The sequence below is a fragment of the Paenibacillus sp. FSL R5-0701 genome, assembly GCF_037973995.1.
Lineage (GTDB): Bacteria > Bacillota > Bacilli > Paenibacillales > Paenibacillaceae > Paenibacillus.
Window position 1 is genome coordinate 865071 of record NZ_CP150230.1, and the last position, 57671, is coordinate 922741.

Here is a 57671-nt window from a genome sequence, read left to right on the forward strand (position 1 = left end):
ACTAACACAGACTCATATATAATGGAGGGGAAAGAGGCGTTTTCATTATCGCGAGCAACAAAAACGAATCTCTTGGAATGATGTTGATGGTCTTCCGTGGGGTTTCTCTGGCTGTCTAATTTTGTTACCTTAGACTGCTGTAGTGGAGAAGCTTGCTAGATAGGCATAGGCGAAAGAACATCGCTCTACCATTCACACTATACAAAAAGAGCCATGCGACAGCATGGCTCTTACATATATCGCGAGAGGGCAAACCTCATGTTTTAAACAACAGGTGGATTCTGTTTCTTGAAATATTGTTCAATTAGAAATGCAAGCATCGGTCCGGGCTCAGCCTTCTGTAATTGAGCCTGATCGCCAAATTCCATGAGATACGGCTGTTCCGCAGTACAAGGAGTCCAATAAGGCATCAGCTTTCCGGTGGAGTCCGAGCCGTTTGGGTCACCTGTAGCAATAAAATTGGATAAATAATTACACATCTGGCGAGCCAGATCATAATGCTTGCCTGTGAAAGGCCGCCAGCATTTGGCGAGTGTTTCGAAGAAGAACCACAGATCAACGGAGTGAAAAGTGCCTGGCTGATCCCAGCCCGGAATCTCGGCGTCGAAGTTATAATAGTAGAGAGGCGTTTCAGACGGATGACCGCTGTTCGCGCGGATGGCGAGCAGAATGGCATGTTGGATCATGCGGACCGATGCTTGTTGCAGAGCATGTTCGATTTGGCCGGAATCAGCCTCACATAGCTGCAAAAAGGCAGGAGCATCCTCGCCAAACAGCTCCACAGCCATCTGCTTCAGTTCTTCCAGATTGGCTGCGGCGGGACGGGTCCAAAATTCGGAAGATGTATGCCCCAGCATTACGGGTATCGCCTCGCGCTCCTGCTGAACAAAACGAGTAAACGGATCGCCTGCGCAGAATTGTTCGTCGATGACGGTTCCCCAGAAGCTTTTGTATTCGAGTGCTTTGTCACGGAGATATTCAGCGTCCAGTTGTCTCGCCTCAGCCAGTGAAGCTACGCCCAGGAAGCCAAAAAATTCAACCCCTGCTTGCTCTGCATCCCTTAGTGTGGAACGGACAGAAGGCACTCGGACCTTCGGGTACAACTCGGTAGCTATACCGCTCATGATGACGGCTCGCTGGAACAAGCCTTTATTTTGCGGAGAGGTCATCTGGCTGAGTACACTTCCTCCGCCTGCCGACTGTCCGCCGATGGTGATCTGGTCTGGATCACCGCCAAAGGCGGCAATGTTGCGTTTGACCCACTGGGTACCTGCTTGCTGATCGAGATGCCCGAAGTTGGCGGGTGCATGGGGGGATTCGGCACTAATCTCAGGATGGCACAGGAAGCCAAAGGCATTCAGCCGATAATTAATCGTTACAACGACAATACCTCTGCGAGCGATTCGCTCGCCATCAAATTCCATTTCGGCCGTATGGCCGACTTGCAGGCCCCCGCCAAAATACCAGACAAAAACAGGCAACTTCTCGTCCATGCGCTTGGCGGGTGTCCAGACATTCAGATACAGACAATCCTCGTTCATAGGCAGGTCGGGATCAACGGCCCATTCGCGGGTATAGATATTGTTATCATCGATGACTGTTGGGGCTTGCATGGAGATGGGGGCAAAATCAAAAGCTTGCAGTACACCTTCCCAGTTCGACTGCGGCTGCGGAGCGCGCCAGCGGTTCTCACCTACAGGAGGTGCGGCAAAAGGAATTCCCTTGAAGCTGGTAATCCGCGGGTCCGCCGCGGGCAGTCCTTGCACTTGTCCATGTTCTACCGTAACCATTCTAAGCATACAACATTCTCCTCTCTGGATTTAGCGTGTAAGCGTTACCGGACATCTGATCAACGTGGCATTAGAAAGGGGGAATCAAGGTTGAATCCGATTTGGCATGAGAGCAGTAGGGCCAGTAATTTGTATTTTATCAGCGGTGGTCACAAGCCAGCTAACCCTCACCAGTGGGGGCCAGGCGTGCGTGACGTTTATGCGCTGCACTATATTATCCGCGGCCAAGGGACGCTGGAGACGGGCGGCCGCGTTTTTCGGCTCGTTACGGGGGAAAGCTTTATCATATTTCCGCAAAAGGAGATTTACTATTATCCAGACCCGCAAGATCCATGGGAGTACGTCTGGGTGGAATTTAGCGGTGAGGATGCCGGGCGGTTGCTGGGGCTGACACAGCTCTCAGAGGTACAACCCGTGGTGACGGTATCGCCGGAGACATTGCAGCCTTTTTTCCACCTTGCCTGGAACGCGGGTGCATCGTCCTATGAATTACTGCGGGCGGATGCACGTTTGCGTCTGCTGCTCTCCTACTATATGGAGCATTATCCGAAAGAGCCGCAGGTGGACGCCAAGGATTATGTCTGGCTGGCGAGAAAGTACATCGAGCAGAACTACTGGAAGCCGACATTGACCGTCACGGAGATCGTAAAGGCAGTTAATCTGGAGCGCAGTTATTTGTTTCGTCTCTTTAAGGCAGTAACCGGCAAGTCTGTTTTGGAGTATATTACATCCTGCCGTATCGGGCGCGCCTGTGAACTGCTGAAGATGTCGGGTCTACCGATTCAATCGGTAGCCTATTCTGTCGGCTATAATGACCCGTTATATTTTTCCAAAGTATTCAAGAAAGTAACTTCACACACGCCAACATCGTACATGATGCTGCACCGGACCAAGGCATAACGTTAACGGAACAGGGCGCAGTTCCCGGACTCTCGGAAATAACGAATCAGCTTCTCAATAGGCTCACGTCCACAGTTTAGCTTCACTCCTATACAATCGATGCACTGAAATTGCTGGGCAGAGCGCGAGATCAATTTGAGGTAGATGCCCACATCGTCTGAAGAGAGCGGAACCTGACAGGAGGTGCACAGGCGATGTTGGGCCATTTATTTCACCAGTTTGGCACGCACAATTAAACAATCATGTGCTGCGACAACGGGAGCGAAGCGTTCACGGAACACGCCAAGCTCTTGATGTTCCCAGCAGTCATACAGGGACAGCGCATAACCGGCAGCGTAAGGCAGACCCATATCCCAAAATTGCAATGATAATTCCCGCTGGCTGTCGCTCAGGTTGAAGAAGCCAATAGCCAGGTCACCATCTGTGAGCACCTTCACCAGCATAAATACATCGTCTGTGTGAAACCATTGCGGTTCTGGTTTAATGCGGTAAGCTCCGCGTGCTTCTACATCCTGATTGATAGCGATTAGGTCAGGATTCAGGAGAATATCCTTTGTAACCTGGTTAGCCTTACGCACGTCACATCCAATCATTAGCGGTGAACCCATCATGGACCAGAGTGAGAAGTGGGTTTTATATTCGACGTCGTTGCATCCGCCGATGCTGCCAATATAATCATTATTGCTTCCACCGTACATACCAACAATCAGCATATCCATGTCGTTATGGCAGAAGGAGCCGGTGTAGCTTTGTTTTCCCAATTGGGACAGGGCAAGTTCCTTCACTGAATCCCAATTGTCGCGGATATCGCCGGTGGAGCGGTACATATGAGCGCCCGATTCCCGAATCCAATCGTATACATCGTCGGCTCCCCAGTTGCAGGCGGAGAACAGGATATCGCGTCCGCAGTTTTTGAGCGCAAGGCTCATCCGTTTGTACAGCAGCTCTCCTGAGATATGGCGCGGCTTGAAGCAGTAATCATACTTCAAATAATCAACACCCCATTCGGCAAAAAGGGCAGCATCCTGGAATTCATGCTCGAAGCTGCCTGGATACCCGGCACATGTATGTGTACCCACGCATGAATACATGCCGAACTTTAGTCCTTTGCTATGGATATAATCAGAAAGCGCTCTCATTCCACTCGGGAATTTCTCCGGGTCAGCCACCAGATTGCCACTCGCATCACGTTCCTTCAGGCTCCAGCAATCATCAATGACAATGTACTCGTAGCCAGCAGCCAGATAACCTTCCGATACAAACACATCAGCGACATCCCGAATTAATTGTTCGTTAATATCCCACGTAAAGGTATTCCACGAATTCCAGCCCAGGGCAGGGGCAAAGCCTAACACTTGATTGTTGCTCATGCTCTCGCATCCTTCCTCATCTCGGTTTTGTTAACAACACTAAACTGAACATAAACGATGAGCGACGTTTCCTGCCATAGCTTAACGTTGCTTGAACATGGACGTATGTTGCTCCGCTTGTGCTGTGGGAATTAGCTCTTCCAATCAGGCTCTCGGCAGGTATTCAGAAATTGCCGGTAGAAGTATAAGAAAGGAAAAATGTCTGTCTGCAAAGAAGTTATATCTACCTTTTCAGGGATCTGTGCGAAACAAGGATATAGATGTTATGATCGGTAATAATGCTCGAACAGGTTGTCAGAGCAACAGGGAATTTGAATAGTATTCAGTTTTTTTAGGAAAAATACCCCAGTGGGGAATCCCTCATAAGAAAGGTAATAATCTCGCCGGAATGATTATGCATATGGCTGAATGGTTCGAATTGGATAATGTGCGATTTTCCATCGCTTATTCGTTAAACATAAGTGTCTGTTTGATTTGATTAGATATATAATTTTATAGGATTGGGAGTGTTGTGAAATGAATCTAGATGAAGTAATGCAGGAGCTTGAAGCGCTGGGCAAAGAACGAACGAAAAAAATCTATATCTCCAATGGTGCGCATGAACCGCTATTTGGCGTGGCAACCGGGGCGATGAAACCAATGGCGAAGCGGATCAAAAAGGATCAACCTTTGGCAGAGCAACTATACGCGACGGGGAATTATGATGCGATGTACTTTGCGGGTGTGATTGCCGATCCTCAAGCGATGACGGAAGCGGATTTTGACCGTTGGATTGACGCTGCTTATTTTTACATGATCTCTGACTTCATCGTTGCCGTCACGTTGGCAGAGACGGATATTGCTCAAGAAGTTTCGGATAAGTGGATCGCGAGCGGAGATGAGCTGAAAATGTCAGCAGGATGGAGCTGTTACTGTTGGTTGCTCGGCAGTCGAAAGGATGCTGAGTTTTCGGAGAATAAACTGATGGAGATGCTGGAACAGGTGAAAAAGACGATTCACGAATCTCCGGAACGAACCAAATATTCGATGAACAACTTCCTGTATACCGTTGCAACATCCTATCAACCGTTGCACGATCAGGCGGTAGAGACTGCCAATGCCGTTGGCCCTGTCGAAGTGAACAAGAACATGCCCAAGAGCAAGCTGCTGAATGCCTCTGAGAACATCCAAAAGGCAGTGGAAAAAGGGCGGACGGGCTTCAAGCGTAAATATGTAAGATGTTAATGGGAATCGCTGTAAAATAGACTAGAACATCAGGAGATGTAACACATGCAGGAGGTGCTCGTATGAATGTAGAGAGTGTCTCCCTTTTTGTGTTGTTGTGAATATCACGTACTTGGGTAACTGAAATCTAGTAACCGTCAAGCTACAACTTAGTCAACAAATTTTCTGTCGATCCTTTATACTAATAAAGCCAGAAACATATCTAAGGAGTTGCCGAATCCAATATGAATAAAAAAGAAGTCGCGCATATACGCAAGCAGTTTAAACTCGATCACGATCTACTGAATATTTACGATATTCTCAACGTGTATATTACGAAGGAAACCAATGAGGTCTATCACTGGGAGCGTCACCCGTTCGAACTGGTGGACAGAGAGAAGCAGGAACTGTACATGGGCAATTTCAAAAAATTGCTGACAGGTGATTTGGATCAGAAGTTGTTTGAGTTGAAGTTCCAGGAAGCCGCGGAGGACCCGGCTCAGGTACTGCTTCACCAGGCTCTGGTAACAGGTGATCCGGATGAATGGCAGGATCTGATGTTGCTGCTCGTGGATCGAATGTTGGTGGATACGAAGTTTGAGCGGGACATGGTAGCTACGTTCGTGCGTGGACAGTATTACTTGCCGACCAAGGCTAGAAACGAAGCTACGGAAGAGAGCGAGAAGAATGAGGTGTTCGCCCATCCGTTTATTCTGTGCAGTGTGAATTCCACGGAGAAACAGCGGAAGACACTCTTGTTTGATTATGTGGAGAGAGAATTCAAATACAACATTATTGTCGATCCGATTATCAAATTAAGCACGCCAGAGCAAGGATTCTTGTACCCTAGCGTGACGGACAACTACTCCGATGTGAATCGTGTACTGTATTGTACAGGGAAATCTAATTTCCCGGATCCGCATTTTGTTGAAAATGTATTGAATGGAGAAAGATCCGTTACCGCACTGGAAGAACGGGCGATCTTCGAAGATATCGTCAAGGAAGTGGCCGGTGAACAGCTCGATTCAGCCACCATTGCACATGTATACGAGGAGATCAACCGAGTCATCGAGATTAACGAAGAGTCCCATGAGGAAGAACCTCCGAAGCTGGATTATAAAGATCTGGAACGTGTACTGACCGCAAGCGGTATAGAGGATCTGACAACGGAGAAAGTAGAACGTGCCTTCGAAACGATCGTTGATAACAAGAACTATGAGATGAAGGCAACCAGTGTTATGCCGAAGTTTACGTCCAAGTCCATTAAGATTGAGACCAAGGTTGCTACGATTTCGGTTAGCCCGCAAGACCTGAGATATGTGAAGCAGGTAAATTATCAAGGCAGACGTTGCATCATGATTGAAGTGGACGAAGATGTTGTGATTGAAGGCTTTACCCTTAATACAGAAAAACTTATAAATGAGTAATTGATTCTAGACAATGATGATGTAAAATCATCAGTTATGGACGAATAAACGTCCATTTATTGCAAAAAGCCCAAGCCAAAAGCAACACTGAACTGCTCCCTGTCATAGTAGACCGCAGAAGACTACGATGGGAGCAGTTCGTTATCGCCAAGGCATGGGCTTTTTTGCTGTTTCATGACTGTCGCAACAGTTGTTTGATATCCGCTGCCGGACTGGAGCCAAGCTCCTCTTTGAGCAATTCCTCCAACACCAGATACTGTCGCTGCGCTTCGGTTCTTCGTCCAAGCGACAGATACAACAGGATGATCTCGCGATGAATATCTTCCCGAATCGAATCAATCTGGAGGATACGTTCAAAATAATACAGCGCCCGTAACGGCTCGCCTGCCTTCGCGTGATAGTGGGCCGCAGTTTCCATCGTCATGATGAAATCCAGCTCCAGCTGTCTGGACCACGCGAAAGCCCACTCATAATGCCTTCCTTTCAGAAGTTCACCCGTATACAACGTGTCCATCCGCTCGAAGAGCTCGGGGCGATGTGCCGATGCCTGACGCATCTGCCGGAACAAAGCCTCGAACTCGTACAGATCACAGTTAATCGCTTCCCGGTCGATACGGATACCGTTTCTGTCCTTGAGAATGATCGGCACGTCACTGTTATCACCGATGGCACGTCGCACATAGTACAGTGTGGAATTGATGTTGGTCCAGGCTTTCTGCGGACTGAGGTCCTTCCACAACGTATCGGCCAAGGCATCGCGGGTGGTTGATTTGGTATACAGCAAGAATGCAAGTAACTCTTCCGTCTTGGGCGTTCTAAGCTTGATGGGACTGTCTGCTCCGGCACCGCCAAACACAGTGAATTCACCGAACAGACGAACGTTCAGTTTGGGTCCAGGTACCGCTAATTCAGGTGTTGTCACGGACTTGTGAAGCTTTTCCTGCAATCGCTTGATGCTGCGGTTCAGTCGCTCAGCCGTGACCGGCTTGATGACGTAATCGATCACTTCTTTGTCGAAAGCCTGCACTGCATATTCCTCATAACCGGTCACTAGCACAATGGGAAGCGAAGGGTGATGTTTACGCAATTCACCAATGAGTTGCATACCCGAGATGCGAGGCATCGTAATGTCCAGAAATGCCGCATCGAAGCTATTCTCTGCCGCATATTCACAGGCTTCCTCCGGGTCATGAAATGCACGAGATACCTCAACTTCTCCGCTTTCTGTCAAAATACGATTCAGTCGCTTCAGCGACAAATCCTCATCATCCACGATGATGACTTTCATCATGATTCATAACCCCCATTCCCATCTGTGCTTAGACGTTGATTTGGAAGATCAAATGTAATCCGCGTTCCCTCGCCGTCCAGACTTTCCATCTGAAGGTGTCTGCCATACAGCAGGTTCAACCGGCTGGAAATATTCCATAGGCCAACACCTTTACTGCCGTCTGTGGATTGCCGAATTTCGTCCATCCGTTGCTTGGTTATGCCGATTCCGTTGTCCTCGATGGTGAAACGTGTTTCCGTATCATTCAGATTGCGGATAGATAACATGACCCGGCCACCGCGAATGCTGGACATCAGCCCATGCCGAATCGCATTTTCGATCAGGGGCTGTAACGTGAGCGGTGGAATGTCCATGTTCCGGTTCACGTCCGCATCCACGTCGATAATGACCTCCAACCTTGAGCCAAAGCGGGCTTGCTCAATCGCTACGTATGCCTCGATCATCTCCAGTTCGTTCATCAAGCTGGTTTTTGAGTCCAGATGTTTAAAGTGCACACTGCGTCTTAAGTAACTCGATAATTGCAAAATCAATTGTTCTGCCCGATTCGGCGCATCCACGCACAATTCGGCAATGGCATTCAGGGCGTTATACAGAAAGTGTGGGTTCATCTGTGACCGCAAAAAGGATATTTCCGCATCTCGCGCAGCTTGGACGGATGTTTTCATCCGAGTCAAACCGCCGATCCGTGCCAGCAGTTCCTCCGATTCGAACGGCTTGGATACAAAATCATTGGCGCCTTTCTCCAAGGCCAGCTTCAATTGATTAGCTTTATTGCTCGCCGTCAGCATGAGTACAGGCAACTCGGAAGGGGAGAAGCGCTCCCTGATCCGTTCCAGCAATTCGTAACCTGACATGTCGGGCATCATGATATCAGCAATGACGAGATGCACAGTAGGTAGCTTGTCCAGCAGCTCCAGTACGGAAGGGGAGCTTGAAGTGACCGCATAACTGTATCCTTCCAGCTTCAAGAGATTAACAATCGTCTGCAAATTAGCTGAGTCGTCATCCACAACGATGATCCATTCATCTTTATTCCCTTGTACAATCGTTGGTTCTTCGAACCGGAGTAGCCGATGACCAGGACCTGTAGGAGCGATGGTAAGCGGCATGACGTTGGAACGTTTCTCTCCTTTTTTCTCTGCCAGCGGGAACGTCAGGATGAACGTGGCACCCATGCCGGGTGCTGATTCCGCATGAATGCTTCCCCCATGTAACTCGACCAGCTTGCGCGTAATGCTCAGTCCTAGACCGGTGCCTCCAGCAACGACTGGCCCCGTGTCTGCTTCCTGCTCGAACGGCAGGAAGATATGCTCCAGCTTGTCCGTACCGATACCACGTCCGGTATCCACAATGCGTATTTCCGCTTTGCCTTGCACAATCGCAGCTTTGATACTTACCGTGCCACGTTCCGTGAACTTAACTGCATTGCCGATCAGATTATGCAAAATCTGAATCAGTCGATTGCCGTCTGCATGGATCGGCGGGAAATGCACCGGGATGCGGTTGATAAGCTCCACCTTTTTCGCGCCAAGCAGGAAGGAGTGCATACGCATGACCGATTCGACAAACGAGTACAGGTCGGTCGAAGACCGGTGGAGCGGGATGTCGCCATGTTTCATTTTCGAATAATCCAGCAATTCATCGACCAGATAGGTTAATCGTCTGCCACTTCCCGTCACGATCGCCAGATTGTGCGCTTGCTCATCGGTAAGGGGACCTTCTGCGCCTTTAAGTAGGCTTTCACTGATGTTAACAATCGCGTTCAGCGGTGTTTTGAGCTCATGCGAAGTATTGGACAGGAAGTCATCCTTCACTTTGTCGAGTAAGAGCAGCTGATCTTTGAGCGTGCGGACCGTACGATAGGCCTCAAAGAACCGAAGCACCGCCAGAAACAGCATCAGGATGCTGAACAGGACAATGGAAGCCTGCCCGATATTCATGTTTTCCTTGAGCGAGATCGAGAAGAGATTAATGTCCAGACAGTACAGCATGATGCTTAAGAGGGCTGCGTACCACAGAAAAGTAGACAGCCGTTCGCCCTTCTCACTGGTTAGGAACTGTTTTGCACATTGATACAGCAACCAGAGCAGCATCAACGTGTACATAACGACGACGTAAGGTGCAGCCAGCCCATAGATGGAAATAGGCAGGAACGCGACCATGCATAAGTATGCTCCGAAGATGATCAGGATCACCGCCGTGAGCATACCGGACAGGATGCCTGTTTTGAATCGGTAGAAGTAAAAGGTTAACAGACCCAGACATGCCACAGAGCAGAAATCTTTTAATTTATAGAGTGTGCTAAAGGAAATTTCCGTGCCCGCCATGGATAACACACGTTCGCTGATCATGCCGTTATAGAGTGCATACAGCAGACAGATTAGACCAATCAGCAGCAGGGAATCGTCCCTGTTTCGGTAGAGTGCAGACCCCAGGTAACTGATGAGGAATATGATCGAAATGGTGCCCAGTACAGCAAGCGTGCCAAATTCGATAGCTGTGTTGAACTGATGTTTTTTCAGCATGGCTGCTTGTTCGCCGAAAAAGAGTGGACCTGGAATGCCCGAGTCCGTGTAATCGTAATTAGCCACCCGGATCAAAATCTCAATGTCACCGCCATGATAGGGGAAAAAGCCAATCTGGGGGGAGTTTCCTGGTCGGTAACCTGCGGATTTTGCCACGGCATGCCCATCTTCCAGCAACTTGTTGCCATTGATGTAGATCTCGCTGGCAAAACGAATGTTCATTTTTTTGATCGCCAGCGTTCCTTCAACAGGTGCATTACGCAGCACTAGTCGATACGTGGCGAATCCGTGGGTAGGCAGTCGTTCGCCATCCACTTTAAGTCGATTCCAGGAGCCGGGAACGGTTGCATAGGTGTCGGGTGCTTTCGTTGGACCAGCCTGATGCGATGTTACAGATTCGTCAGGAAGCAATTGCTCCCAGTAAAATTCCCACTCCCCGTCCAGCTTGATCCGCTCGTCTTGTTCAGGGTTCCAGACCGAGAGATCCAGAACACCTTGACGGGCATGAAGCGCAGCAGATTGTGGTTCTCTGATCGTTGACAGCAGCAGTACGGTAATGGCAAGTACAACAGTCAGGACAATGCCTGAAATTTTTAATAACACGAAATGCTGCTCCTTTAGAGATTGTTCAATCCTTTGGTAGCTTCGGACAAAATCTCTTGTATTCTATCGGCATTGTAGCGAATATCTCTGGGGGGCGCAATCACATTTCGACAAATTCCTTCATACCCAACCCGTGAATTCCAATATCGACGCTTTTGCAGACTGTGCTTCTGTATGAGCCCCTTTGCGCCAGGCTTTGGGTGATTCTCCCATCAGTTTGGCGAAGCAGCGGTTAAAGCTGGAGATGGATCGGAAGCCGACCTGCTCAGAGATGGACAGAATGGAGGCCTCGGTGCTTTTTAATCGTTTGCATGCCTCTTCAATCCGGGTACTGTTCAGAAAATCAAGCGGCGTGGTTCCCATAATTTCATGGAACTTGCGGCGAAAATGCGTTGTACTCAGATGACACAGTTCAGCGAGGTAATCTATGGTCACAGGCATCATATAGTTTACGGTGATAAACTCCAGCACGGGTGAGATGACCAAGTCACCTTGGAGGTCTCTTTCCCGTTCGTGATCCTGAGATGACAAGCGTTCGCTGCTCGCATGAATTCGAAGCAGTTCGATATATAGAGACATCAACAAGCCGTACGCGCTCTCCCGATAGTAGGGGGACTGCTGCTTCATTTCTTCAACGATTGAAGTTGCGAGCATATGAATTTTGGGATGCTGTTCCTTATTCAGAATGCAATTGGTTCCCTGAATCGCCCATAGATTCGGTTCAATGTGAGTTTGTGCTGTTTTGAGCGAATGACGGAAGAGTTCTTCCGGTGAAAAAAAGATATAAGCCCACAGGCTGGCGTTATTAGGTGAACTGTATGTGGTATGCGGAAGATAGCGGGGAATGAACGTGATGTCGCCTGCCCGAAAAGGCACAGATTCTCCCTTAATCTCCATGATGCCTCCATCTGAATAACAGATGCCAATCTCCATGTGGTTATGGAAATGAAGATGCTCACTTTTGATATCGGATATTCTCCAGCGGTCTCCACTGAGTAACAGGACAGGGAAATCAATGGGCAGGCTGTAGTGACGATATTCAATGACCGGTTTCTTCGGTTTGGGCATTTTCGAGGACTCCTATGTATAAATGATTGAAATTGCGCAGTTTTGTTATGAATATGCTTAGAATGAGACTATTTTACTGCGTACAATGGAATAAGTAAAGCGTTTACAAAAATGGACGGACACCTCTCAGGGCGCACTTGGGGGCGTGTGCGCAGGGAGAGGGGAATAACAATGCTTCAAGTGAAATATGACAGGGAACAGATTCTACATGTAATCGAGAACGTTACCAAGAAAACACTGGATATGGATCTGACATGGGATTGGCCCGGTGGAGTGGCTTATTATGGTGTATCCAGGGCCTATCAAACGACAGGCAACCAAGAGATTCTGGACAGGCTGGTGAAATGGGCAGACGAATATATCGAGCTGGGGCTGCCAAGTTGGACGGTAAATACATGTGCCATGGGCCATGTGCTCATCACTTTATATGAAGAAACCGGAGATCAGAAATATTGGGATATTGTCCTCAGCAAGGTTGATTATCTCCAGAATCATGCACTTCGCTTTGGAGACAATGTGCTTCAGCATACGGTATCCGTTTCCAATGATTTTCCGGAACAGGCTTGGGCGGACACCTTGTTTATGGCGGCATTTTTCCTGCTTCGCGTAGGTAGCAAATTAAAAGATGAAGCCATGATTCAGGATGCGCTGAATCAGTATTACTGGCATATCAAATACCTGCAAGATCCGAGCAGCAGTCTGTGGTATCACGGCTATAACAATATCAACAAGGACCACATGTCCGGATTTTACTGGGGCAGAGCGAATGCTTGGGGAGCCTATACAATGTCTCAAGTGAAACCGCAACTGAACGACTGGTACTTGTATCCGCAGTGTATGGATGTAGAATGTGCCCTTCGCGATCAATTGGCAGCTCTCAAGCTGGTGCAGACCGAGAATGGCTTGTGGCGTACCGTTTTGGATGACGAAGAATCGTATGAAGAGGTGTCAGCCTCCGCTGGTATTGCAGCAGCCATGATCAATAACGGCAATCCACTGCATACCAAGTACGTGCAAAAGGCACTGGAGGGCATCCTGAACAACATTAGCGAAGATGGACGCGTGCTTGGTGTATCTGGCGGTACGGCGGTGATGAAGGATCGGGATGGCTATCGCAATATTCCAAAAGACTGGATTCAGGGCTGGGGTCAGGGCCTGGCACTCGCTTTTCTGTCCGATATGTTGAGATAGGGAGGGAACCCAATTGTCCAAACCAACCAAAGGCTCTTTTACATTGCCGGGAGAATCCGGTTATGAGGCACTGACGCTGGAACTTGCTGATCGCTGGGGTGCCGATGTGATCCGTGACAGTGACGGTACGAAATTGTCTGATGAGATTATTAATGCCGGATATGGCATCTATTCAACCATTTGCATTATTCGGGATCATAATGAGTGGGCATCCCGTAATCTGGATAAGCTGCAGCAATGTTTTCTCATTACCAATCCGAAAGTCGCTGTACAAGATTATGTATCCATCTATCTGATGGAGGATTTCTTCGCTGAACAATTCAGAGTGAATGATTCCAAAGAAGCGTTTAAATATTGGCAGGTGTATGACCGAACGACTGGGGAAGAGGTACCTAGAGGACAGTGGAATTATGAAAGGGAATCAGGCAATGTTGTCATTACCGGCGTTTCTCCTTGGCATAAATACACGGTGAGTTTCATGGTTTATCGGATCTGGGAAGAGATTTCCATGTACAATCATACAACGAATAATTGGGACAAAGAGCATCTGATGCAGATTGACCCGATCTATACGGACACACAAACCTATCTGCTGGATTGGATGGAAAAGTGGTGTCAAGACCATCCGGAAACAACCGTTGTACGTTTTACGTCCCTATTTTATAACTTCGCCTGGATCTGGGGCAGTGATGAGCGGAATCGCCATCTGTTCTCGGATTGGGGTTCATACGATTTTACCGTAAGTTCGAGAGCACTGGATCTGTTTGCTCAAAAATATGGGTATTCACTCTCCGCCGAGGACTTTGTGAATGGCGGTAAATATCGGGTCACTCACATGCCTGCGGATCAGCGAAAGCTGGATTGGATGGCATTTATCAATGATTTTGTCATTGAATTCGGTAAGAAATTAATTGATATTGTCCACAAGCATGACAAGCTGGCGTATGTCTTCTATGATGACAGCTGGGTAGGCATGGAGCCGTACAATGATCGCTTTGAGGAGTTTGGATTCGACGGCATGATCAAATGTGTGTTCTCCGGTTATGAGGCAAGAATGTGCTCAGGCGTTAAGGCTGATACCCATGAGATTCGCTTGCATCCCTACTTGTTTCCGGTTGGCTTAGGCGGGCTTCCTACCTTCAAGGAGGGCGGAGACCCTACCCTGGATGCCAAGAAATATTGGATTAATATCCGGCGTGCGCTGCTACGTGAGTCGATCGACCGGATTGGACTGGGCGGATATTTGCATCTTGTTGAGCCTTACCCGGACTTTGTGGATTATATCGAGAAGATTGCCCATGAATTCAGGGAAATGAAAGAGCTGCATCAGGCTGGAAAACCATATCAGATCAAAACAAAGGTAGCCGTGCTGCATAGCTGGGGCAAGTTAAGATCGTGGACCTTGTCCGGTCATTTTCATGAAACGCATATGCATGATCTGATTCATGTGAATGAGGCATTAGCCGGGTTGCCTGTTGACGTGCAGTTTATTGATTTTGATGATATTCGTCAGGGCGCATTGAAGGATGTGGATGTTGTCATTAATGCCGGCTCTGCAGGTTCAGCATGGAGCGGTGGAGCGCATTGGAGTGAACACAAGTCTGTGGACTTATTGACCCAATGGGTGTATGAGGGTGGGACCTTTATTGGCATTAACCAGCCTTCGGCAATGGACGGGTACGACAGCTTTTTCAGAATGGCTCATGTGCTTGGGGTGGATGAGGATACAGGTGCAAGGGTTGTTCATGGAAAATGGTCGTATGAGGTTAATGATGAGTATGGTTTGGTGCCTAAGGGGGCCAGCATACTTCCGAAAAATAACATTTATCTTACTGATGGATCAGCAGCTGTAGTGAGTGAAACGGATGGTCAGATCACACTGTCCACACATGCTTTTGGAAAAGGAAAAGGGATCTACCTGCCTTCCTTCGAATTCAGCTGGGAAAATACAAGACTGCTTCTGAATTTGATTCGATTTGCGGGCAATGAATTCCATGAAACAAAGTACATCACGGATAACTTGTATACTGAGTGCGCCTACTACCCTGAGAGCAACATATTGGTTGTGATCAATAATAGTGATCAGGTTCAGTCTACGACAATCAATACAGAGCATGGAAAACAGACCGTGGAATTGGACCCGTATGATACGGTGATCACCAAAATTGGTTTAACAAAATCGGTATCCCCATAGAATAATGATTCAATAGACCGTATTCCTTAACCAGGGAGCGGTCTATTTCAGTTATTAGTTAAAAGAAACTTACTGTATAGTGTTAACACTATTTAGTAGAATATTTAAATAAGGATAGGGATCATGAGCCCTAATATATTATTGTTTCATCTTTTTAAAGGAGAGAATGCCCTAATGTACAGTTATAAAATGTTGGACAAAATAAGCATGGCAACACTTCACGAGGCGTTTGTGGATGCGTTCTCCGACTACCAGGTTAAAATGGATTTGCCTTTTTGGAAGTTTCAACAAATGCTCCAACGAAGGGGGTATCACCCCGAAATATCTATGGGAGCCTTTAAAGATGAGAGAATGGTTGGATTTGTTATCAATGGACTTCGAAGCTGGAATGGAAAGGCAACTGCATATGACCTTGGGACAGGCGTTGTAAAAGATTGCAGACGGCAGGGCATTATAAGCGATCTGCTCTTGAATATTCAAAAGCTGTTAAAAGAAAAAAATGTAGAGCAATATTTGCTGGAAGTGATCCAATCCAACGAATCTGCAGTTCAGCTGTACAGTAAACAAAACTTCAAAATTCAAAGGGAATTTTCATGTTTCCAGTTGCAAAAAGATCAATTCATTCCGCAAACGACCTGCACGGTGGAATGTGTGGAGAGAATCGATGTGGAACAGTTTAAGGAATTTTGGGATGTGGAGCCCTCCTGGCAAAATTCAATTGATTCCATCTACGCTGTACCGGAGGCTTTTATCTATGTGGTAGCACGTCAGGATCACAGCATTGTTGGTTATGGCATTATAGATCAAAAAACAGGTGATATTCCCCAGCTTGCAGTGAACCAAAATTACCGGGGCAAAGGTATTGCAAGCAGCATCCTGACAGAGATGGTCCAACGCACAGAATCGCCTAGAATCAGTGTCCTCAATGTGGAGTCTCATCTGAAACCGATGCAAGATTTCCTCCTGGTCAAATCAGGTTTTGCATATCATGTGGGCCAGTACGAAATGCTCTTGAAATTATAACGAGATACCCGTTTCGACTTAAGATCAGATCGAGTTCATACGAAAATATGTGGGGTGTTAGTGTCTGTCTTGTTGGGCCAGTTGAACGGGAGGTTGATTAAAGGCTTCCCGGAAATCCTGGATTGCAGTATCCAACCCATCCTGTACTCGTTATAATAATGTTGATATATGACATGGTTAGAGGAGACAAGGACATAACATGAGCCGAAAGACATACTGTAAGCGCATTCAGTTTCTGGATGATTGGAGTCTCAAAACCAAGTTGTACATATTGTTCATTTTTTGTGTGCTGGTCCCGGTCCTGGTCACAAATACCGTGTTTTACCAAAGCATCAAAGGTAACATTGAAGAGAAGGAGCATAGCCGATTCAATGAAATGCAGCAAAGGATCAAGTTCAACCTGCGGAACAGTATAGACAATAGCTTGTATGTGTCCAATTTTCTCTATACCGATGGAACGCTGAACCGGTTCATGGAGTTCAAGTATCGCGATCAGGAAGACTATTACTCTGCCTACTATGATATGCTTAGCAACAACAATCTGGTCAGGTACTACTACAGCTACCAGCAGGTGAATCAAATTACGTTTTATGTTGGCAATGATACCTTCGTCAATGGAGGAAACTTCATTAAGCTGGATGATGAGGTGAAGAAAAGTGATTGGTATCAAGCGCTGATGAACACAAGCGACCATATCATGATCTATTCGTATTTTGACAAACAGCAGGCGGAGATGTCGCAAAGTCAGGGAGGACGCAAAGTAAGCATTATTCGTAAGCTGGATTACTTTGGGGAGCAGCAGGTTGAAAAGGTGTTAAAGGTTGATCTGGACTACGCTTTCATCAACAAATCGCTTAAAAATGAGGGAGCAAATGGGAAGGTGTATGTCGTATCGGATGGCAGGGTCATTTTCTCGAACGATTCAAAAATGAATCAGACGCGCAAGCCGTTTAATCTGATTGCAAACAGTCCAATTGACCCTGTTCAATCGATGCAATCGATCCCCGTCGTATCCGAGGATTGGCAGATTGTCGTCAGCACAGAGAAATTGGACGTTCTGTCGGAGATTGTTAATTCCAAGCTTAATTTGACTTTACTAATCATTCTTAATCTGTTGGTGCCGACACTGCTAATCTGGTTGATATCCAGATCACTGGTCATCAGAGTGGATCGGATAGCGAAGCACCTGGATCAAGTGAAGCATGAGAAATTTGAGGTGATATCGGGACCTGTGGGCAAAGACGAGATCGGCAGCCTGACCCATAGTTATAACATGATGGTCATCAAGATCAAGAACCTGATTGAGATTGTGTTTAAGGGCCAGGTGGAGCGGCAAGCCCTTGAGCTCTCCAAGAAACATGCGGAGCTGAAAGCCCTTCAGAGTCAGGTGAATCCCCATTTCATGTTCAACACGCTTGAAACGATCCGTATGCGGAGTTTGATCAAGGATGAACTTGAAACCTCCGATGTCATTCATAAACTGGCACTGCTGTTACGTCAGACGGTCAATTGGGGCAACGATCTGATTACAATTGCAGAGGAAATCAATTTTGTGGAGAGTTATCTGAGTATCCAGCAGTATCGCTTTGGTGAAAAGTTGCAATTTGCAATCCGGATCACAGACGAATCCATTGCTGCCATGATGATACCCAAGCTAACCGTTCTCACCTTTGTGGAGAATGCTTGTATCCATGGTATTGAGGGGACGTCGAATGATGGGGTCGTGGAGGTGTTATTCGAAATTCGAAGTAATGAGCTGTACATTTCCATTCGAGATACCGGAGTCGGTATGGATCAGGACAAGCTGGCCTCGCTCCGCAAAATGATGCAAGACCCGAGTATGGATCGGATGAGCGAGCTTAGCAGCATTGGTATGATGAATGCATATATTCGGCTGCGGATGTATTTTGATGATTTCGTTCAGGTGCACATATTCAGTGAAAAGGGGAAGGGAACAACGATTGGCATTCGAATTCCTCTTATGCAGGCATCTCAAGAATAAGGAGCGAGGATATGATCAACGTGCTGATTGTGGACGATGAGCCATTTATTCGCCAAGGACTTCTATTGTTAATTGATTGGGAGTCTTACGGATTTCAGATTTGCGGTCAGGCTTCCAATGGCATGCAGGCATTGGAGTGTATACGCGCTATGCAGCCCGATCTGGTGATTTCCGACATTAAGATGCCGGAAATGGACGGAATGCAGCTTGCCAAAACTTTGTACGAGCAATATAACGGTGACATCAAGCTGATTCTTCTAAGTGGATTCTATGAGTTCGGATATGCCAAGCAGGCGATTAAATACCAGGTGGATGACTACATTCTCAAGCCTATTGTGAAGACCGAACTGGTTCAGGTGCTTGAGGAGTTCAGGAGCGCATTTAATGCGCGGACGGAAGAGAAGCGATATCAGCAAAAAAAAGATCGGATTATTATGGCTCAGCATATGCAGTCAATCTTGCTTGGGGTGGCTGAGGAGGATGCTGTTACGAGTCTGCAGTCCCACTATCAAGATGCCGGCATACTGCGTTGCATCCTGATTGAGGCGGAAGCCGGTCCAGAACAGGGAACGGATTGGTGCGCTCGGGTTGAGGCGTGGGTGGGCAAGCCCTTGCCGGGACAAATTTTGAAGCCCTTCACAGGTGATAAAAATGCGGTTCTGCTCATGGTTACGGACCTGATGGTGAACCGTGAGGCAGTGACCTTGGAGCAATATTTGACCCGATTACATGCCGATCTGATCCATGGTCAAGAGGCGGCTATTGCTTGTTATGTCGGGAAGGAAGTACATGAGTTGGAGGCGCTGCACGAGTCTTATCAATCTTGCGGCATAATGAAAAGCTTACGTTTCTTCACCACTTGCAGGCCCATTTATTACTTCGAACTTATGGATACGACCTTATTTGTTAATCGGCCGGGACAGTTCGAAAAACAATTGTTTGATGGGCTAGTCAAGTCTATTGAGGAACAGCAGACGGATGAGTTATACAGTCATGCAAAGGCGATTTTTCAATTTTTTCTGGATGAGCGAATCGAGCCTGGTATTGTCCGCATCCACTTGCATTATCTGGCATACACTTTGCTGGATCTCGTGAACAACGATACGGTTACTCCAGATTCCGGGTTGATGGAATCGACTTTTCTGAAGGTGAACTACGCGATGTTATCGATGGAGGAAAACATTGAACATTTATGCGAATTCTCGCTCATGTGCGCAGAGAAACTGAAGGAGCAGCAAAAGTCGAATGCGATGGGCGTATTAGCCAAAATTGAGGCCTTCATTCACGAGCATTACAGAGAAAATATCAGTCTGAAATTGCTCGGGGAGCAGTTTTACATGAATAGTGCGTATCTGGGTCAGATTTTCAAAAAGCATTTCTCGATCAGCTTCAGTGATTATTTGAATCAATTGCGTATTGAGGAAGCCGCCCGGCTGTTGCGCAGAACAGATCAAAGAGTATACGAAATCGCAACAATGGTGGGATATCGGGATTCCGATTACTTTATTAGCCGGTTCGAGAAACTCATGGGGGAGACTCCTGCACAATATCGTAAAAGTGCCCATGCTGCGTACTCTCTTGATTAACATCCTGCACTCCTTGACGGAGCGGCGGGATATTTTTTTTCGCAGATGCTGGAATTAGTGGGATTCCATCTATAGTTTATCCCGTTGAGAGGGGCATGGAAGCATGATAATTTTAAGTCAGCCTTTGGAAAGCGCTTTCCAAAAAGCTTCTGTCAATATAATCGATGGAGGGGTCATGATGAAAAAGGATGTTAGAAAAAGAATCAAGTATAGTGCTCTGTTAGCTTTAATACTGGTCATCGCACTCACTGGATGTACAACGGGATCATCCTCGAAAGGGGAAAAGACAGCAGATGGAAGGGAATTGAAACAATTTTCCGCATTTTTTGCCGTACCGGGAAAAATTGCGCCTGACGATAATCGGGTGTTAAAGGCCATTGAGGAGAAAACAGGCGTCAGAGTCACGATGGACTGGCTTACGGGCCAAACAGCCAAAGAGCGGATTGGCGTACTCATTGCAGGCGGCGAATATCCCGATTTTATCGATGGGAGTGATGGTACTCAGCAACTGGTAGCAGCAGGGGCGTTAGTACCACTTGAGGATTACATCGATAAATATCCAAACATCAAAAATTACCTGGGCGAAGACTGGAAGAAGATGAAAAATACGACGGATGGACATATCTACTTCATTCCTCAATTCGGAAATATACAAGAAAAGTCGATGAAAGTATCCCATGACGGAGAAGCATTCTGGATTCAGAAGGCCGTACTGGAGTGGGATAATTATCCGACAATTAAAACGCTTGACCAATACTTCGACTTGATTGAACGGTATAAAGCAGCTCACCCGACCGTTGATGGTCAGCCAACAATTGGATTTGAAATTATCTCCTATGACTGGCGTTATTTCGCACTGGAGAACCCTCCGCTCTTCATGGCTGGTTATCCGAACGAAGGCGCAGCCATCGTTGATAAAGAAACGCTGACGGCCAAAAACTATAATACCATTCCGGAAGCAAAGGCATATTTCAAGAAAATTAATGAGGTATATCATCAAGGCCTGGTCGATAACGAAACCTTCACAGCAAACTATGATCAATATATCTCCAAAATTTCAACCGGACGTGTGCTGGGCATGGTGGATCAAGGATGGCAGTTCCTTGACGCCGAGGCATCACTCGTGAAGCAAAAATTGTATGACAAAACCTATGTACCGTTGTCCATTACACTCTCCGAGGATGTTAAAGGGCGCTATCAGAACAATCCAATCCTTAATGTGAATGGTGGCTTGGCTATTACAAAGAGCTGCGAGGATATCGAGGGAGCACTTCAATATATTAATGATCTGTTGGACCCTGAGATGGAAGTATTGAGAACCTGGGGACAGGAAGGCGTGGATTATCAAGTCGATGACAAAGGCGTGTTCTCCAGAAATGAGGAGCAACGTGCGAATTCCAAAGATCCGGACTGGGTACTGGCGAACACGGGAAGCCCATTGGTCTATTTCCCGCATCATGAGGGCATGACCGCTGACGGGAAGAATGCCCTTGACCCTAAGGAGCAGCCGGAGGAGTACCTTGCCACATTGAATGACATCGACAAAAAAGTGTTGAAGGCCTACGGATTCACGAAATTTACCGACTTCCTTGAGCCTGCGGAGGAAAATGAACCGTGGTTCCCAATCTATACCTATAATTTTGAACCAAATAAACCGGAGACCATCGCCAGACAGAAAATGGACGATGTAAAACGCAAATGGTTGCCAAAAGTGATTATGACTTCACCATCCGAATTTGATAAGGCTTGGGAAGAATATCAAGCCACGCTTAAGGAAAGTGCAGATATTAAAGCGTATGAAGATGCGCTGACGGAAGAAGTCCGCAGACGCATGGAACTGTGGGGATAAAGGCCTGTCACACAGAAAGGCTATGGGGAACCCCGTAGCCTTTCTTACACGCTAGATTGGGAGATTGGATAGGAATGGAATCGATTCACCCAGACTGGGTGATATAGATAAACTCGTAAGCAAGGAGAGAAAAAACATGGCCAAAAAGGAGTTGCAGCCTTCGTTAAAAACCAGCCATATCCCAGCGGGAACAAGCTGGATCGGGTATAACCTTTCCAGAATGAAAAGTCAGCGACAATTAATGTGGATGTCATTTCCGTTTATTGCGTTTATCGCTATTTTTGCGTATGGACCATTATGGGGCTGGTTGATGGCGTTTCAGAATTATAGACCGGGCATTGGTTTTATGGAGCAGGATTGGGTGGGAGTGGAACATTTCCGAACGTTATTCACGGACCCTACCTTTTTACGTGTTATTCGCAATACGCTGGCGATGAGCCTGATCAGTCTGTTTCTGGGATTTGTCGGCTCAATTGGTCTGGCGCTCTTATTGAATGAACTGCGAATGGTATTGTTCAAACGCGTGGTACAGACGGTTTCCTATCTGCCACATTTCCTGTCGTGGATCATCGTAACAGGTATCGTTGCGAATGTATTGTCAACCGAAACAGGAATAGTGAATGTGCTGTTGACGAAATTGGGCCTGATTGATGCACCGATCAATTTTTTTGCCGAACCCAAATACTTCTGGGGGATTGTAGGTCTGTCCAGCATGTGGAAGGAAATTGGCTGGGGCACGATTATTTATCTGGCGGCCATGGCGTCGATTAATCCGAGCCTGTACGAGGCAGCTTCCATCGACGGAGCCGGACGGTTTCGTAAAATGTTCAATGTCACGCTTCCAAGCATCAAACCAACGATTATTATCCTGCTCATCATCAACGTTGGTAACGTACTGAACGCAGGTTTTGAGATTCAATACTTGTTGGGGAACGGACTTGTGCAGGATGTATCCGAGACGATCGACATTTTTGTTTTGAAATACGGGATTAATCTCGGCAACTACTCACTTGCCACCGCAGCAGGCATTTTCAAAAGTGTGGTCAGTCTGGTGCTCATATTTATCGCCAACGGGATTGCCAAGTCTCTTGGTGAAGAGCGATTGATATGATAAGGGGGCAGAGCTGTGAAGAGATTTAGTAGAAAACGAAGCTTGGGAGACTCTATTTTTTCCATCACCAATGGCATATTTATGTTGCTTGTCATGGTTGTTACGTTATATCCTTTTTTAAACACCATTGCCGTATCTTTCAATAACGGGCTGGATACGATTCGCGGGGGGATCTATCTCTGGCCGAGGGAATGGACGCTGCAAAATTACGTCTCCGTATTCCAGAATCCGAATCTGACGCAAGCCGCATTTGTTTCGGTTGCCAGAACCGTGGTGGGAACGGTTGTACAGCTGTTCTGTACAGCCATGCTGGCCTATGTACTGAGCCGCAAAGAGTACATGTTTAACAAATTGGTCACGACGCTGTTTGTCATGACGATGTATTTCAGCGGGGGCTTAATTCCGGGATACATGCTGATCAAACAAGTGGGGCTGCTGAACAGCTTCTGGGTATACATTATTCCCGGCTTGATCGGGGTGTTCAACATGATCGTCATTCGTACCTACATTCAGGGACTGTCGGAGGGATTAATTGAATCCGCGAAGATGGATGGAGCCGGAGATTTTAGGATTTTCATGCGTATCGTGCTTCCGCTATCCAAGCCGGTTCTGGCTACGGTTGCACTGTTTATTGCTGTAGGTCAGTGGAACTCCTGGTTTGACTCCATGTTGTACACGGCGGGAAATCGGAATTTGACCACCTTGCAGTATGAGCTGATGAAATTGTTATCCTCTGCGACCTCACAGGGGGGAACCGTCAACGTGGATTCATTCAAAAATGTAACCAACATGGTGACGCCTGTGTCCATTCGGGCAGCCATCACGGTTGTGACGGCAATGCCGATCGTTTTACTGTATCCGTTCTTGCAAAAATACTTTGTGACTGGACTAACCATTGGAGGGGTAAAAGAATGAAAAATGCAAATCAAGTCGAACAATGCACGTTTGATAATCCGATTATGCCCGGGTTTTATCCAGATCCATCCGTCTGCCGGGTGGGTGAAGATTTTTATCTGGTGACATCCACATTTGCCTATTTTCCTGGCGTTCCGATCTTTCAGAGCCGTGATCTAGTGAATTGGAAACAGATTGGCAATGTGCTGGACCGCCCTTCGCAATTAAATCTTCAGGGAGCAGGCCATTCACAAGGGATATTCGCTCCAACGCTTCGGTATCATGAAGGCACCTTCTATATGATTACAACCAATGTATCACATGGCGGCAATTTTATTGTAACCGCTACCGACCCGGCTGGGCCATGGTCTGATCCTTATTTTATTGAAGGCGCAGAAGGCATAGATCCTACGATTTTTTTCGATGACGGCAAAGCGTATTACCTAGGTACACGTCCTTGCTCTGAGGGAGTTCGTTATAATGGCAATTGGGAAGTTTGGCTGAGAGAGCTTGATCTGGGCAGTATGAAGCTGGTGGGAGACAGTTACGTTCTGTGGCGCGGGGCGATGGTGGATGTTATCTGGCCGGAAGGTCCGCATCTGTATAAGATCGATGAATATTACTATTTATTGATTGCAGAGGGAGGCACAGGGCCAAACCATGCGGTGACCATTGCTCGTAGCAAAAGTTTGACCGAAGGATACGTCGGGAATCCGAATAATCCAATCATTACACATCGCCATTTGGGTAAGCGTTACCCTGTTGTTAATGTAGGACATGCCGACTTGGTGCAGGCTGCGAACGGTCAATGGTTCATGGTCATGCTTGCTTCGCGTCCATATGGAGGGAGCTATAGCAACCTGGGGCGGGAGACGTTCCTTGCTTCTGTTGTTTGGGAGGACGGATGGCCTGTTGTCAATGAGGGCCGCGGCATCCTGGAGGAGCAGGGCACGTTGGATTTGAAGCCTGTTCCGGTGGAGCCACAACTGCGTTTTGACCATTTTGACAGCGATCGTCTGGGTTTACAATGGATGTTCCTGCGCAATCCTCAGGAGGATCTCTATTCATTAACCGAACGAAAAGGATACTTGCGACTGAAGCTGAAACCGCAAACATTGAAGGAAAAAGAAAATTCCAGCTTTGTTTGTCTGCGTCAAAGGCATATGGATTATGTCGCAGCTACAGCGATGGAATTTGTGCCCGGAAATGCAAACGAAACGGCTGGTCTTGTCGTCATTCAGAACGATCAGTATCACGTACGGATTGAGCGTGCTCTGGTCGAGAATCAGCAGGTGCTGCGTGTGGTGACCGTTATAGATGGTCAGGATAGCCACATTGCGCAAATCGCGCTGGATGATGAAGTATCGCGAGTGTATATCAAACTGGCTGCGACAGGTCAGCAACTCAACTTCTATTACAGCACGGATGGAAGTCGGTATCATCTGGTGGCGGAACAGGTGGATACAAGCAGCCTGAGCACCGAAGTAGCCGGTGGCTTTGTTGGCTGTTGTATCGGAATGTTCAGCAGCAGCAACGGTACTTCTTCCGATCAGGTAGCAGACTTTGACTGGTTTGAATATGGTTCATATAAATAATATTTAGATGACAGAATAACAGCAAGAAAGCTCAATCCGGTGGCGGTAGTCCAGGGATTGAGCTTTTTTTCGTTCTTTTTGCGAAAGGGCTATGGGGAGGCATTACAGTCTATTGTTCAGCTTCATGTGCTGAGCTTTTTATGATGTTAACTATTTTACGCTGCGCATCCCTGGCTTCCGGAATCGGATAGAGGACAAAGACATGGTTCATTTTGGGGTAAACGTACGTTTGATGATCGATTCTTTGATCCGTCAGAAGTCTGTCGAGCTTCATATTATCAGGAAACAAACCCTCGTGGGTTCCGATAAAGATGCTAATTTTGCCCAGACCGGCGAAATCTCCGTAGATTGGACTGATTAACGGATCGTTCAACGGTTTGTCAGCTGCCCAGATCCGCCGGATGACATCATACCCTTCCACAGCGAGCATAGGGTCGCGGGTCTCGTAATCGAATATGACCGGATTGTCCAGCACCATATCCACACAAGGTGATAACAAGATGATATCTTTGGGCTGCGGGAGATCATGCATCTTCAGATAATGGGCCAAGGCCAGGGATATGTTCCCGCCTGCGGAATCCCCCATAATGGTGAGTTGTGCCGGGTCGTCCACGGAGGCAAGCAGATCCCGGTATAGATTAAGCAGTTTCGGATATGTGTGCTGATAGTTAAAATGCGGAACCTTTGGATAGATGGGAGCAACAACTTTGGCATTCAGGGCCTGAGCCATATGGTCCATGAATTTCCAATGTAAAGACAGCGGCTGGTGTGTATGCGCCCCGCCATGAATGTAGAGAATGACCTTCTGTTCACGGGAATGCTGATCGTTTAAGGTAAACACCTGCATGTCTTCATGGGAGCGATCTTTAATGGAAGATGACAGTTTTGTTTTACCCAAGGTATAAGGTTTAATGTTTTCCAAGCCCATATGATCCAGGTGTTTGCGGGTAAGCTCGCGTGTTGAAAAAGTTTTCTTGGTATCTAACGTTCCGATATATTTCTCGAATAGAAAGCTCGTTAACGAGCGTTTGTGATTATGGATATACATGTTCATTAAGGAATCACCCTTCCTGATGGAGTTCAGATATACGATCTGTGGAGACTATAAGTAAAGTATAAAGGTTGAAGTGTACTTCAAGGTCAATCTTAACTTTTATATTAAAAAACCGTTTACGGTTAGAGTAAAGCATGGTACCCGTTCTATGTTATGATATTTGCATCTTCAAAAGTTCGATTGAAGGGGCATAGCGTATGAATCAGAGCATACAACAGTTTAAAGCGGATTTTTTCAAAGCGTTGGCACACCCGATGCGAATTCAGATTCTGGAGCTGCTGAGTGAAGGAGCCAAAAACGTGAATGAACTGCAAAGCATTCTGGGATCGGAAGGCTCTGCCGTTTCACAGCAACTGGCTGTATTGCGCAGCAAAAACGTTGTCCACGGAATCAAAGAAGGGACAACCGTCACCTATTCGCTGCGTGATCCGCTGATTAAGGACCTGTTGGCAGTCACCAAACAGATTTTTGACAATCATCTGGTTGATGCCATTTCCATGCTGGAAGATATTCGTAAAGAGTCCTGACACAATAAACAAGAGCAACTGGGTGTAATCACCGGAGGTTCTTGTTTTTTTGTGTTAAGTTCCTGCTGGGATTGTGCGTAATCCGATTGACAGGACGTATGCAGGGGAGTAATCTTTTAAATATATTCAAATATTCAAATATATGAAGAAAAGAAGGTTTTTGTGCATGAAATGGATGGGGAGATATGCAGGGTACAATGCTGCCGCTTTTCGCAAAGATCTGTTATCAGGACTGATTGTGGGTATCATTGCGATTCCACTCGGTATGGCGTTTGCCATCGCTTCCGGGGTCAAACCGGAGTATGGATTGTATACCACAGTAATCGCCGGGATTCTCATTTCCTTGCTGGGTGGGTCCAAGTTCCAGATTGGCGGGCCAACGGGGGCATTCATTCCGATCCTCTTTGCCATTGTGATGCAGTATGGATATGAGAATCTGCTGATCGCCGGAATGATGGCCGGTTTGATGCTTGTACTTATGGGCGTATTCAAGCTTGGGGCATTAATTAAGTTTATTCCAAAGCCGGTGACTATCGGTTTTACGGCAGGGATTGCCGTCATTATTTTTAGCGGACAAATAACGAACTTTCTGGGACTTCGAGGCATCGAGAAACACGAGGATTTCTGGTCCAATATGAAAGAAATCGGGATGCATATCTCGACGATTAATATATACAGTGTGCTTACAGCTGGAATCTGTCTGGCTGTTCTTCTGCTTGTGCCCAGGTTTGCACCAAAGGTGCCTGCATCACTGGTAGGGCTGGTTCTTTCGACGGTAGTCGCGGCGTTCTTTTTTGAAGGGCAGGTGGCTACAATTGGTTCGTCCTTTGGCGCTATACCTAACACCTTGCCTCAGTTTCATGTGCCTGAGATCACTTGGGAGCGTATCGTGAACTTGCTGCAACCCGCTTTTGTCATCGCCATGCTGGGTGGAATTGAATCGCTGCTATCCGCAGTTGTTGCCGATGGCATGACCGGAAGTCGGCATAACAGCAATCGAGAGTTGATTGGGCAGGGGATTGCTAATATGGTGACGCCGTTATTTGGTGGTATTCCTGCAACAGGAGCGATTGCACGTACAGCAACAAATATCAAATCCGGCGCAGTATCGCCATGGTCTGGCGTGATTCACGGTGTGGTGGTTTTGCTGGTACTTGTTCTCTTTGCGCCATATGCATCCCACATTCCTCTTGCCAGTATGGCTCCCGTTCTCATGCTGGTTGCCTGGAATATGAGTGAACGGAGATCCTTCATACATGTCATGAAAACCCAAACGAGTGATTCACTCGTGCTGCTGATTACCTTTTTGCTGACCATATTTACAAGTTTAACAACGGCTGTAGAGGTGGGGTTGATTCTGGCGGTCCTTTTATTTGTTAAACGGATGAGTGAGATGTTGAAGGTTACCAAAGTACTGCCTGATCCCGATCATAAACATGAGAAAGTCATGGCCCACATGGTTCGGGAAGGACATGACTGTCCGCAAATAAGCCTCTATACAATTGAAGGGCCACTTTTTTTCGGCGCAGCGGATATGTTCGAGAAGTCGGTCATGGATTCGATTCATCGTCGACCAGGTACTCTGCTGTTGCGCATGGGCAAGGTGCCTTTTATGGATACGACAGGTGAATCCAATCTGGCCCGTGTTGTCAAACATATGGAGAGATCCGGGGGCAGGGTTTTACTTTCAGGCACTCAGGCGCAACCTCTGGAGATGCTGAAGAGAACAGGTTTGATTGAACGGATTGGTTCGGATCATATGTTTGAGCACACGGGTGAAGCCATCAATTATGCATTAGTACATCTGGATGTTCAGAAATGCAGGGGGTGCAAACATTTTGCCTTTCGTGAATGTGCTGCATTGTCGAGCGCTGGCAACGCCCCAGAGTGTAATAGCCTGTTGAAACCTGGAAAGCGAGTCAATGTAAATAGCCCTATCTAACCTGCTGATGAGAGAAGGAACTATAGGAGTCCAAAAAGTATTACTCATTAAAATATATATTCTGGAAAATAAATGAAAAATATACTATGTTATAGGTTGATAGGTGAAAGGATTACCTCGTTCATCAGATGAGAAATAATCATATTAAACCGAAGGAGCAACCATATGTCCAATCAACCGACTGCTTTACGTTCAGTGCTTAACCCCAGGTACCTGGAGTCTGCATTGAGGAATCACTATGACATTGGAACATGGGAAGAATGTTTGTTTTGGCTTAGAGGATTAAATGATACCTACCGGGTTCGTACTTCCAGCGGCATGTACATTCTCCGTATCTACCGCACTGAAATTACGGAGGCAGATGTTCAGTATGAGCTTTCGTTATTGTCTCAACTGAAGAACGTTCTAGGTTCTGCGGAACATACCGACATTGGAGAATACATCGAGAAGAAAGATCATACAGGATATACGATGTTGGAGGCTGCGGAAGGCAAGCGGGTTGCTGTAATGTTTCGGTATATTGAGGGTACGGAGAACAACCTGGAAGATGAGGAGTCTTGTTACGCTTTTGGTCAATCTGCCGCTGAATTGCATGAGGCTATGGATCAGGTGAACATGGAGCTGCCACGATATGAGCTGGATCTGAAGTTACTTATTGACGAACCCCTTGAGCGAATTATCCACTATATCGGTGAGAACAATGAAGCAGCAGCATTTCTCCATACGTTTGCCACAACGTTAAAAGAACGCATCGTTGCCGCTTCCAGACAAGACCTGGACTTTGGTCTGTGCCATGGCGATATTCATGGGAATAACAATGTGTTTCAACAGGAACATCAGTTCATCCATTATGACTTCGAGTGGGCAGCCAAAGGCTGGCGTGCTTACGATTTAGCTCAAGTGAAAGTTCGAAAAAGGCAGTCTGATGAGCGAAAAGCAGTATTATGGGATGCGTTAATGGCAGGTTATCGTTCAGTCAGAAGCTTCTCTGCCGAAGATGAGCAGGCGGTTGATCTATTTATTGTTGCTCGCCGATTCTGGGTGATGGGATTAGATGTTGCTTTTATTGAGAGTGATATGGGTGCGCTGGACTATGGTTCGGATTGGCTGGATAGTTTCGTGGAAGAGTTCCGGGATACGGGGATTATATCCTAGCAAATGATGAACATTATTTTAGGTGTAGGTTTGAATGTTTTAAGACCCTTCCGAGTCAACTTGAACTCGGGAGGGTCTTTTTCATCTTATATTGAAGGTAAGGGTCACTTGTTAGTTGGATGATGATGAAGAAGCGGCAGCAGCCGATGCTGTGGCAGCTGCGGCCATGGCGGCCTGCTGGGCAATAATAATGTTTGTGATACTGGTTGAAATTGCTGTCGTAAGCACACCGTTGCGCAGATTCTCCACATGTTGAATGGCTACCAGAGCAGACGAGAACAGGAGCAACTCCTGTTTGTCGATTGACCAGGCACCGAAGCCTTTTTGAGTCCGTAACCAGTCATTTGTTTCCGCGACTTCATCCACTAAAGAGTCTCTGTCCGAGGGCAACAGGGAGAGTATCCCGAGAGATGGTAACGTATACGTTTTGTCCATTCGAAGATCCCTTTTGCGAAAAGCTTCATTTAAGGCAATCACACGAGCACCTGCATCCGGGATATCCTCTCCAAGAACCAGGACCTGTGTTAATGCCTGCACACTGTTTCTGGAAGAGAACTCCGGTTTTAATTCGCCATAAAGTTGTTCCATACGTGCCACACCGGTATCTACTTCGAGATCGGAAAGGGCTAACATGGCAGCGAAAATGTAGTCATCCTGTCCAGTGAGGAAACGATGCTCTGCTTTCATGCCGTCATAAAATGATTTGGCCCGCTCCACCGTAGGTTGAAACTGGTCAGGTGATGTCTGAGTAGCGATCTGATAGGCAGCAATAACCAGATAATCAGAGTTGCGGAATTTGATCTCTTTCATCAAGTCATAGACATGCAAGGTGTCTGCCAGTCTCGTCTCTTCATCCGTTGTAAGGGAGAGCATGGCAGCAATGCTAACGGCCGAATTACCTCTAAAAGCAGAGAAGAGTTTTGTGTTTTGCTTAATCAACTCATGGCTTTGACGAATGGCTTCCCCATCCGCTGTTTTATTCTCCGCTGCATAGAGCAGGGCAGCCAGACGGTGCATCATCGCATGTTGCCATTTGAACGATTTCTTGATGATCTGGGTGTTGGAAACAAATAATTCAACTCGTTCTGCATGATGCTGCTGCATAGGCACACCTCCATATTCACTGTTATTCTACAATACCGTTCCAGCTTCCTTCATTCCGTCGGTGTAAACAGATTAGATGATTAGGAATATCAAATGAATTAAAGCGATTATTCCCATAGGGTAGATCAATGATCTGGAGAACCCGTTTTTAAATTCATTACGAGGATGTTTTTCGAAAAAGAAGTGTAATACGGTATGTATGATGAAAAAAATATCCAGCACCCAAAATGTAATGGTCTGATATGAGCTAAAAAGAAGAGAGAGAATGATGGTATACATTGGCAGGTGAATCCAAGTGAAATACCTATAGGCCTTATCATCTTCCATATCTTTTAACACCATGAACAATTTCCACTCGGACCGCCGGATGGCATCCATTTCGTGAAGCAGAAAGAGAGACAGGTTAAACAAAAATAAAACCAGTAAAAAGTCAGGCATGTAAAGTCTCCTTTTCCTATTCAATCTGCTCCTATCTTACTAAAGGTCATTTGATTTGGCAAAATATGAAAAAGAGGTTCACGCTCCGTTCATACGTGCTTGATATGCTCTCGAAAGAAAGCGTAAGGAACAGGTATTAAAAAATATGCGGAGTGGTGGGGGAAAGTCATGTCATCGTTGATAAGAAAGATTTTTGGGAAAATGATTTTACTGGTGTTATTGTTCGGCATGATATTAGGGGCAACTGGATTAGGGACCATGCCACTATCGGCAGCAGTATCCAATCCGGGATTAAATTCGGGTAAATTGGAGCAAGAAGTCGTAGCTAATCTGGAGGATACTGATCAGTTAACGGCATTCATGGATGGGATGATGGATGTGCAAATGCGATCTTTACAGATTCCAGGCGCAGTCATTTCGATTGTGAAGGATGGGAAGATCCTGCTCTCCAAAGGGTACGGACATTCGAACATCGAAGAAAATAAACCCGTTGATCCCCAAACCAGCTTATTTCGAATTGCTTCAACAACAAAGCTGTTCACATGGACCGCCGTGATGCAATTGGTTGAGGCGGGCAAGCTTGATCTTGATACAGACGTCAACACTTATCTGAAAACGGTGCAAATACCGAAAACCTATGAGGAACCGATTACGTTGCGCCATCTCATGACCCATACCGCAGGGTTCGAGGAAGGCGGTGTAGGTTACCAGATCACTACCAATCCGGGGAAACTTCCCGTCTCTATTGCTGAAACGATGGCAAAACATATGCCTGCAAGGGTTAAGCCACCAGGCGAGATGCTGTCGTATTCCAATTATGGCGCCTCACTCGCGGGACTTATCGTCGAAGAAGTGAGCGGTGTTGCCTACAATGACTATATACAGAAAAATATATTTGATCCGCTGGGCATGAATTATGCTACGGTAGAGGAGCCTGTTCCAGCGTCTCTGGAACCTTATGCCGCCCTTGGATACACCCGAGCTAACGGCGAGTTTGTAACCAAACGGCCAACGTATGAGGGCGGATTCCGTCCTGCGGGATCAGGGAGCGTCTCGGCCAACGATATGGCACATTTTATGATTGCTCATCTTCAAGACGGGCGATATGAAGATAAACAAATGCTCAAGCCGGAAACTGCCAAGCTCATGCATTCTCCGGCATTCCAGTTTGATGAACGTTTACCTGCCATGGATCTGGGCTTTTACGAGTTGAATATGAATGGACTGCGTGTGATCTCTCATGGAGGGGCCGATGAGCTGTTTAATACAGCGCTTTATCTTGTACCGGACAAAAAAGTGGGCATCTTTGTTTCCTATAGTGGAGGGGAAGGCGGGACGGCAGCAGAAGGGTTGGTGCAAGCCTTTTTTGACCGATATTATCCTGTACATGCAATTGAGCGGCCTAATGAGACTTCTATCGAATTAGGGGAGTCCTTGGAAAAATATGCAGGCTCCTATCAATTTACTCGTCGTAATCACACCAAAATTGATAAGTTTTTCAGTTTTCTGACTCAAATCAATATTGAGGTTTCGGATAACCGACTGTTTATTGGAAATGGTGCAGATCAGCAAGTATATATTCCGATTGGCGTGAATTTATTCCAGGAGGTTGGTGGGACACATCAGATGGGGTTCCGCACCGATGCAGAGGGCAAGGTCACGTATCTATTTCTGGATATGTTAAACCCAATGCCGCTGGAACCTGCACCGTTAGTCAACCAATCGAAGTTCTGGCTCCTCTTGCTCGGCATTTCGGTTGTTCTGTTCATCACTGTATTGCATGGATTTGTTTATCGCAGACGCGAAATCAGAGCGATGCCAAAAGCGCAGAAATGGGCAGTCCGGCTGTCGGCTATGACGTCTATATGGGGATTGTTGACGTTGGGCGCAACGCTTCTGGTGTTGAATATGGATCTGATTGATCGGCTTAGCTATATTCCACTATCCTTACGTCTCTATCTGTTCATGCCGGTTATCCTTGTTGGGTTGACTGCGTCCATATTCATGATGAGCGTACTGGCCTGGAAGAATCAATATTGGACGTTGCTGAAGCGTGTGCACTATACGCTCGTCATGGCAGCAGCAGTGATCATGAGTTTATTTTTCTATCATTGGAACCTGCTGGGGTGGCATTTTGGTTGAAAACCTGCGCCCAGATAGGAAGAACAGATGGATATCGGAGGCATACATTTCATATGACCAAAATCCTAGTTGTGGATGACGATGTGCATATTCGTGAGCTGATTACCTTGTTTTTGCGCAATGAAGGATTCGAGATTGTGGTAGCCAAAGACGGAGCAGAAGCACTGGAGATTGTGGAGAAATCCCAAATTGATCTGGTGATCCTGGATATTATGATGCCGCGATTGGATGGTTGGGAATTATGCAGGGAAATCCGGCGTATGGATCTGAATATGCCATTGCTAATGGTCACGGTAAAAGGGGAATCGGCCCAGAAAGTGAAGGGATTTCAGCTGGGAACAGATGATTATTTAACAAAACCCTTCGATCCACTAGAGCTTGTGATGCGAGTAAAAGCTTTGCTAAAACGTTACCTGATTGTCTCCTCCCAGACCATTCAACTAGGGGGCATTATGCTTAACCGACGCAGTTTTCAAGTGATACGTGGAGAAGAAACAATCCATTTGCCTTTAAAAGAGTTTGAGTTGCTGTTCATGCTGGCGAACCAGCCTGGGCAGATTTTTACCCGGGAACAGTTAATCATCAAGATCTGGGGCAGTGACTACGAAGGGGATGACCGGACAGTTGACGTTCACATTAAGCGACTACGTGAAAAATTCGCTGGGGATGCACACCATTTTCAGATTGAAACGGCTCGCAGTCTGGGCTACCGGTTAGTCATCACATGATCAAAACCTTATATGTTCGTATTATTTGCACATTTCTGGTTGTCATTGTTTTCAGCTTGCTAACCTCTTTTTTCATGGGAATCTTCCTCTTCAAAAAAGAAGTAAATCATATCGGTCAGAATGATATGATTTCTGTAGGGGAGGAACTGATCGGTCTATATGAGCAGATGCAACCTGAGGACAGGGATGCTTTCATCAAAAGTATGGTGAAAGTGTCCACCTACCCCATACATCTATATGACGTTTCGGGTAACGTAACCTATTATGACCTAGACCATACAGAGACCGTTGAAATTGCACCAGAAGCGGTTCAAATGGTGTTGCAGGGTCAGGTCTATCGTTCTCCCGGAGAAGTGGAGCAGACGTTCATCGGTCTTCCTTTTCCATACAAAGGGGTACCACAAGCCATGTTTATGCAGTATTCTCCGCAGAACGAAAATATCATTAATCGGATGATTTTGCTGGTGTTATTGCTTGCACTGTTGATCGGAAGTTTTTGTATCCTTATTGCTGCAAGGTATTTGGTGAAGCCGATTCAGGTGTTGACGCGGGCAACCAAACGACTGGCGAAGGGCGATTTTAATGTGGAAATCCAAACAAAGCGCGTGGACGAAATGGGAGCATTGACGCAGAGTTTTAATGAAATGGCGAGTGAGCTTAAACAGCTGGAACAGATGAGACAGGATTTTGTTTCAAATGTATCTCACGAGATTCAAACGCCGCTGACCTCTATTTCCGGTTTTGCTATGGCGTTGAAAAACAGCAGCCTGGTCGCTGAGGCCGATCGTAACTATTACCTCGATATCATTATTACGGAGAGTGGACGACTATCCAGACTAAGTGATAATCTGCTGGAGCTTGCGTCTCTGGATTCCGATCATCATCCGTTCGAGACAACCACCTATAATCTTGATGAGCAAATCAGACAAGTGGTGGTGACTTGCGAGCCTCAATGGTCAGCCAAAGGCATTCCAGTTCATTTAGAATTGGCAGACGGTATCAAAATAAGGGCAGATCAGGACCAGCTTAACCAAGTGTGGATGAATTTACTAGGCAACAGTATTAAGTTTACTCCCATGGGCGGCCGTATCGAAATACGCACGAGCCAGTCTGTGGATGGAATTTTGTTCACGATAACCGATTCGGGCATTGGAATAACGCCGGAGCAACTGAGTTATGTTTTCGAGCGGTTTTATAAAACAGACCTGTCACGCGATCGTAGCATCAGTGGTAACGGTCTGGGCCTCGCCATCGTCAAAAAAATCGTGATGCTTCACCACGGAACTGTCGAAATGAAAAGTCAGGTGGGCGTGGGGACAACGGTGATGGTTTACCTGCCTTACGGATGATTTCACAGAAAATGTCGGATGCCGGGCAACTTATCTAAGAATCAGGATAATTCTGGTTGTGGATGGTTCCCGATCAGCAATCAGCATTATTATTGTGTATCTGATTCTTGTCATTATCGGTATGCCGTTTAACCCGGATACGCGCTTGCCTCTGGTTGTTGGAGCTACGTTTATGGTTATCGTGGTGGCTCGATATTTCGCATTTGGCATAGGGAAACGACAACGGGTAGACGGCGGCGACGATCGCTAGTCTAATATTCAAAAATCAACTTATAGCGTAATATCATACATGCATTCCTTGAAACCATTGGAGAACCTGAGGGTGATTCAGCGTCATTCAGGGAGTGCATTTTTTTATCCGCAAAAATCATGCTTGAATCTCCTGTAACTGGAGGTTTTAAGATTGGAGGCAGACAAGGGGGCATACATCTTATGAAAACAGTAGAATGGATTTATCTTATTTTCAACCTGCTTATATTCGTGGGGGTAATCGGGATCGGGAGACAGAGTCAACATTTTCGGAAAATGGTATGGGGTGGATTCGCCATATCAGGTGTGCTGTTGATCATCCATGGTATAGTCGAGGGATTTCGTTGGCCGATGATTCCGGCGTATCTGCTCACGTTGGTTCCACTGGTTGTGTTATTTACAAAGGCAAGACGCCAGCAACAGTCAGGTGTAACCTCGCTGAATAGTAAACGTTCGGAGGTATCCACTTCCACATCACCTGTGGCGGGCAAATTCGGGCGTGTTCGAATCATTGCAACGTCTCTTCTGGTGCTGGTATACGCTATTGTGAGCATTGGCTTGCCACTACTGTTCCCGGTATTTTCGTTTGCCAAGCCAGCAGGTCCTTATGGAATCGGAACGGTATCCTACGATTGGACAGATAACAGCCGTGACGAACTTCTGACGAGTAACGCCGGAGAGAAACGGGAGCTGATGGTGCAGATCTGGTACCCAACGAATCCAGACGCAGAGGGCGCAACAGCTCCTTATGTTAATAAGCCGGAGATCTACGGGACAGCCTTCAATGAAGTGCTGAAACTGCCAAAGCTTTTATTTTCCAGTCTGAGTCAGGTTAAAACACATGCGATACAGGAAGCTCAGTTGTCTGATGCCGAAGCCAAGTATCCGGTTGTTCTTTTCTCTCATGGTCTGCATGGGTATGAAAATCAGAATACGTTCCAGGTCGAGCAGCTGGTCAGTCAAGGTTACATTGTCGTAGGCATCAATCACACGTATAACAGTCTGGTGTCTGTATTTCCGGATGGACGTGTGGCGCAGTTTGAATCCGAAGGGAAAGAAGGCTTTGAGCAGCTGCAGTTCAGTTACATGGACAAGTTGAATGAGACATGGGTGAAGGATGCACAGTTTGTACTGGATGAGGTGGAGAAGTTGGCTGAGGGAGACCCGAGTGGACGCTTTACAGGACATATGGATCTGGACAACATCGGCATGTTTGGGCATTCATTTGGCGGAGCAACGACAGTACAGATGTTAATGGATGATCCGCGTGTGAAAGCAGGCATGAATATGGATGGTGTATTGTTTGGCGAGAAACGTATCCCTGCGGAAGGCGTGGGCAAGCCGTTCCTGATGATGAGTGCAGACTCAACCGTTGCAGGTACAAGTGTGATGAGTGACGAGGAAATTGCTGCGATGGGCACGACCCGTCCGGAAGCCGAGAAATATTACGAGGAAGTGTACGAGCGCTATGAGCCGGTAACCGCAGGAGGGAACTACTGGATGGAGCTGACCAACACCAAACATCTGAGTTTCTCCGACCTCTACCTGATCTCTCCACTGCTCGAATGGACGCAGGGTGTAGATGCGCGGGGGACACAACAGTTGGTTAACGATACAACGATTGATTTCTTCAACCACTACTTGAAAGGGCAAGCGCTCTATATGGACAAGGAAGTGGGAGAGCACGAATCCTATTCGTTAAAAAAAGGCTAAACGTAAAAATGGAAGGAGACTGAAGCTCAGTCTTCTTCCATTTGTTTTAAGCGTAACCGCATGCCCTCCTGCAACAGGTTAATGCCATCTACAATCTGGCTCCATTCGGGATTCATCACCTTGCACAGCTTGTTAAAACGCAGAATGCGATCGGTCACAGAGTCCAGCATATATCGGGCCTGTTTGCTGAAAAATACGTCGGGTGTTTCGGCATGCTCGACACTTGCATACATCAACACAAAGTCCCACACCATGCTTTGCACAGCAGGGCTATCGATGGCCCAACGTTTGTCCAGCGCTTCGGCAGTGCGAATGCGAATTGTTTCCATTTTTTTCACCCAGACGTCTGCTTCGACTTGTGGCTGATTCGCCATAATGAAGAATGGAACCTCCAGCTGAGCCAGATCGGCCCAATAGGCCGGATCATTGATCAGTTCCTGAATTTCCTTCCAGGCCAGTGTTTGCTGAGCCGTCAGTTTGGTATCTTTCATCATGTATTTGTCGAAAAAGTGCAGGAACGATACTCTCCAATCCTGCGGAATGCTGTCCAGCAGATGGGATTCATCCACCTTGGCAGCAACAAATTGTTTTCGCTTACTCGCATTGGCCGTCAGAGATTCTACCAGACTGGAGATATAAGTGAGAGACTGTTCCGAGCGCAGTGAAGTTTCTTCTTCATGCTGCCTCGCTTGGTGTAAAACAGAGAGCATGGAATTCATCGTGCCGATCTGGGTTTCCAGGGCTTCAATCTGCAGATCCAATGCCTGTGCTACCGCGAGTTCACCAGACATGAGCTTTCGAATATCCGGTATGCTGAAATTCAGATAACGTAGTGTTGTAATGAGTTCGAGTTGCCACAGGTCTTGTGTTGTATAGAGTCGATGCCCGCCTTCCGTATGATTGGAGGGTTGTAACAGTTCAATCTCATCGTAATAACGAATCGTTTTCACCGTGGAGCCGATCAGTTTGGCTGCTTCACCAATGGAATAGGGTTCTTTATTTGGGTTCAACGAGATCACCTCATGATTCATTATACAACCTCCAGTCACTGGAGATTCAATACCGGAATAGTTGCCAAGGAAATGTAGCAGGTCCAGTTTAAATTCCACCTATCTCGGTTACAAAGGAAAGAGTGCAACTTTTACGCAAACAACTTCTGATAATAAATTTAATATTTACATGATAACGAAGAGCACAGAAATAATCTGAAGAAACGGAGTGCTCGCCTAAAAGCTTTCTGAAAGAAAGCTACATCGGAAGCATACGCTATCACCGGATTTTCACCTTATATAAGGGAGAGAAAAAAATCTGGGGATAACAGCGATCGGAAGGTTATTCTGTGATCGTAGTGATCAATGTAAATAACCAAGGAGGAAATTGAACATGGCTAATCAAGACCAGCACACCATGCAAGATCCAACGACCCAATATCCGAAGGCTACACCGGAGTGGAAACAGCAGCAGGATGAGCCGGGGCTCCAGCGTGAGATGACGCCTGTTCCCGATGCGGGTGAGAAAAGTTATAAAGGCAGCGGACGATTAACGGGACGCAAAGCAGTTGTGACCGGAGCCGACAGCGGAATTGGTCGGGCGGCAGCAATTGCGTTTGCCCGTGAAGGTGCAGATGTTGTTCTGGCTTATCTGCCGGAAGAGGAAGCGGATGCGCAGGAAGTTGTGAAGCTGATTGAGGAAGCCGGTCGCAAAGCAATTACGATGCCAGGTGACCTGAAGGATGAGAAATACTGTGAAGAACTTATTGAGTCTGCGGTAAAAGAGCTTGGCGGGATTGATATCCTAGCTAACGTGGCAGGTAAACAGCAGTTTGTGGAGCAGATTGCGGATCTGACTACCGAGCAATTCGATGCAACGTTCAAAACAAATGTGTATTCCATGTTCTGGCTCTGCAAAGCAGCTGTGAAACACATGAAGCCGGGCAGCTCCATTATCAACACATCATCGATTCAGGCGTACAAACCTTCGCCAATCCTGCTGGATTATGCGACAACAAAGGCATCCATTAACACGTTCAGCAAAGCGCTGGCACAACAGGTGGGTAGCAAAGGGATCCGTGTCAATGTTGTTGCACCAGGACCGGTATGGACACCGCTCCAGGTCGTGGGTGGACAACCAGTCGAGAAGCTGGCTGATTTCGGCTCCAATACACCGCTTGGTCGGGCAGGACAACCTGCCGAGATGGCTCCGGCATTTGTGTTCCTGGCAAGCCAGGAATCCAGCTATGTGAGTGGCGAGACATTGAATGCAAATGGCGGTACGGTTAGTCCTTAAATATCTTAGGTAATCCGATCATTGTATAAGAGGATACGGTCTCCATATTGGGGGGCGGTATCCTCTTTTTTGTCATTAAGATGAGAGAAATAAAATATTTTTATATATGAAAGCGTTCTTATATAAAATAGGAAAGGTACATGGTAATATATTCAAGAACATGTTCTTCGCTCCCAGCTCTGAGAGTGCGTTGCTTATACAATGAATCTGTTCAGATCAATATACTATGCCTAGGAATCGAAGGAGGAATTCTGTAATGGCCAAGAATGTACTTAAACTAGGTGACCCTGTCATAAGCACGTACACATCGTATGGGACATTAACATCCGTTATGAACGAAGATTTATGGCCATGGATTTTCAATAACTTTATACAAATCAGGTATGCACATGGATGGGGAATTTTTTCGTTTGATTCTCATCAGTTTCTGCTAAGTACCTGTCCGGGAATTTCCTTTTACAACCTGCCACAAGAAATTGTGATTAGCAAATGGGGAACATCACTTAAGCAAGTGATTACAGAAGCGATAGATATGGGATATTATCTATATATTTATGCAGATAGATACTACATTGCGTGTACAGACTATTATCAGAAAGAACATCTTATGCATGAATTGTTGGTGTACGGGTATGACCTGGATCAAAATTTGATATACATTGCTGATAATCTAGATGATGGTAAATTCATACAAACCGCATGCAGTCTGGATGAACTTGAGAAAGGCTACTGGGCCATGTCTAACGAATACAGTTTTTGGACAGAAGTGAGATTTCTTAAGCCTATCCAGAATATCAATTATGCAATTCATGTGGAGCAAATGATAACGGCGATGGAAAACTATCTTAATTCAAGCGAGACATATGACTTAGTGAGAGATCAGAAATACGATTTTGGAATGAAAGCCATTCAACGTATCTTTACCGACATTGAGCAGGCAGCCCTAGTTGGAGAAGCGTTGGATTCACGAGTCTTTCATCTCTTGTATGAACATAAGCTATTAATGGAGTTACGTTTATCTTACTTAATGGAGAAATCAATCATTGAACGAGATGCAACCTTCATGGAATTAAGCACTATTCTGAAACAGGACTACTTTAAATTGAGAAATATAGTTCTGAAATACAATATAACGCGTGATGCAAGTACACTTAGTAAAATAAGTGAGAGGCTGCAACAGAATCTCATGAAAGAAAAAGCATTTATTTCTTCTTTTATTACCAGATTGCAACAGGTTAAATCAATGGCTTGAAGTCATCTAATAATAGACAAAAAATCCCCTTTGCTTGTTAGAAAGCAAGGGGGATTCCTGTGTAACTAAGTTACTTCTGCTCTGGTTTCGGGTCCAGAATGGCATAACTGCCTAGCGTGGCTAATTGTGCTGTATTCAGAAGCGCTTCATCCACTGCAGCGAGGGCTTCACCGGCAGCTGTCATCAGCTCATCAGAGTCAACAGGTGAGGCGAAACGGAGAATGACCCGGTTCTCTCCTTTTTTGAGTTCACTCTCAGCCTTGGTTTTGTACTCATTAATGGACGCGACTTCGAGATCATTCTGCACATAATAATCATTGGCATCGCTCTCGCCATTAAACATCGTGAGCTCGGAATCAAGCCAATAATCTTGATCCGCTATCGTTTTCTGACTTGCAGCAGTCTCATCATTGGCATTGTACAGGAAATACGGGATGCCGGAGTTCGTCAGGTTGCTGGTGGCATCGACATGGAACCATTCGTTCCCGATTTTGACCTTGTTCCATGCATGTGGAACGCCGCTGGAAGCGCCCGTTACAACGATGCTTTCCAATCCCGAGAGATCGGAGAGCAATTTGTAAACGGAAGCATAGCTGGCACATACCCCAACTCCTTTGACCAGAATACCGTATGTGGTGAACGAGTCATTAAACTGTGGATCGACATTTTTGAAGTTGTTTTGCTCCGCATTTTCCAGCGCTGCATCATCATACTTCGCGTTATCGTTCAGATAATCGTAGATGGCTTTCCGTTTCTCGTCTTCGTTCATACCATTCTTGATAATGGAAGCCACCACTTCGTTTGCTTTGGCAATAATCTCATCTTGCTTCTTCTGGATTCCACTAGCCGATTCATTGTAATAAATGGAAAGGGTAAGTGTACCATAGTTGTATTCGAAACCTTCCACACCAAGAATCAATGGATTCTGGTACATCACTTTCAGAACAACATCCGAGAGTGTCGAGAAATTTTGAGCTTCGGGAAAAGCTTTCAACGAAATTTTATCTTGTGCCGCAATCATGTTTTTGGCTAACACTTCTTCCAATGCGGAATCTGCATTGATCATTGCATCACCTGTAGCAGGCTGAGGCACGGTTTCCTGATTACCTTGTTCTACATTTTGCTGTGTATTGGATTTCTGTTCATCTACCAGGTTGTCTTCTTCAGCTTCGGGAGCTGGAGCAGGTGCTTCATTGGAAGCTTCTTCAGAAGCCATATCTGAAGAATTATCAGAAGTATCATCGGAAGCCTCAGTAGATAGAGGATCAGTTGCATCTTCTGACGTTCCAGTATCGGTTGTAGACTCTGGAGTTGAAGTTTCCGAAGCCGGTGCTTCCTCTGTTTCCGTTGCAGACTCAGGTGCATCATGATTGTTGATGATCGTTGGCACATCAGGTGCAGGAACGTAAGGTGTGTCATTCTTTGGTTCCACCAGTCCGTTGCTGGAATCGGCTACGGTTTGCTGAGCAAGTCTGTCCAGGTCTGCTTGGGTCACATTTTCTACACGCACGTAACTTTTCAGAGCTGTTCCTTTAATATGAAAAGGAATATTCGTTTCATTGAACTCTGAAATTTCTACGCTTTTGGTATCATAGACAATGGTTTCACGAGCTAGAGAGCCGTCATTGTACTCAACTGTTGCTTTCTGAGGAAGTACATCTATATTCTTTAATTTCTCCCTATACAATTGTTCTTTCAGAGATGTTGGCAACTGGGAAGCAAGCGGAGCTGTAGGGACACCTCTGCTAAAATTGGATTCTTTGCCTCCGCCGATTGCAGTGACGTAATATTCTCCTCGTATACCATGGTTCTGAGTGGTAGTTATCATTTCATTATAAGTGCCTAGCCCGCCTTTTCCGTCTCTCAAAAAATCATTGAAAGACGTCTCTGTCGTTACCGCAATATCTAAAGGCAGACTATTACTGAACGCGTCCTCTGCGCCAGTTAGAGGTACATTTGTATCGAAGTTGGTTAGGTCAGAACGTTTATAAATTTTATATTCTGTGGCACCTTCAACCTTGTCCCAGACCAACTTGAACCGTCTATCTTTGTCAATTTCGTATCTTAGGTTAGGTACAGGTAACTCTGACTTCACTGTAAACGGAATAATGATGGGTTCATCGAGCAACGTCATGTTCTCTGCGTCAGGATCATAATTCAGACGAATGTAATAAATGGGGGCACCACCCCAAGAACTTTGGCCCCTGTTCATCATGGAATCTGAACTTAAAACGCCCCATCCAAGAGGTCTAATAGAAATACTATTGTCATGAATATCTGATAATAAAGGTACTTCACTTGCTTTGAGTGCTTTAATATCGGTATGTACGGATATGGTATCTCTCAGGGACCAATTAGATTTTCCTAAATCTGCTTTAAAATTGAACGTAAATTCTTCATCCTGAGCTACATTGTACATCGGCATGATCGCTTGTTCCGATTCAGAGCCGTATTTCTGCTTCAAACTTAAAATGGTAGAACCTTCTACTACTTCTGTAGGGTTATTTTCGGACGGACTACTCTCCTGTTCAGTACTCTGGCATCCAGCCAGTAACAGGGTGAGTGCAAACATAATGAAAAATAGACGTTTCATGATACACCGCTTTCTTGTTTTTCTGAGTTGTTCTAATGCTACGTTTCTACACACCGAAAGATTATCAGATATGGTTAAAACCCTTACTCGAACCTCTTAACGGACAAACCTCCTATTAATTTCCTAATATCCTTTGCTAGTTTATGGTCATATTGACGCATTGTCAAGGCGATATGGTAGGTTTTAAGTCCTGTAGAACAATAGAACAGTTGTAATTATGTAGCGAGGGGACCATGTTAAAATACAAGAGTTACTACATATTTATATATATAACAGAATAATCTGAGGAGGCTGGGGTGGCGTATGACAGCAGAAAAGATTGTCAGAACCTTTTTTGAAGAGGTCCGATCAGGCCGAAATCCTGATTATGCAAACAAAGTGATGGCGGAACAGGTAATGCCCATCAAGTGATATCTGAAGAAGAGGTCACAGTGACCCGAACCCCTTCCGATTATGCGGATCATGTCCGAGAAATGATCGAAGCTTACGGGGAGTTTTCACTCGAAATTCAGGAGTTGCTGACGCAAGGCGATAAAGTCTATGTGCGCTGGAGACAAACGGGAACCCATATCGGCAAAGTGGACGGATACAGTCCAACGAACCTCCCGGTGATTGAAATTGCCAGTGCGGTATATCGAGTGGAAAACGAACGAATTGCAGAGTATTGGATACAGATCGACAGGTTGGGCATCGAGAGACAATTGGAACGTAATCGGAGCTGAGTTTCTCAGCTCTTTTTTAGTTTTCAGTTCTTTGTAAGCGTTCCCGTGTTATAATGGACAAAGTTGTATACAAGTTACCTAAAACGTTTTCTGTCTTTTGACTATTATCTGAAAGTGAGGTTCAGTGATGATTAAAGCAACGGAAGATAATCAATATGTTGAACTAACAAGCCCTACAAGTTTACCGAAGGCATCCGGATTCCTTTGGAATGAAAAGATGATGATTCATGTGAATTGCCGGGGGTACGCGGTGGCCCAATTCATGCAGCCCGAACCTGCTAAATACTCGTATGCGCCCAACCTGGAAGCGAAGACGTTTATGCAACCGGAGCAGCCATATTATGCACACCATCCGGGACGGTTTGTCTACATTAAAGATGAAGTAAGTGGCGAAATCTTCTCCGCTCCGTATGAACCGGTTCGCAAGCAAGCGGATAGCTATACGTTCGCCGTAGGCAAACACGATATTCATTGGAAAGTCGTCCAAGACGACATTTGCATCGAGATGTCCCTGCGTCTGCCGAAGGAAGAGGTCATGGAGCTGTGGCGTGTGAAGGTAACCAATCTGTCTTCGAGAAAACGCAAGCTTAGTATCTACCCGTATTATACGGTTGGCTATATGTCATGGATGAACCAGTCCGGTTCATATGTGGAAGATTTGCAGGGCATTGTCTGCTCGGCGGTTACGCCGTATCAGAAATATCAGGATTATAGCAAAATCAAAAACTACAGCGACAAAACCTATCTGCTTGCAGATCACCAGCCGACCGCGTGGGAAGTGAATCATGAGAGCTTTGAAGGCGAAGGCGGACTTCATAATCCTTCTGCCCTTCAGTCGGAGACACTCGCTGGTGGAGATGCACGTTATGAGACACCAGTGGCCGTATTGCAATACAGAGTAGAGTTGGAAGCGGGAGCGGAGCAGGCATATCGATTTATTTTTGGCCCGGCTCATGATGAGACAGAGATTGAGGGCATTCGTCAGCATTATTTTGTGAAGCAGAATGAGGCAGGACAGGATGGTTTCACCGCAGCCGAGCAGGAATATGCTGAATATATTGCAGAAGGGCAAGGGAACATCCAGATTGAGACACCGGACAGCTGGTTAGATAATGTCGTGAATCACTGGTTGCCTCGCCAGATGTATTATCATGGCAAAACGAATCGTCTGACAACTGATCCGCAGACGCGGAATTATTTGCAGGACAACATGGGCATGAGTTACATTCAGCCGCAGATTGCGCGGGCTGCGTTCTTGACCGCTCTCTCTCAGCAGCATATAAGCGGCGCCATGCCAGATGGCATTATTTTGCACCCGGACGCAGAACTGAAATATATTAACCAGGTTCCTCATACCGATCACTGCATCTGGCTTCCGGTCTGTATGAAGACCTATTTGGATGAAACGAATGACTATAGCATTTTGGAGGAACAGGTTGCTTTTACAGACAGTGAACAGAAGGTTACCGTACTGGAGCATATGAATCTTGCAATGCGCTGGTTGATCCATGAGCGTGATGCGCGTGGGTTGAACTATATCAATCAGGGTGACTGGTGTGATCCGATGAACATGGTGGGATACAAAGGCAAAGGCGTATCCGGCTGGCTGACCATTGCGACGGCATATGCGTTCAATGTGTGGGCAGATATTGGTGAACAGGCAGGGCATGCCGAGGTTGCAGCGGAATTCCGTCAGGAAGCCAATCAGACCAATGCGGTAGCCAATGAGTATCTGTGGGATGGAGACTGGTATGCCCGCGGAATTACAGATGATAACGTCGTGTTTGGTGTAAGCAAAGACGTGGAAGGACGCATCTATATCAATCCTCAGAGCTGGGCACTTATGAGCGGTGCTGCGGATCAGGAGAAACAGGAGAAGTTAATCCGTGCCGTAGAGGAACAATTGGAGACGCCATATGGTGTCGAAAAGCTTGCGCCGTCCTTTACAGCCATGCGGGAGGATGTAGGACGTGTTACGCAGAAACATCCCGGAAGTGCAGAGAATGGTGCAGTGTACAATCACGCGGCGGCTTTCTATATTTATGCGTTGTACCTGGTGGGCGAGAAGGAGAAGGCGTATCGTCTGCTGCGTAAAATGATTCCGGGGCCCGATGCCGAGGATATTCTCCAACGGGGTCAGCTACCTGTATTTATCCCAAATTATTATCGTGGAGCCTATCATCAATTCCCACGTACAGCCGGGCGTTCCAGTCATCTGTTCAACACCGGCACGGTGCCTTGGGTGTATCGTTGCCTGATCGATGGCCTGTTCGGACTGCAAGGTCATGCACAAGGACTTCAAGTGCGTCCACAACTGCCTGAGGATTGGAGCGAGGCGTCGGTTACACGGTTGTTCCGCGGGGCTGAGCTGAACGTGAACATGAAGAAGGATGCAGCTGTCCAAGCGATTGAAGTGCATGTTGACGGTCAACGAATTGAAGGCGATATCATCAAGAACATACAAGCCGGCGTGAAATATGAGGTGCTGGTGAAGCTGCCATTGTAGAAAAGCGCAAGGAGTAATGCTGAACGATGTGAAGAGTTTTGAACAACCACGAAGCAAATTAAAAACTGCCTTTCCTTCATAGAAGGAGGGCAGTTTTTAATTTCAGCTTGATCAGGACTCGCTCGATTCTTTGACTCGGTACCAATAGCTATAAATCTCGGAATAACCCAGCTTGGCGTAAAGCTTCAAGGCAGGTGCATTATTCGCAACCACTTGCAGGTAACTGGAGGTAGCGCCCTGTCTTTTTGCCCAATGGAGGAGATGAAGGATCATCTGTTCAGCAAGCCCACGATTTCGGAAGTTAGCGTCTGTAATGATGTCATATAATCCAATGTAGCCACGTTCAATTACACCGAACCCACAAGCGACGACTTGCCCGTCGATCAACAGCGAAATGAAACCTACCTTTGTCCGGATATTGTCCAACATTAATTTGGTCGTTTCCCGTTGCAGATCATTCACCTGATTTAGCCTGCAAAAATGATCCAGCCACGTTGCGGTCAACTGCTCGTCAATCTGTACAGCATGGTGCTCAGGCTCTTTGATATGTTCCAGACTCCGAGTCTGGAGGTGGGTGAGATCCACTACAGCATACCCTTTGTCTTGCAAAAGTTGATCGAGATGATCCGGCTGAATAAACGGCGTGATTTTAAATATGGTATTTAACTGATTGGAAGCATAGATGCGCTCACATTCCTCTATCTTTTCATGCACATCTAGCGTGGAGTAGTGGATCGGTTGAACGGAGTTGGCACGTTTGGTGTATCCTTTGGCAAAACGCAGTACCCAGCCGTCATATAATAAGGTGGACAAGGGTTGCCAGTGGTTAAGCGATAGTTCTTCAATGGTTTTGTGTTCTGAATCTATGGTATGCGTCATATCCAACCTCCGATTTTATGATTAAATAATAATACATAATAATGTATAAAAATACAATAAGGATAGATATATCGTCGAACAGTATGCATTATAGCCGGAGATGGTATACAATTTGATTTGATTGAAAGAATGTATATATCTTTTACACATTAACGGAGAGGACAGAAATAACCTGAAGAAGCGAATGTTCGCCTTTATCTACGGATTTTTCCTTTTAAAAAAGGAATCAAAAAAATCTGGGGATAACAGCGATCGGAAGGTTGTTCTGTCATCGGAGTGCCAGAAGCGGAGCGCATTATGTTAACTATAGAGATGCAAGGCCATAACATTAACTGTCATATCCAATACGGTAAACGCAAGAAAGTTTCCATCACGATGGACTTGCCTTATATGGTAACAATCAAAGCACCCAATGGTACCAGTGAAGACATGATCCGGCAACTTGTGGAGCAACATGGGGATGTGATTCTGAAGAAATCCGCTCTGATGCAGCGGGCGCTTGACGGTCCTCAAGCCAAGGAATATCAAGATGAGGGCAAGGGGAAGTTTCTGCTTTTTGGCAAGGAGCATGCACTGCATGACTTAATCCCTGTAGAGGGGCTTACAGAAGAAGAGCTGCGAGCGAATTTGAAGAAGTTTTATTTTGCCGAGTGTAAACGCATGATTGGGGAGCGCATCGGACGTTATCAGCAGGAGTTGAAGGTGAAACCGAAGTCAGTAGAGATCGTAGATTCTCCCACCAAGTGGGGCAGTTGCAGCTGGGACAAAAAACTTACGTTCAATTATCGCCTGGCGATGGCGCCACTGGAAGTGATCGATTATGTCATCATTCATGAACTTTGCCATATTCACCACATGAATCATGATCGCTCTTTCTGGCGGCGTATTGGCAGTATCATGCCGGATTACAAAACAAAAGAAGATTATCTGATGCGCAATGGTCGAGCCATGACGTTGTAATTCCAGACCCAAGCTTTCACTTGGACACGATAGATACCTCCATTATAATTTGTGAAATCCGCGAAGGTCCCACTGTTTGCAGTGAGCGGCTTCGCGGATTTTTGGTTATGTCTGGATCAGGAGTGGGTTACTTGAACGCCGTATTGTTTGAAAAAATGAGTAACCGCATCCATATCCATTCGATCATCGAATAGATGCTCAGGATAATAGATGCCTGGAGCCATAGGCTTGTCCGTTGGCATCATCAGTATCTTCTCGGCTTGCACCGCAGCGCCGAGTGCAGTCATGTGGGTCTGACCGAGTGGGTCAGAGACTGTCATCGTTCGTTTAACGTCGTTTCCTTTTGCATCCAGCCCTTTCAATTGAATGACCAGATGATGTGCACTTCCAGTTCCTGGATTATAGAGCAACTTTCGCCGGAATGGCTTGAAACGTTCACCGCTGATCATCTTCCAGACTCCAGTTTTAACCAGTCCCGTGAGTGCATAGGTAGATACTTTACTATCGAATGCAATGCGGAAGCTGGATGAATCAATATGACTGGTATGAGGTAATGTGACGTGATCGGGTGTATCCAATCTGTAACATGGAGTCGTATACCCGTTCGGGAAATGAACTTTGATCGGATCTGTCATGGGATAGACGAGTCGATGTGTATTGGATTCGGTTATCTGAAAAGGAATACTCATCCGGTCCATGAAGGCTGCCGAATCAGGGCCGGCCTTATCCCGCAGCGACCATAGGGCATGAATGTTTACTTCGACATGTTGCAGAGAGTTAGAAAGTATCATGGCAAAGAGTGACGCCGTTCCTGCCATCCATCCAGAGGACAGCACTACCGGAGCATGAAGCTCTTCCTGCTCTATTGTACGGATCGCTTGATTGAACACCTCAGTCCAGCGTGTTATATCGATGAGTGGGATTCTCCTCCGCACTGCCGATACCAGTAGCCGATCATCCAGATCGTTCACTGCATTAATGATTAACGATATATTCTCTCCTGCGTGAATCAGTGGATCGTCTGCATTGGTATCAACAACAACCGTTTGGACACGATTGGATGGAAAAGGTGCTGCTTTACCCGCAGAACGACCTCCCAATACCAATTCCAGATCAGGATGCCTGTCATGCAAAATGCGGGCAAGCTGTGCACCTACAGCACCATAACCTCCAGCGATAAGAACTCTTTTTCTATTCATTCGATAAACCTCCGTTGATATGTTTATGTACTTATATGTTTAAACTATTGAACATAATAGAGTGAAGAAAAGGAATGCGGTTCACCAGCGCGGTACGCGCTAGCTCTGACATTCCACTTCTACGAGATGAACGAGCTGTTTGAGCAATTCGATCGCATCGTTGAATTCCAGCTTGTAATACATCTCCGTACCTTTTTTCTGAACCGATAACAGTCCGGATTGACGCAATATTTTCAAATGATGAGAGACCGTAGGGCGTGACATGGGGACATGCTCTGCAATCTGCGATACGTTCATGCTCTCTTGATCAATGAGCAGCGATATGATTCGCTGGCGAACGGGGTCTCCCAAACCTTGAAGATAAGGACTTAGATTCTCGAAAATATCAATAACTTTTTGGTTACCCATCGATTCGTTCATGGCTCACTCCGTTATAATGTTTAATTGTTTAAACGTATTATAAGGCTTAGTTCACTTAAAAATCAAATTTAACATTCCAAGTTGCAGGAAAATAGCTGTTCCGTTTGTCCATTTGAAGTACAATATAAGCAAATATGCCTGTACCACGAATCCATTGATGTATCCGTGGTGGAAGGAGTCCAAGATGGCTGAGAGTAACCATTATTCGGTGCTGGTAGATGAATATATCTCGGAGTTTGCACCTGATGTACAGGTGAGATTACAGGCGTTAAGACAGATTATTCGTGAAGCGGCTCCGAACGCCGAAGAGAAGATCAGTTACAAGATGCCCACGTATGCACAGCATGGGAATCTGGTTCATTTTGCCGCATACCAGCATCATATTGGGTTTTACCCTGCTCCCACGGGGATTCTGGCGTTCAAGGAGGAACTCTCCAAGTACAAAGGGGCTAAGGGATCTGTCCAGTTTCCGCTGGACCAGCCATTGCCGGAGGATCTGATCCGCCGGATTGTGGAGTATCGGGTGAAAGAAAATGTGGAGATCGCGTCAGAAAAAAAACGCAAAAAAGGTAGCGCTGGAGGCTGAAAGGCCTGTCTATGGAAGGAGATAGCGGGTGAATAAAGGGTTAATTGTACTTGATGTGCAGCATGGGCTTACAAGTCTGAGGGATGTATCTGTTACAATTGCAAAGATTCAGTCTGTTATTACCATTTTTGAAAAGATGAACTGGCCTATTGTGTTTACCAAACATCTGGACCAGGACAATGAAGAATCCTCTCTATATTATGAGAAAAGTGCCAATTTGGAGATTGTAGTTGATACCAATGAACATCCTATTCTTGAGAAAAGTAAACCGAGTGCGTTCAGTAATACGGAACTGATAAAGTGGCTGCTGGATCATCAGATTCAACATGTATTCATTGTTGGATTCAACATGGAGTATTGTTGTCTGTTTACAGCGATTAATGCTGAACATGAGGGGTTTAAAGTAACCCTGATTGAAGATGCGGCGGGTACAGTAAATACAGCAGAAACGTATGAAATGAAGGGATTAGACATACAGGATTTTATCGGTTCGATTCTGAATTGGTCAGGTTGTATTGAGGTTCTATACATGAATGAATTCAAGGAACAGTATACTTAATTCTTGAGTTCAATCTCTCAAAAGCTCATATCATAAACCAAAAAACAGTCGGATGCCTACGCATTCGCCTGTTTGTGTTTTTAGATTTTACTTTGGTCGTTACTACACTGTACTTCGTTCTGTTCCTATTCTCTTCCTTCACTTCTATTCAAAGGAATAGGTGACGTTTGAATTACTTGCTGTAGGAATGAAGTACATGAAACTTGGGTCCACTTGCAAATAGATGGTCAGATCAGACACGCCCAGATTAGGAACCGTCAGACTGAATCGACCGTTAGCATCCAGCTTCACCGTTTCCGTACGAATATGTTTTTCTTCTGGAGAAGGACCGTGGATTTGGAAAGAGAACGTTTTATTCGCATAAGCCGCGAGTGTTCCCCGTACTTTCAGCGTACGAGCCGCTGTATATTCGAACTGCATCAGATGATTATCGAGATAATCTTCGTTCCCCGTATCCGGTTTTTGTGGCTCTGTTCCAGGGTCTTGTGGTTCTGTCCCAGGATTCTGTGGATCAGTCACAGGCTCTTGTGAAGGATTGCTAACTGAGAAGAAACGAGTCTGGTATGAAATTTCTGCTTTGGCCCCGTCTTTCCTTTTCAAACCTGTAATACGAACGTTGAATGTGTCGCCTGCCTTCAAGGATTTCAAATTATCCGGGCGGAAAATGACAGCATAGTTATACCCATAACCATCAGTATTTACATTGAAAAAGGCCTTTGCAGGATCACTGCTAACCGGGGTTTTAGATCCCAATACCCAAGTTTTCTGATCTGATGAACGGACGATCTCCACTTGTACCTCGGAATTGGAAGGCTTTGCGAAGACGTCCGGGTTCAGCTGTGCAGACCAGGCTTGAGACACATGGAATGCCTCAATCGGGAATGCCCCTTTGTTTGGATACAAGTTGTAATTGTAATTGAGTTTTCCTGAACGGCTTGTATCCATAACCTGCATGGTACTGAAATGGCTTGCATAGTTTTTGTTGTCCCGGGATGCAATCCCGAAGCCAACCTTCTTCAGTTGCGGACTCAAAATCCAGCGGCGATGGCCGAGTGCTGCAATGTTGCTGGCATCGGAATCATCCATATATGCTTCAACGCTTTTGACTGCAAGGTTGCCGGCAGCAGTATAGGAAGCGTACAGGTTGGAGCTTGAAGTCGACTTGGCTCCCAGATCAAAGAAGTCTTTCGGCATATCTGCCGGACGAGCCGGGAAGTGGGTCAATTCTCCGGTAGAAACAACAACTGCTCCATGTTGGGCTTGACGATTGAGTGCAGCGTCCAGGACAAGATCGCCCTCTAACCCGGATAGATAACGATAGAAGTTCGCTGCACCTAGAGCCTGTTTCAATGAGGAATCACTTACTACACCAGCAACGTAAGGTGCCTTGGTCGAGGGGTTCTGTGTGAAAGTGGCTGTCTGGTCCTTACTACTCATCCATTGCGTCCATTTCTGACTGATTTCCTGTTCACTTCGCTCAGGCAGCAAACTGTCGACAGGGGCCGCAGCGATCTGCTGGGTTCCGAGCAGCAGGAATAACAGGCCTGCCAGAGGAAGAGAGAGTAACGAGCGGATGTACCTTTTTTGAATAACCATCTTCTGATCTCCTTTTAGTTAAAAATATTAATATTATGTATTCGATGTATATTATCGACATTAGAGGGATAATTCGTTAGATTTATGAATTGAATTGTTTGTTCGAATTCAGCGATTTTTCAGCCAGAGCCTTTATAATACTCACGGAATCCTGTATTCGAAAAGGAGTTTTGGTATGTCTAAGATGCTGCAAAAATCGTTTTATCTCATTCTGCTCGTGTTTGTTGCGGTGTTTATTGTTTCGTCCTTGTTGGTTCGGGCGCAGTACAACTACGCTTTGTATGGGGACAATCCCATTCTGAGCAGGCAGCAGTGGAGTGTTTTTCTCCCGGTCATTCTTTTGCTTCTGGGTTCAGGTGTCGGGTTATATGCTCTATGTCTGAAACTGAACAAATACAGTCCGAAGGTTGTCATTCCGATTGTGCTGTTATGTTCTCTGGTCATTCAGATCATCATCATTTTTGTATTTCCGAGAGTGCCCACCGATGATTCGCAGACCGTTCTTTCACTAGCCATGAACATGCTGTATGACCAAGACTATTCTTCGTTTGAAACGGGTGGTTATCTGCACATGTTCCCGTTTAACTACTCGATTGTGTTGTACTTGAAGACGTTGCTGTACCTGTTTCCAGACAACTATCTGGTCATCAAACTATTTAATATTTTGTTTTCAACGTTAACAACGTTCATGATTTATCTTATTTATAAACAAGTGAATGACAGATCCACGGAACGTGATTACGGTGTGTTGATCTTTGCAGCGACGTACCTGCCTTCTCTGTTCCTGAACAACCTGATCTATAACGATGTGATTGCCACAGCTTTTCTGACATCTTGTTTATACTTCATCATTCGTTTTGTACGTGAAAAGTCTTGGAAAATAATCGTCATTGCTGCCGTTTTTCTCGCGTTGGGCAATTACTTTCGAAGCATTGGGGTGATCGTGCTAATCGCTGCCATCATATATATTCTGCTGAATATGCGGAGCATTGGAGCGAAGAAAGTTGTCATTTCCATCGGTACGCTGGCTATGTTGTTTAATGTACCAACCTGGACTCAGAATGCGGTTCTTCAATCCTCTGGTGCTGTGAGCGAACCTGTCGGAGAGAATGCTGCACCAGTCTATATGTGGTTGAATATGGGGATTAATCTGGAGCGTTTTGGCTTCTGGGACAATATGGAGAGTTATCAGATCTATCAGAGACAGGCCGACTACAGTAAGGCTGAGAGCACAGCTTTATTTAAACAAGAGATTGGCAACAAGCTGTCTGAAGCAAGTGCGAGTGATTTGGTACAGATGTATTACAAAAAGATTATATGGACCTGGACCGAAGGGACGTACCAGATGGACCGCTACGGAATTGGCAATGAAAGTTCCTTGAGTGCAGGAAGAGGAAGGGTAGGTGGAATCGCAGGCTCCTATAGTTATACCAATGCGATAACAGAACTGTTGCAAGGGGATTCGGTTTATCGGACAAGTTTGCTCTGGATTGTATATGTGATGAATTTTTTGATGTACTGTTTTATTTTCATCCGGTTGGTCGGAGGAATTCGTCGTAAACAGTATGATGAAGTCTCAATAATCCTGGTCATTCTCGGATTCATTGGATTTTATATTCTCTGGGAGATTAAGTCCAGATACATCTACCCTGTATATCCGCTGTTGGTTGTGCTGTCCTATATGGGGTTCAAAGATACGTATGATTTCATACTCCACCGTAAAGGTACCTTGGAGAGATATTCCCTGAGAAAAAGGTGATTATATGCGAAAAAATAAATATTTCACATCGGTTACAATACTCCTTTTGCTGGGTTGCTCGGTTATGCTTACGGGCTGTGATGTGATAACTGCCCAGAATATTACCAAGACCAGTTCTGTGCAAGGCATGAACGGAGGAACATCGAGAGGTGGAAGAGGCGCCGTGGGCATGAATGACCGTACAGGCAGTCCGGACATGATGCAGGGGATGATAAATGCTGATATTACAGGTAGGGTCATCTCCGTGACTGGAAACACAGTCACTCTGGCGTTGCTTGAGGTGCAGGATACCTCATCTCCAAGCATGGAATGGAAGGATACCGGAATGGAAATGAAATTGAATATAACTGATGAGGTTGCTATCACTGAAGGCATGGGAACGCCGCGTTCGGGTAATTCCAGCCCAAATGCGAATTCATCCATTCAAGTATCTGATCTTCAAGAAGAAGACATCGTTATGGTGTGGTATAAGGACAACACCGAGACGGTCGAACGGATGGCGGTTGTCCAGTAAAAGATGCTGGGAATATCGTTATTTTGTAATTGCTTACATTCGGTTTATGGGTTATTATGGTAACAACTGGTTTTTTGAAGGGAGTGAGCGTCATGAAACGACGGTCTAAGATGGTATGTTCTATTACTACAATGAAGGTAAGCATGAACTGAATAATTCCGGCAGACCATTTAGATACAGTGTGGGACATATCCTGTTGCCCAGTCCGGTCTGAGATCTGTCGATAAATAGGGATATAACTGCTCATTTTTTTCTGGCGTATGCGAGGTTTATTTGCTTGTGCAAATTTCCCATACACTCAGATTTTTTTTGAAGCCGCAGGCATAGCCTGCGGCTTTTTGCGCGCAAAAATAGGCATTCGTTGCCTACAAGCAATGCACATGAAACGACCAAAAAGGAGAAATGCCCATGTTAAATTTAAAATATTTATTTCAAAATAATGATCTTGCCGAGATGATTTTAAAGAATTGGAACTATGATCCTGAGTCGCTGGATATGTTTCAGTATTATCGTATATCCTCCAATGCCGTGTATCCGTTCAGAGATCAGGGGGAAGTGAGATTACTTCGATTTGCTCCGGTAGAGGAGAAAAATCTAATCAACCTTAGCGCGGAATTGGAGTTCCTCCGTTATCTTCGAACGAATCAGTATGGAGCCATGGAGGCTGTACCTTCTCATTCAGGGACAGAACTTGTAGAGGCTCACACCCCATGGGGAACGTACTATGCTTCCGTATTCAAACGAGTACCCGGATCGCAGTTAGGAAGTATTGATTTGAATGACACCATCCTGTACAGCTATGGTCAGGCGTTGGGTGAGCTGCATCATTTATCACGTACATTCATGCCTGAGCAAAAGGAGAAACGCTGGACCTATACGGATGTTTTGGATTGGATGCAGGAGATCCTGAAGGTTTTTCCTGGTGAAAGGGCTGCTCTGAACGAGGTGGAGTTCCTCCGAACATATTTTGCGATTTTACCGATGACCCAGCAAAATTTCGGACTCATCCACTACGATTTTGAACCGGACAATGTCTTCTATGACGAAGGAAGCAAGTCTTGTTATGCCATTGATTTTGATGACTCGATGTATCACTGGTACGCGATGGACGTGGAACAGAGTCTGGATAGTTTACGTGAGGAAATCGAGCCTGAGCAATGGGAAGTGAAGAAACAATTGTTCCTGAACGGGTATTGGTCGAAGACAGGAGAACGTTATGATCTGGAGAGTATGTTCCCCGCTTGTCGCCGTTTTGCCAACTTGTACGGCTATGTGCGTATGCTTCGATCTGTTGCAGAGCAGTGGTCACATGAGCCAGAGTGGATGAGCGGACTAAGAGCGAGGTTGGAGAGGAAGATGACAGAAAAGGCAGAGCAATTCAATCATCCAATTTAAAGTCTACACATAAAAAGTTATATCCACCAATACTTTGAACACTTAATATTGAACGTATGTCATGACTCATACCAGAATCAGTCCTCATAACAAACAAACCAGCTTGGGAATTCAATGTAGAATTCCTAAGCTGGTTTTTACATGTTACTCGGTATAATCACTTATCGCAGTACGCCCCGCTTCTACACTGATCCAGTAGGAATAATCTTCGCGTACGTCCACATAGAGGTTAAGTTCCTTCGCATCAAGGTTACTTACCGTTAGTTTAAAATTGCCATAGGCATCTGTTGTAACCTGCTGGGTTTGGATGTGCTCTGCAGCAGGCGAAGGACCATGAATTTTAATTGGCATCGTCTGGTTGGCATACGCCGGGAATGTACCTTGAAGGACCAGCGTGTGATCGGCAGAATATACTGCTTTCA

44 protein-coding genes and 2 pseudogenes (2 of these 46 cut by a window edge) are annotated in these 57671 nt (G+C 46.0%); 31 read left to right on the top strand and 15 right to left on the bottom strand.

What is annotated here, in order from left to right; genetic code table 11:
* Positions 1-22, top strand: the end of a protein-coding gene (locus MKZ13_RS04015) for a HAMP domain-containing sensor histidine kinase (protein WP_339181964.1). Its footprint begins 1322 nt before the window's first position; the window shows 22 of its 1344 coding nt (coding positions 1323-1344); the start codon falls outside the window, past its left edge; the stop codon is at positions 20-22.
* Between the two features lie 241 nt (positions 23-263).
* Here the strand turns inward: MKZ13_RS04015 and MKZ13_RS04020 are convergent, their stop codons facing one another.
* On the bottom strand, positions 264-1799 hold the full coding sequence (locus tag MKZ13_RS04020; RefSeq protein WP_339181966.1) for a carboxylesterase family protein: 1536 nt from the start codon (positions 1797-1799) through the stop codon (positions 264-266).
* An 81-nt stretch (positions 1800-1880) separates the two neighbouring features.
* Between MKZ13_RS04020 and MKZ13_RS04025 the strand changes: the two genes are divergently transcribed.
* Positions 1881-2690, top strand: a complete 810-nt coding sequence (locus MKZ13_RS04025) for an AraC family transcriptional regulator (RefSeq protein ID WP_339181969.1) — start codon at positions 1881-1883, stop codon at positions 2688-2690.
* 206 nt (positions 2691-2896) lie between these two features.
* On the opposite strand, the gene MKZ13_RS04030 is transcribed toward MKZ13_RS04025, so the two are convergent.
* Positions 2897-4060, bottom strand: coding sequence for a glycoside hydrolase family 27 protein (locus tag MKZ13_RS04030; RefSeq protein WP_339181972.1), 1164 nt, complete (start codon positions 4058-4060; stop codon positions 2897-2899).
* Positions 4061-4576: 516 nt separating this feature from the next.
* On the opposite strand from MKZ13_RS04030, the gene MKZ13_RS04035 reads away from it, so the two are divergent.
* Complete coding sequence (locus MKZ13_RS04035; protein ID WP_221818751.1) at positions 4577-5284, top strand: DNA alkylation repair protein; 708 nt, start codon at positions 4577-4579, stop codon at positions 5282-5284.
* 224 nt (positions 5285-5508) lie between these two features.
* Entirely contained in the window at positions 5509-6690 is a 1182-nt protein-coding gene (locus MKZ13_RS04040; protein ID WP_036668338.1) for a DUF4317 domain-containing protein, read from the top strand.
* A gap of 172 nt (positions 6691-6862) precedes the next feature.
* Here MKZ13_RS04040 and MKZ13_RS04045 read toward each other — a convergent pair whose 3' ends face one another.
* From MKZ13_RS04045 to MKZ13_RS04055, 3 genes are all read right to left on the bottom strand, one after another.
* On the bottom strand, positions 6863-7981 hold the full coding sequence (locus MKZ13_RS04045; RefSeq protein WP_339181976.1) for a response regulator: 1119 nt from the start codon (positions 7979-7981) through the stop codon (positions 6863-6865).
* Entirely contained in the window at positions 7978-11109 is a 3132-nt protein-coding gene (locus tag MKZ13_RS04050) for an ATP-binding protein (protein WP_339181979.1), read from the bottom strand. The genes MKZ13_RS04045 and MKZ13_RS04050 overlap by 4 nt, the downstream gene beginning before the upstream one ends.
* Before the next feature lie 120 nt (positions 11110-11229).
* Entirely contained in the window at positions 11230-12177 is a 948-nt protein-coding gene (locus tag MKZ13_RS04055; RefSeq protein ID WP_221818754.1) for an AraC family transcriptional regulator, read from the bottom strand.
* Positions 12178-12348: 171 nt separating this feature from the next.
* On the opposite strand from MKZ13_RS04055, the gene MKZ13_RS04060 reads away from it, so the two are divergent.
* The 9 genes from MKZ13_RS04060 (at position 12349) to MKZ13_RS04100 (ending at position 25622) form a co-directional block, all read left to right on the top strand.
* Positions 12349-13368, top strand: coding sequence for a glycoside hydrolase family 88 protein (locus tag MKZ13_RS04060; RefSeq protein WP_210110177.1), 1020 nt, complete (start codon positions 12349-12351; stop codon positions 13366-13368).
* Positions 13369-13381: 13 nt separating this feature from the next.
* The gene (gene gnpA / locus MKZ13_RS04065; RefSeq protein ID WP_339181982.1) at positions 13382-15562 is read left to right on the top strand and encodes a 1,3-beta-galactosyl-N-acetylhexosamine phosphorylase; all 2181 of its coding nucleotides are present in this window, start codon (positions 13382-13384) and stop codon (positions 15560-15562) included.
* A 174-nt stretch (positions 15563-15736) separates the two neighbouring features.
* Positions 15737-16585, top strand: coding sequence for a GNAT family N-acetyltransferase (locus MKZ13_RS04070; RefSeq protein WP_339181984.1), 849 nt, complete (start codon positions 15737-15739; stop codon positions 16583-16585).
* A gap of 199 nt (positions 16586-16784) precedes the next feature.
* Positions 16785-18587, top strand: a complete 1803-nt coding sequence (locus tag MKZ13_RS04075) for a sensor histidine kinase (RefSeq protein ID WP_339181986.1) — start codon at positions 16785-16787, stop codon at positions 18585-18587.
* 11 nt (positions 18588-18598) lie between these two features.
* Positions 18599-20173 carry a response regulator gene (locus tag MKZ13_RS04080; protein ID WP_221818758.1) on the top strand — a complete coding sequence of 525 codons (1575 nt, stop codon included), beginning with the start codon at positions 18599-18601 and terminating at the stop codon, positions 20171-20173.
* Between the two features lie 175 nt (positions 20174-20348).
* Entirely contained in the window at positions 20349-22022 is a 1674-nt protein-coding gene (locus MKZ13_RS04085; RefSeq protein ID WP_260632549.1) for an extracellular solute-binding protein, read from the top strand.
* 136 nt (positions 22023-22158) lie between these two features.
* Entirely contained in the window at positions 22159-23133 is a 975-nt protein-coding gene (locus tag MKZ13_RS04090; RefSeq protein WP_221818759.1) for an ABC transporter permease subunit, read from the top strand.
* Between the two features lie 81 nt (positions 23134-23214).
* Positions 23215-24048 carry a carbohydrate ABC transporter permease gene (locus MKZ13_RS04095; protein ID WP_081745822.1) on the top strand — a complete coding sequence of 278 codons (834 nt, stop codon included), beginning with the start codon at positions 23215-23217 and terminating at the stop codon, positions 24046-24048.
* Positions 24045-25622, top strand: a complete 1578-nt coding sequence (locus MKZ13_RS04100; protein ID WP_339181992.1) for a glycoside hydrolase family 43 protein — start codon at positions 24045-24047, stop codon at positions 25620-25622. Before MKZ13_RS04095 ends, MKZ13_RS04100 begins: the two co-directional genes overlap by 4 nt.
* A gap of 109 nt (positions 25623-25731) precedes the next feature.
* Here MKZ13_RS04100 and MKZ13_RS04105 read toward each other — a convergent pair whose 3' ends face one another.
* Positions 25732-26676, bottom strand: coding sequence for an alpha/beta hydrolase (locus MKZ13_RS04105; RefSeq protein ID WP_339181994.1), 945 nt, complete (start codon positions 26674-26676; stop codon positions 25732-25734).
* A gap of 197 nt (positions 26677-26873) precedes the next feature.
* Between MKZ13_RS04105 and MKZ13_RS04110 the strand changes: the two genes are divergently transcribed.
* The 3 genes from MKZ13_RS04110 (at position 26874) to MKZ13_RS04120 (ending at position 30300) form a co-directional block, all read left to right on the top strand.
* The gene (locus MKZ13_RS04110; RefSeq protein WP_017690603.1) at positions 26874-27203 is read left to right on the top strand and encodes a metalloregulator ArsR/SmtB family transcription factor; all 330 of its coding nucleotides are present in this window, start codon (positions 26874-26876) and stop codon (positions 27201-27203) included.
* 166 nt (positions 27204-27369) lie between these two features.
* Positions 27370-29145 carry a sulfate permease gene (gene sulP / locus MKZ13_RS04115; RefSeq protein ID WP_339181998.1) on the top strand — a complete coding sequence of 592 codons (1776 nt, stop codon included), beginning with the start codon at positions 27370-27372 and terminating at the stop codon, positions 29143-29145.
* A 165-nt stretch (positions 29146-29310) separates the two neighbouring features.
* A complete protein-coding gene (locus MKZ13_RS04120) occupies positions 29311-30300 on the top strand; it encodes a phosphotransferase (protein ID WP_339182000.1) in 990 nt (329 codons plus the stop codon).
* A 111-nt stretch (positions 30301-30411) separates the two neighbouring features.
* Here the strand turns inward: MKZ13_RS04120 and MKZ13_RS04125 are convergent, their stop codons facing one another.
* Together MKZ13_RS04125 and MKZ13_RS04130 are read right to left on the bottom strand one after the other, a co-directional pair.
* Positions 30412-31404 (bottom strand): DUF4003 family protein, encoded by a 993-nt coding sequence (locus MKZ13_RS04125; RefSeq protein WP_339182002.1) that lies wholly within the window; start codon positions 31402-31404, stop codon positions 30412-30414.
* 72 nt (positions 31405-31476) lie between these two features.
* Entirely contained in the window at positions 31477-31842 is a 366-nt protein-coding gene (locus MKZ13_RS04130) for a DUF6713 family protein (RefSeq protein ID WP_017690584.1), read from the bottom strand.
* Between the two features lie 168 nt (positions 31843-32010).
* On the opposite strand from MKZ13_RS04130, the gene MKZ13_RS04135 reads away from it, so the two are divergent.
* From MKZ13_RS04135 to MKZ13_RS04155, 5 genes and pseudogenes are all read left to right on the top strand, one after another.
* Positions 32011-33984 carry a serine hydrolase domain-containing protein gene (locus tag MKZ13_RS04135; protein WP_339182004.1) on the top strand — a complete coding sequence of 658 codons (1974 nt, stop codon included), beginning with the start codon at positions 32011-32013 and terminating at the stop codon, positions 33982-33984.
* Positions 33985-34037: 53 nt separating this feature from the next.
* On the top strand, positions 34038-34712 hold the full coding sequence (locus MKZ13_RS04140; protein ID WP_339182006.1) for a response regulator transcription factor: 675 nt from the start codon (positions 34038-34040) through the stop codon (positions 34710-34712).
* Positions 34709-36061 (top strand): HAMP domain-containing sensor histidine kinase, encoded by a 1353-nt coding sequence (locus tag MKZ13_RS04145; RefSeq protein WP_339182009.1) that lies wholly within the window; start codon positions 34709-34711, stop codon positions 36059-36061. The genes MKZ13_RS04140 and MKZ13_RS04145 overlap by 4 nt, the downstream gene beginning before the upstream one ends.
* Positions 36062-36124: 63 nt before the next feature.
* Positions 36125-36311 (top strand): annotated as a pseudogene (locus tag MKZ13_RS04150) (amino acid permease); the annotation flags it as partial.
* 182 nt (positions 36312-36493) lie between these two features.
* Positions 36494-38023, top strand: coding sequence for an acetylhydrolase (locus MKZ13_RS04155; RefSeq protein WP_339182012.1), 1530 nt, complete (start codon positions 36494-36496; stop codon positions 38021-38023).
* 26 nt (positions 38024-38049) lie between these two features.
* Here the strand turns inward: MKZ13_RS04155 and MKZ13_RS04160 are convergent, their stop codons facing one another.
* Positions 38050-39054 carry a MerR family transcriptional regulator gene (locus tag MKZ13_RS04160; RefSeq protein ID WP_339182015.1) on the bottom strand — a complete coding sequence of 335 codons (1005 nt, stop codon included), beginning with the start codon at positions 39052-39054 and terminating at the stop codon, positions 38050-38052.
* 352 nt (positions 39055-39406) lie between these two features.
* Here MKZ13_RS04160 and MKZ13_RS04165 point away from each other — a divergent pair, with 352 nt between their 5' ends.
* Both MKZ13_RS04165 and MKZ13_RS04170 read left to right on the top strand, forming a co-directional pair.
* Positions 39407-40309 carry an SDR family oxidoreductase gene (locus MKZ13_RS04165; protein WP_017690578.1) on the top strand — a complete coding sequence of 301 codons (903 nt, stop codon included), beginning with the start codon at positions 39407-39409 and terminating at the stop codon, positions 40307-40309.
* A 256-nt stretch (positions 40310-40565) separates the two neighbouring features.
* Positions 40566-41561 (top strand): BtrH N-terminal domain-containing protein, encoded by a 996-nt coding sequence (locus MKZ13_RS04170; protein WP_221818767.1) that lies wholly within the window; start codon positions 40566-40568, stop codon positions 41559-41561.
* A 70-nt stretch (positions 41562-41631) separates the two neighbouring features.
* Here the strand turns inward: MKZ13_RS04170 and MKZ13_RS04175 are convergent, their stop codons facing one another.
* Positions 41632-44154 (bottom strand): transglutaminase-like domain-containing protein, encoded by a 2523-nt coding sequence (locus MKZ13_RS04175; protein ID WP_339182019.1) that lies wholly within the window; start codon positions 44152-44154, stop codon positions 41632-41634.
* Positions 44155-44457: 303 nt separating this feature from the next.
* On the opposite strand from MKZ13_RS04175, the pseudogene MKZ13_RS04180 reads away from it, so the two are divergent.
* Together MKZ13_RS04180 and MKZ13_RS04185 are read left to right on the top strand one after the other, a co-directional pair.
* Positions 44458-44876 (top strand): annotated as a pseudogene (locus MKZ13_RS04180) (ester cyclase).
* Positions 44877-45003: 127 nt separating this feature from the next.
* Positions 45004-47382 carry an NdvB protein gene (locus MKZ13_RS04185; RefSeq protein ID WP_221818769.1) on the top strand — a complete coding sequence of 793 codons (2379 nt, stop codon included), beginning with the start codon at positions 45004-45006 and terminating at the stop codon, positions 47380-47382.
* Between the two features lie 111 nt (positions 47383-47493).
* On the opposite strand, the gene MKZ13_RS04190 is transcribed toward MKZ13_RS04185, so the two are convergent.
* A complete protein-coding gene (locus MKZ13_RS04190) occupies positions 47494-48261 on the bottom strand; it encodes a GNAT family N-acetyltransferase (RefSeq protein WP_221818770.1) in 768 nt (255 codons plus the stop codon).
* A 297-nt stretch (positions 48262-48558) separates the two neighbouring features.
* On the opposite strand from MKZ13_RS04190, the gene MKZ13_RS04195 reads away from it, so the two are divergent.
* Positions 48559-49221: a SprT family zinc-dependent metalloprotease gene (locus MKZ13_RS04195; protein ID WP_339185323.1), complete on the top strand. Its 663-nt coding sequence runs from the start codon at positions 48559-48561 to the stop codon at positions 49219-49221.
* 116 nt (positions 49222-49337) lie between these two features.
* On the opposite strand, the gene MKZ13_RS04200 is transcribed toward MKZ13_RS04195, so the two are convergent.
* A complete protein-coding gene (locus MKZ13_RS04200) occupies positions 49338-50420 on the bottom strand; it encodes a saccharopine dehydrogenase (RefSeq protein ID WP_221818771.1) in 1083 nt (360 codons plus the stop codon).
* Positions 50421-50519: 99 nt separating this feature from the next.
* Entirely contained in the window at positions 50520-50840 is a 321-nt protein-coding gene (locus tag MKZ13_RS04205) for a metalloregulator ArsR/SmtB family transcription factor (RefSeq protein WP_017690570.1), read from the bottom strand.
* 184 nt (positions 50841-51024) lie between these two features.
* Between MKZ13_RS04205 and MKZ13_RS04210 the strand changes: the two genes are divergently transcribed.
* Both MKZ13_RS04210 and MKZ13_RS04215 read left to right on the top strand, forming a co-directional pair.
* Positions 51025-51426, top strand: a complete 402-nt coding sequence (locus MKZ13_RS04210; RefSeq protein ID WP_221818772.1) for a DUF1801 domain-containing protein — start codon at positions 51025-51027, stop codon at positions 51424-51426.
* Between the two features lie 28 nt (positions 51427-51454).
* A complete protein-coding gene (locus tag MKZ13_RS04215; protein WP_221818773.1) occupies positions 51455-51985 on the top strand; it encodes an isochorismatase family protein in 531 nt (176 codons plus the stop codon).
* Between the two features lie 144 nt (positions 51986-52129).
* On the opposite strand, the gene MKZ13_RS04220 is transcribed toward MKZ13_RS04215, so the two are convergent.
* Complete coding sequence (locus MKZ13_RS04220; RefSeq protein WP_339182026.1) at positions 52130-53581, bottom strand: CAP domain-containing protein; 1452 nt, start codon at positions 53579-53581, stop codon at positions 52130-52132.
* 175 nt (positions 53582-53756) lie between these two features.
* On the opposite strand from MKZ13_RS04220, the gene MKZ13_RS04225 reads away from it, so the two are divergent.
* From MKZ13_RS04225 to MKZ13_RS04235, 3 genes are all read left to right on the top strand, one after another.
* On the top strand, positions 53757-55340 hold the full coding sequence (locus MKZ13_RS04225; protein WP_339182028.1) for a glycosyltransferase family 39 protein: 1584 nt from the start codon (positions 53757-53759) through the stop codon (positions 55338-55340).
* 4 nt (positions 55341-55344) lie between these two features.
* The gene (locus MKZ13_RS04230; protein WP_339182031.1) at positions 55345-55854 is read left to right on the top strand and encodes a hypothetical protein; all 510 of its coding nucleotides are present in this window, start codon (positions 55345-55347) and stop codon (positions 55852-55854) included.
* Positions 55855-56262: 408 nt separating this feature from the next.
* The gene (locus MKZ13_RS04235; protein ID WP_339182034.1) at positions 56263-57249 is read left to right on the top strand and encodes a phosphotransferase; all 987 of its coding nucleotides are present in this window, start codon (positions 56263-56265) and stop codon (positions 57247-57249) included.
* A gap of 144 nt (positions 57250-57393) precedes the next feature.
* Here the strand turns inward: MKZ13_RS04235 and MKZ13_RS04240 are convergent, their stop codons facing one another.
* Positions 57394-57671, bottom strand: partial view of an S-layer homology domain-containing protein gene (locus tag MKZ13_RS04240; RefSeq protein ID WP_339182037.1) — the final stretch only. The gene runs 1966 nt beyond the window's last position; only the last 278 of its 2244 coding nucleotides appear in the window; its start codon lies beyond the right edge, outside the window; its stop codon occupies positions 57394-57396.

What these genes read in the sequence shown, in the direction of transcription:
- MKZ13_RS04020 (WP_339181966.1), bottom strand. Translation starts at nt 1,799, where the DNA reads ATGCTTAGAATGGTTACGGTAGAACATGGACAAGTGCAAGGACTGCCC.
- MKZ13_RS04030 (WP_339181972.1), bottom strand. Translation starts at nt 4,060, where the DNA reads ATGAGCAACAATCAAGTGTTAGGCTTTGCCCCTGCCCTGGGCTGGAAT.
- MKZ13_RS04035 (WP_221818751.1), top strand. Translation starts at nt 4,577, where the DNA reads ATGAATCTAGATGAAGTAATGCAGGAGCTTGAAGCGCTGGGCAAAGAA.
- MKZ13_RS04040 (WP_036668338.1), top strand. Translation starts at nt 5,509, where the DNA reads ATGAATAAAAAAGAAGTCGCGCATATACGCAAGCAGTTTAAACTCGAT.
- MKZ13_RS04045 (WP_339181976.1), bottom strand. Translation starts at nt 7,981, where the DNA reads ATGATGAAAGTCATCATCGTGGATGATGAGGATTTGTCGCTGAAGCGA.
- MKZ13_RS04055 (WP_221818754.1), bottom strand. Translation starts at nt 12,177, where the DNA reads ATGCCCAAACCGAAGAAACCGGTCATTGAATATCGTCACTACAGCCTG.
- MKZ13_RS04060 (WP_210110177.1), top strand. Translation starts at nt 12,349, where the DNA reads ATGCTTCAAGTGAAATATGACAGGGAACAGATTCTACATGTAATCGAG.
- MKZ13_RS04070 (WP_339181984.1), top strand. Translation starts at nt 15,737, where the DNA reads ATGTACAGTTATAAAATGTTGGACAAAATAAGCATGGCAACACTTCAC.
- MKZ13_RS04075 (WP_339181986.1), top strand. Translation starts at nt 16,785, where the DNA reads ATGAGCCGAAAGACATACTGTAAGCGCATTCAGTTTCTGGATGATTGG.
- MKZ13_RS04080 (WP_221818758.1), top strand. Translation starts at nt 18,599, where the DNA reads ATGATCAACGTGCTGATTGTGGACGATGAGCCATTTATTCGCCAAGGA.
- MKZ13_RS04085 (WP_260632549.1), top strand. Translation starts at nt 20,349, where the DNA reads ATGATGAAAAAGGATGTTAGAAAAAGAATCAAGTATAGTGCTCTGTTA.
- MKZ13_RS04090 (WP_221818759.1), top strand. Translation starts at nt 22,159, where the DNA reads ATGGCCAAAAAGGAGTTGCAGCCTTCGTTAAAAACCAGCCATATCCCA.
- MKZ13_RS04095 (WP_081745822.1), top strand. Translation starts at nt 23,215, where the DNA reads ATGTTGCTTGTCATGGTTGTTACGTTATATCCTTTTTTAAACACCATT.
- MKZ13_RS04100 (WP_339181992.1), top strand. Translation starts at nt 24,045, where the DNA reads ATGAAAAATGCAAATCAAGTCGAACAATGCACGTTTGATAATCCGATT.
- MKZ13_RS04105 (WP_339181994.1), bottom strand. Translation starts at nt 26,676, where the DNA reads ATGAACATGTATATCCATAATCACAAACGCTCGTTAACGAGCTTTCTA.
- MKZ13_RS04110 (WP_017690603.1), top strand. Translation starts at nt 26,874, where the DNA reads ATGAATCAGAGCATACAACAGTTTAAAGCGGATTTTTTCAAAGCGTTG.
- sulP (WP_339181998.1), top strand. Translation starts at nt 27,370, where the DNA reads ATGAAATGGATGGGGAGATATGCAGGGTACAATGCTGCCGCTTTTCGC.
- MKZ13_RS04120 (WP_339182000.1), top strand. Translation starts at nt 29,311, where the DNA reads ATGTCCAATCAACCGACTGCTTTACGTTCAGTGCTTAACCCCAGGTAC.
- MKZ13_RS04125 (WP_339182002.1), bottom strand. Translation starts at nt 31,404, where the DNA reads ATGCAGCAGCATCATGCAGAACGAGTTGAATTATTTGTTTCCAACACC.
- MKZ13_RS04130 (WP_017690584.1), bottom strand. Translation starts at nt 31,842, where the DNA reads ATGCCTGACTTTTTACTGGTTTTATTTTTGTTTAACCTGTCTCTCTTT.
- MKZ13_RS04135 (WP_339182004.1), top strand. Translation starts at nt 32,011, where the DNA reads ATGTCATCGTTGATAAGAAAGATTTTTGGGAAAATGATTTTACTGGTG.
- MKZ13_RS04140 (WP_339182006.1), top strand. Translation starts at nt 34,038, where the DNA reads ATGACCAAAATCCTAGTTGTGGATGACGATGTGCATATTCGTGAGCTG.
- MKZ13_RS04145 (WP_339182009.1), top strand. Translation starts at nt 34,709, where the DNA reads ATGATCAAAACCTTATATGTTCGTATTATTTGCACATTTCTGGTTGTC.
- MKZ13_RS04155 (WP_339182012.1), top strand. Translation starts at nt 36,494, where the DNA reads ATGAAAACAGTAGAATGGATTTATCTTATTTTCAACCTGCTTATATTC.
- MKZ13_RS04160 (WP_339182015.1), bottom strand. Translation starts at nt 39,054, where the DNA reads ATGAATCATGAGGTGATCTCGTTGAACCCAAATAAAGAACCCTATTCC.
- MKZ13_RS04165 (WP_017690578.1), top strand. Translation starts at nt 39,407, where the DNA reads ATGGCTAATCAAGACCAGCACACCATGCAAGATCCAACGACCCAATAT.
- MKZ13_RS04170 (WP_221818767.1), top strand. Translation starts at nt 40,566, where the DNA reads ATGGCCAAGAATGTACTTAAACTAGGTGACCCTGTCATAAGCACGTAC.
- MKZ13_RS04175 (WP_339182019.1), bottom strand. Translation starts at nt 44,154, where the DNA reads ATGAAACGTCTATTTTTCATTATGTTTGCACTCACCCTGTTACTGGCT.
- MKZ13_RS04185 (WP_221818769.1), top strand. Translation starts at nt 45,004, where the DNA reads ATGATTAAAGCAACGGAAGATAATCAATATGTTGAACTAACAAGCCCT.
- MKZ13_RS04190 (WP_221818770.1), bottom strand. Translation starts at nt 48,261, where the DNA reads ATGACGCATACCATAGATTCAGAACACAAAACCATTGAAGAACTATCG.
- MKZ13_RS04195 (WP_339185323.1), top strand. Translation starts at nt 48,559, where the DNA reads ATGTTAACTATAGAGATGCAAGGCCATAACATTAACTGTCATATCCAA.
- MKZ13_RS04200 (WP_221818771.1), bottom strand. Translation starts at nt 50,420, where the DNA reads ATGAATAGAAAAAGAGTTCTTATCGCTGGAGGTTATGGTGCTGTAGGT.
- MKZ13_RS04205 (WP_017690570.1), bottom strand. Translation starts at nt 50,840, where the DNA reads ATGAACGAATCGATGGGTAACCAAAAAGTTATTGATATTTTCGAGAAT.
- MKZ13_RS04210 (WP_221818772.1), top strand. Translation starts at nt 51,025, where the DNA reads ATGGCTGAGAGTAACCATTATTCGGTGCTGGTAGATGAATATATCTCG.
- MKZ13_RS04220 (WP_339182026.1), bottom strand. Translation starts at nt 53,581, where the DNA reads ATGGTTATTCAAAAAAGGTACATCCGCTCGTTACTCTCTCTTCCTCTG.
- MKZ13_RS04225 (WP_339182028.1), top strand. Translation starts at nt 53,757, where the DNA reads ATGTCTAAGATGCTGCAAAAATCGTTTTATCTCATTCTGCTCGTGTTT.
- MKZ13_RS04230 (WP_339182031.1), top strand. Translation starts at nt 55,345, where the DNA reads ATGCGAAAAAATAAATATTTCACATCGGTTACAATACTCCTTTTGCTG.
- MKZ13_RS04235 (WP_339182034.1), top strand. Translation starts at nt 56,263, where the DNA reads ATGTTAAATTTAAAATATTTATTTCAAAATAATGATCTTGCCGAGATG.